General features: G+C 72.4%; 53 protein-coding genes and 1 pseudogene (1 of these 54 running past the window's edge). 33 read left to right on the forward strand and 21 right to left on the reverse strand.

Features of this window, described 5'->3' with window-relative positions:
- Positions 1–230 precede the first annotated feature (230 nt).
- From AB0M76_RS24790 to AB0M76_RS24810, 5 genes are all read left to right on the forward strand, one after another.
- Entirely contained in the window at positions 231–1160 is a 930-nt protein-coding gene (locus tag AB0M76_RS24790; RefSeq protein ID WP_365954934.1) for a TraR/DksA family transcriptional regulator, read from the forward strand.
- 134 nt (positions 1161–1294) lie between these two features.
- Positions 1295–1855 carry a signal peptidase II gene (gene lspA / locus AB0M76_RS24795; RefSeq protein ID WP_365954935.1) on the forward strand — a complete coding sequence of 187 codons (561 nt, stop codon included), beginning with the start codon at positions 1295–1297 and terminating at the stop codon, positions 1853–1855.
- A 63-nt stretch (positions 1856–1918) separates the two neighbouring features.
- Entirely contained in the window at positions 1919–2860 is a 942-nt protein-coding gene (locus AB0M76_RS24800) for an RluA family pseudouridine synthase (RefSeq protein ID WP_030291914.1), read from the forward strand.
- Positions 2857–3333, forward strand: coding sequence for a GNAT family N-acetyltransferase (locus tag AB0M76_RS24805; RefSeq protein ID WP_365954936.1), 477 nt, complete (start codon positions 2857–2859; stop codon positions 3331–3333). The genes AB0M76_RS24800 and AB0M76_RS24805 overlap by 4 nt, the downstream gene beginning before the upstream one ends.
- Before the next feature lie 222 nt (positions 3334–3555).
- On the forward strand, positions 3556–5148 hold the full coding sequence (locus AB0M76_RS24810; protein WP_365954937.1) for a Na+/H+ antiporter: 1593 nt from the start codon (positions 3556–3558) through the stop codon (positions 5146–5148).
- 66 nt (positions 5149–5214) lie between these two features.
- On the opposite strand, the gene AB0M76_RS24815 is transcribed toward AB0M76_RS24810, so the two are convergent.
- Together AB0M76_RS24815 and AB0M76_RS24820 are read right to left on the reverse strand one after the other, a co-directional pair.
- Positions 5215–6237 (reverse strand): SDR family NAD(P)-dependent oxidoreductase, encoded by a 1023-nt coding sequence (locus AB0M76_RS24815; protein ID WP_365954938.1) that lies wholly within the window; start codon positions 6235–6237, stop codon positions 5215–5217.
- Positions 6234–7397 carry a UDP-N-acetylglucosamine--N-acetylmuramyl-(pentapeptide) pyrophosphoryl-undecaprenol N-acetylglucosamine transferase gene (locus tag AB0M76_RS24820; RefSeq protein ID WP_365954939.1) on the reverse strand — a complete coding sequence of 388 codons (1164 nt, stop codon included), beginning with the start codon at positions 7395–7397 and terminating at the stop codon, positions 6234–6236. The genes AB0M76_RS24815 and AB0M76_RS24820 overlap by 4 nt, the downstream gene beginning before the upstream one ends.
- Positions 7398–7512: 115 nt before the next feature.
- Here AB0M76_RS24820 and AB0M76_RS24825 point away from each other — a divergent pair, with 115 nt between their 5' ends.
- Both AB0M76_RS24825 and AB0M76_RS24830 read left to right on the forward strand, forming a co-directional pair.
- On the forward strand, positions 7513–8220 hold the full coding sequence (locus AB0M76_RS24825) for a response regulator transcription factor (protein WP_365954940.1): 708 nt from the start codon (positions 7513–7515) through the stop codon (positions 8218–8220).
- Entirely contained in the window at positions 8217–9635 is a 1419-nt protein-coding gene (locus tag AB0M76_RS24830) for a HAMP domain-containing sensor histidine kinase (RefSeq protein WP_365954941.1), read from the forward strand. The genes AB0M76_RS24825 and AB0M76_RS24830 overlap by 4 nt, the downstream gene beginning before the upstream one ends.
- A 46-nt stretch (positions 9636–9681) precedes the next feature.
- Here the strand turns inward: AB0M76_RS24830 and AB0M76_RS24835 are convergent, their stop codons facing one another.
- The gene (locus AB0M76_RS24835; RefSeq protein WP_365954943.1) at positions 9682–10749 is read right to left on the reverse strand and encodes a mechanosensitive ion channel domain-containing protein; all 1068 of its coding nucleotides are present in this window, start codon (positions 10747–10749) and stop codon (positions 9682–9684) included.
- A gap of 57 nt (positions 10750–10806) precedes the next feature.
- On the opposite strand from AB0M76_RS24835, the gene AB0M76_RS24840 reads away from it, so the two are divergent.
- The gene (locus AB0M76_RS24840) at positions 10807–11385 is read left to right on the forward strand and encodes a dienelactone hydrolase family protein (protein ID WP_365954945.1); all 579 of its coding nucleotides are present in this window, start codon (positions 10807–10809) and stop codon (positions 11383–11385) included.
- 69 nt (positions 11386–11454) lie between these two features.
- Here AB0M76_RS24840 and AB0M76_RS24845 read toward each other — a convergent pair whose 3' ends face one another.
- The 5 genes from AB0M76_RS24845 to AB0M76_RS24865 form a co-directional block, all read right to left on the reverse strand.
- Positions 11455–12396: a zinc metalloprotease gene (locus tag AB0M76_RS24845; protein ID WP_365955021.1), complete on the reverse strand. Its 942-nt coding sequence runs from the start codon at positions 12394–12396 to the stop codon at positions 11455–11457.
- 233 nt (positions 12397–12629) lie between these two features.
- On the reverse strand, positions 12630–14294 hold the full coding sequence (locus tag AB0M76_RS24850; RefSeq protein ID WP_365954946.1) for an alkaline phosphatase D family protein: 1665 nt from the start codon (positions 14292–14294) through the stop codon (positions 12630–12632).
- A 110-nt stretch (positions 14295–14404) separates the two neighbouring features.
- On the reverse strand, positions 14405–15199 hold the full coding sequence (locus AB0M76_RS24855) for a thioredoxin domain-containing protein (RefSeq protein ID WP_365954947.1): 795 nt from the start codon (positions 15197–15199) through the stop codon (positions 14405–14407).
- Between the two features lie 56 nt (positions 15200–15255).
- A complete protein-coding gene (locus AB0M76_RS24860; protein WP_365954948.1) occupies positions 15256–15945 on the reverse strand; it encodes a hypothetical protein in 690 nt (229 codons plus the stop codon).
- A 77-nt stretch (positions 15946–16022) separates the two neighbouring features.
- Complete coding sequence (locus AB0M76_RS24865) at positions 16023–17348, reverse strand: DUF2252 domain-containing protein (protein ID WP_365954949.1); 1326 nt, start codon at positions 17346–17348, stop codon at positions 16023–16025.
- A gap of 170 nt (positions 17349–17518) precedes the next feature.
- Between AB0M76_RS24865 and dnaE the strand changes: the two genes are divergently transcribed.
- Complete coding sequence (gene dnaE / locus AB0M76_RS24870) at positions 17519–21061, forward strand: DNA polymerase III subunit alpha (RefSeq protein WP_365954950.1); 3543 nt, start codon at positions 17519–17521, stop codon at positions 21059–21061.
- Between the two features lie 95 nt (positions 21062–21156).
- On the opposite strand, the gene AB0M76_RS24875 is transcribed toward dnaE, so the two are convergent.
- Positions 21157–21324 (reverse strand): hypothetical protein, encoded by a 168-nt coding sequence (locus tag AB0M76_RS24875; RefSeq protein WP_266630132.1) that lies wholly within the window; start codon positions 21322–21324, stop codon positions 21157–21159.
- Between the two features lie 223 nt (positions 21325–21547).
- On the opposite strand from AB0M76_RS24875, the gene AB0M76_RS24880 reads away from it, so the two are divergent.
- The 4 genes from AB0M76_RS24880 to AB0M76_RS24895 all read left to right on the forward strand — a co-directional run bounded on the left by AB0M76_RS24880 (position 21548) and on the right by AB0M76_RS24895 (position 25481).
- Positions 21548–22858: an NYN domain-containing protein gene (locus AB0M76_RS24880; protein WP_365954951.1), complete on the forward strand. Its 1311-nt coding sequence runs from the start codon at positions 21548–21550 to the stop codon at positions 22856–22858.
- A 100-nt stretch (positions 22859–22958) separates the two neighbouring features.
- Positions 22959–23927: an ABC transporter ATP-binding protein gene (locus tag AB0M76_RS24885; RefSeq protein ID WP_365955022.1), complete on the forward strand. Its 969-nt coding sequence runs from the start codon at positions 22959–22961 to the stop codon at positions 23925–23927.
- Between the two features lie 14 nt (positions 23928–23941).
- A complete protein-coding gene (locus tag AB0M76_RS24890; RefSeq protein WP_365954952.1) occupies positions 23942–24724 on the forward strand; it encodes an ABC transporter permease in 783 nt (260 codons plus the stop codon).
- Positions 24725–24791: 67 nt separating this feature from the next.
- Positions 24792–25481 (forward strand): hypothetical protein, encoded by a 690-nt coding sequence (locus tag AB0M76_RS24895; protein WP_365954953.1) that lies wholly within the window; start codon positions 24792–24794, stop codon positions 25479–25481.
- A 40-nt stretch (positions 25482–25521) separates the two neighbouring features.
- On the opposite strand, the gene ybaK is transcribed toward AB0M76_RS24895, so the two are convergent.
- The 3 genes from ybaK to AB0M76_RS24910 all read right to left on the reverse strand — a co-directional run bounded on the left by ybaK (position 25522) and on the right by AB0M76_RS24910 (position 28447).
- Positions 25522–26019 (reverse strand): Cys-tRNA(Pro) deacylase, encoded by a 498-nt coding sequence (gene ybaK, locus AB0M76_RS24900; RefSeq protein WP_365954954.1) that lies wholly within the window; start codon positions 26017–26019, stop codon positions 25522–25524.
- Positions 26020–26046: 27 nt separating this feature from the next.
- Complete coding sequence (locus AB0M76_RS24905) at positions 26047–26787, reverse strand: LON peptidase substrate-binding domain-containing protein (protein WP_266667922.1); 741 nt, start codon at positions 26785–26787, stop codon at positions 26047–26049.
- A gap of 61 nt (positions 26788–26848) precedes the next feature.
- A complete protein-coding gene (locus AB0M76_RS24910) occupies positions 26849–28447 on the reverse strand; it encodes an oxidoreductase (RefSeq protein ID WP_365954955.1) in 1599 nt (532 codons plus the stop codon).
- A gap of 125 nt (positions 28448–28572) precedes the next feature.
- On the opposite strand from AB0M76_RS24910, the gene hisD reads away from it, so the two are divergent.
- From hisD to hisB, 3 genes are read left to right on the forward strand one after another with little or no spacing between them, the layout of a single operon-like run.
- Complete coding sequence (hisD, locus tag AB0M76_RS24915; protein ID WP_365954956.1) at positions 28573–29895, forward strand: histidinol dehydrogenase; 1323 nt, start codon at positions 28573–28575, stop codon at positions 29893–29895.
- Positions 29892–31013, forward strand: coding sequence for a histidinol-phosphate transaminase (locus AB0M76_RS24920; RefSeq protein WP_365954957.1), 1122 nt, complete (start codon positions 29892–29894; stop codon positions 31011–31013). Before hisD ends, AB0M76_RS24920 begins: the two co-directional genes overlap by 4 nt.
- Positions 31010–31603, forward strand: coding sequence for an imidazoleglycerol-phosphate dehydratase HisB (gene hisB / locus AB0M76_RS24925; RefSeq protein WP_030155936.1), 594 nt, complete (start codon positions 31010–31012; stop codon positions 31601–31603). The genes AB0M76_RS24920 and hisB overlap by 4 nt, the downstream gene beginning before the upstream one ends.
- Before the next feature lie 212 nt (positions 31604–31815).
- On the opposite strand, the pseudogene AB0M76_RS24930 reads toward hisB, so the two are convergent.
- Positions 31816–32985, reverse strand: a pseudogene (locus tag AB0M76_RS24930) (RNA-guided endonuclease TnpB family protein); the annotation flags it as partial.
- A 163-nt stretch (positions 32986–33148) separates the two neighbouring features.
- Here AB0M76_RS24930 and hisH point away from each other — a divergent pair.
- Genes hisH through hisF form a run of 4 tightly spaced genes read left to right on the forward strand, consistent with a single transcriptional unit; the run spans position 33149 to position 35710 of the window.
- Positions 33149–33808, forward strand: a complete 660-nt coding sequence (hisH, locus tag AB0M76_RS24935) for an imidazole glycerol phosphate synthase subunit HisH (protein WP_365954958.1) — start codon at positions 33149–33151, stop codon at positions 33806–33808.
- Entirely contained in the window at positions 33808–34542 is a 735-nt protein-coding gene (gene priA / locus AB0M76_RS24940) for a bifunctional 1-(5-phosphoribosyl)-5-((5-phosphoribosylamino)methylideneamino)imidazole-4-carboxamide isomerase/phosphoribosylanthranilate isomerase PriA (protein WP_365954959.1), read from the forward strand. Before hisH ends, priA begins: the two co-directional genes overlap by 1 nt.
- Positions 34539–34955, forward strand: coding sequence for a RidA family protein (locus AB0M76_RS24945; protein ID WP_266630157.1), 417 nt, complete (start codon positions 34539–34541; stop codon positions 34953–34955). The genes priA and AB0M76_RS24945 overlap by 4 nt, the downstream gene beginning before the upstream one ends.
- The gene (gene hisF, locus AB0M76_RS24950; protein WP_365954960.1) at positions 34955–35710 is read left to right on the forward strand and encodes an imidazole glycerol phosphate synthase subunit HisF; all 756 of its coding nucleotides are present in this window, start codon (positions 34955–34957) and stop codon (positions 35708–35710) included. Before AB0M76_RS24945 ends, hisF begins: the two co-directional genes overlap by 1 nt.
- 144 nt (positions 35711–35854) lie before the next feature.
- On the opposite strand, the gene AB0M76_RS24955 is transcribed toward hisF, so the two are convergent.
- Entirely contained in the window at positions 35855–36487 is a 633-nt protein-coding gene (locus AB0M76_RS24955; RefSeq protein WP_365954961.1) for a TIGR03085 family metal-binding protein, read from the reverse strand.
- Between the two features lie 84 nt (positions 36488–36571).
- Here AB0M76_RS24955 and hisI point away from each other — a divergent pair, with 84 nt between their 5' ends.
- The 11 genes from hisI to lgt all read left to right on the forward strand — a co-directional run bounded on the left by hisI (position 36572) and on the right by lgt (position 45781).
- A complete protein-coding gene (gene hisI / locus AB0M76_RS24960) occupies positions 36572–36934 on the forward strand; it encodes a phosphoribosyl-AMP cyclohydrolase (protein ID WP_053786912.1) in 363 nt (120 codons plus the stop codon).
- A 19-nt stretch (positions 36935–36953) separates the two neighbouring features.
- Positions 36954–38459, forward strand: a complete 1506-nt coding sequence (locus tag AB0M76_RS24965) for an anthranilate synthase component I (protein WP_365954962.1) — start codon at positions 36954–36956, stop codon at positions 38457–38459.
- Between the two features lie 14 nt (positions 38460–38473).
- Positions 38474–39145 carry a TIGR02234 family membrane protein gene (locus tag AB0M76_RS24970; RefSeq protein WP_365954963.1) on the forward strand — a complete coding sequence of 224 codons (672 nt, stop codon included), beginning with the start codon at positions 38474–38476 and terminating at the stop codon, positions 39143–39145.
- Between the two features lie 96 nt (positions 39146–39241).
- On the forward strand, positions 39242–39493 hold the full coding sequence (locus AB0M76_RS24975) for an HGxxPAAW family protein (protein ID WP_365954964.1): 252 nt from the start codon (positions 39242–39244) through the stop codon (positions 39491–39493).
- Between the two features lie 70 nt (positions 39494–39563).
- On the forward strand, positions 39564–40058 hold the full coding sequence (locus tag AB0M76_RS24980) for a DUF2752 domain-containing protein (protein WP_365954965.1): 495 nt from the start codon (positions 39564–39566) through the stop codon (positions 40056–40058).
- Between the two features lie 183 nt (positions 40059–40241).
- Positions 40242–41051 (forward strand): indole-3-glycerol phosphate synthase TrpC, encoded by an 810-nt coding sequence (gene trpC / locus AB0M76_RS24985; protein ID WP_266667966.1) that lies wholly within the window; start codon positions 40242–40244, stop codon positions 41049–41051.
- An 8-nt stretch (positions 41052–41059) separates the two neighbouring features.
- The gene (locus AB0M76_RS24990; protein WP_266667968.1) at positions 41060–41269 is read left to right on the forward strand and encodes a tryptophan synthase subunit(beta); all 210 of its coding nucleotides are present in this window, start codon (positions 41060–41062) and stop codon (positions 41267–41269) included.
- A 222-nt stretch (positions 41270–41491) separates the two neighbouring features.
- Positions 41492–42757: a tryptophan synthase subunit beta gene (gene trpB, locus AB0M76_RS24995; protein ID WP_365954967.1), complete on the forward strand. Its 1266-nt coding sequence runs from the start codon at positions 41492–41494 to the stop codon at positions 42755–42757.
- Positions 42754–43596, forward strand: coding sequence for a tryptophan synthase subunit alpha (gene trpA / locus AB0M76_RS25000; RefSeq protein WP_365954968.1), 843 nt, complete (start codon positions 42754–42756; stop codon positions 43594–43596). The genes trpB and trpA overlap by 4 nt, the downstream gene beginning before the upstream one ends.
- 119 nt (positions 43597–43715) lie before the next feature.
- Positions 43716–44711 carry a thioredoxin domain-containing protein gene (locus AB0M76_RS25005; RefSeq protein WP_365954969.1) on the forward strand — a complete coding sequence of 332 codons (996 nt, stop codon included), beginning with the start codon at positions 43716–43718 and terminating at the stop codon, positions 44709–44711.
- A 77-nt stretch (positions 44712–44788) separates the two neighbouring features.
- Complete coding sequence (lgt, locus tag AB0M76_RS25010; RefSeq protein WP_365954970.1) at positions 44789–45781, forward strand: prolipoprotein diacylglyceryl transferase; 993 nt, start codon at positions 44789–44791, stop codon at positions 45779–45781.
- 111 nt (positions 45782–45892) lie between these two features.
- On the opposite strand, the gene AB0M76_RS25015 is transcribed toward lgt, so the two are convergent.
- The 7 genes from AB0M76_RS25015 to AB0M76_RS25045 all read right to left on the reverse strand — a co-directional run bounded on the left by AB0M76_RS25015 (position 45893) and on the right by AB0M76_RS25045 (position 53973).
- The gene (locus tag AB0M76_RS25015; protein ID WP_365954972.1) at positions 45893–46699 is read right to left on the reverse strand and encodes a CoA ester lyase; all 807 of its coding nucleotides are present in this window, start codon (positions 46697–46699) and stop codon (positions 45893–45895) included.
- Complete coding sequence (locus AB0M76_RS25020) at positions 46696–47928, reverse strand: CoA transferase (RefSeq protein ID WP_365954973.1); 1233 nt, start codon at positions 47926–47928, stop codon at positions 46696–46698. The genes AB0M76_RS25015 and AB0M76_RS25020 overlap by 4 nt, the downstream gene beginning before the upstream one ends.
- Positions 47925–48866, reverse strand: a complete 942-nt coding sequence (rbsK, locus tag AB0M76_RS25025; protein ID WP_365954974.1) for a ribokinase — start codon at positions 48864–48866, stop codon at positions 47925–47927. The genes AB0M76_RS25020 and rbsK overlap by 4 nt, the downstream gene beginning before the upstream one ends.
- Positions 48863–50227, reverse strand: coding sequence for an ADP-ribosylglycohydrolase family protein (locus tag AB0M76_RS25030; protein ID WP_365955023.1), 1365 nt, complete (start codon positions 50225–50227; stop codon positions 48863–48865). The genes rbsK and AB0M76_RS25030 overlap by 4 nt, the downstream gene beginning before the upstream one ends.
- Positions 50228–50292: 65 nt before the next feature.
- Positions 50293–51438, reverse strand: a complete 1146-nt coding sequence (locus AB0M76_RS25035) for an ADP-ribosylglycohydrolase family protein (protein ID WP_266667982.1) — start codon at positions 51436–51438, stop codon at positions 50293–50295.
- Positions 51439–51445: 7 nt separating this feature from the next.
- Positions 51446–52738: an ADP-ribosylglycohydrolase family protein gene (locus AB0M76_RS25040; RefSeq protein ID WP_365955024.1), complete on the reverse strand. Its 1293-nt coding sequence runs from the start codon at positions 52736–52738 to the stop codon at positions 51446–51448.
- A 248-nt stretch (positions 52739–52986) separates the two neighbouring features.
- Entirely contained in the window at positions 52987–53973 is a 987-nt protein-coding gene (locus AB0M76_RS25045) for an ADP-ribosylglycohydrolase family protein (protein ID WP_266667986.1), read from the reverse strand.
- Between the two features lie 280 nt (positions 53974–54253).
- Here AB0M76_RS25045 and AB0M76_RS25050 point away from each other — a divergent pair, with 280 nt between their 5' ends.
- Together AB0M76_RS25050 and gltB are read left to right on the forward strand one after the other, a co-directional pair.
- Positions 54254–54985 carry a VIT1/CCC1 transporter family protein gene (locus AB0M76_RS25050; RefSeq protein ID WP_365954975.1) on the forward strand — a complete coding sequence of 244 codons (732 nt, stop codon included), beginning with the start codon at positions 54254–54256 and terminating at the stop codon, positions 54983–54985.
- A gap of 365 nt (positions 54986–55350) precedes the next feature.
- Positions 55351–56208 carry the start of a glutamate synthase large subunit gene (gltB, locus tag AB0M76_RS25055; protein WP_365955025.1) on the forward strand. The gene runs 3714 nt beyond the window's last position, so only the first 858 of its 4572 coding nucleotides appear in the window; the start codon lies at positions 55351–55353; its stop codon lies off the right edge, out of view.

Below are 56208 nucleotides of genomic sequence, written 5' to 3' on the forward strand. Positions count from 1 at the left end.
GCGGGCCTCGGGGCGGCGGCCGGGCGGGGGCGTGGCATGACCCGAACGGGCCGATGGGCCGGTCCGGGCTCCGGTGTGACGGGTGGGGCGGATTACCGGGCTCCCTGATGGGCACAACGGATGCAGGTTGGCATCGATGGACGCGTGCCCCGTTGCCGCGAGGCCGGAGTCGATTTATCGTTCCGGCACGATTCGCGCGCAAGATCACAGTATGTGAAGGGGCCGCGGCCATGGTGGCGAAGAAGACCGCCGACAGAACTGCCGACAAGGCTGTCGGAAAGGCCGCCGGAAAGGCGACGTCGGCCGAGAATGCGGCTCCGGCCCCGAAAGCGACCGCTGTCGGGAAGAAGGCCGCGAAGCCGGCGGCCGGGACGGCGGTGAATTCGGTGAAGTCGGCGAAGCCGGCGACCAAGGCGACCACGGCGGTGGCCGAGGCGGCCGAGAAGGCGCCCGCCAAGAAGACGGCGGCCAAGAAGGCGGTGGCCGTGAAGGCGGCCGCCGGGAAGACCCCGGCCAAGAAGACCTCGGCCGTGAACACGACGGCCGTCGACAAGACGGCCGCGAAGAAGGCGACCGGCGTCGGGAAGACGACCGCGAGGAAGGCCACGGCCAAGGCGGCCGGGGCCGAGGGGGCGGCGCACGCCGCGCAACAGACGGGAGCCCGGAAAGTGGTTGCCAAGAAGAGCACCGGCACGGCCAGGAAGACGGCTGCGGCCGCCACCAGCGGCCTGCCGAAGGCCAGGGCCACGGCGGCCCTGGCGCCGGGCGAGCTGGCCGTACGGCCCGGCGAGGACCCCTGGACCCCGGCGGAGGTCGCCGAGGCGCGCAGCGAGCTGCAGAGCGAGGTCCTGCGGCTGCGGCACGAGCTGCAGGCCTCCGACGAGGCCATCTCGGGGCTGATGCGGGACTCCGGCGACGGCGCGGGCGACGACCAGGCCGACACGGGCACCAAGAACATCACCCGGGAGTCCGAGCTGGCCCTCGCCGCGAACGCCCGCGAGATGCTCGAACAGACCGAGCGGGCCCTGGAACGGCTGGACGCGGGCACGTACGGGCTCTGCGAGAACTGCGGCCAGCCCATCGGCAAGGCCAGGATGCAGGCCTTCCCGCGGGCGACGCTGTGCGTGGACTGCAAGCAGAAGCAGGAGCGGCGGCACTGAGCGGGCGCTGAGACGGCACGGGCCGGGCTGCCGCCGCAGGCGGACCCTGACGTACTCTCGTGTCTCGTCAGGGTCCAGGGACCTGGCAGGGCTGTGTCGTCGGCAACCTGGTTCGAGCTAGTCGAGGGACTCACGTGGCAGAGGCGGAGAGCATCATCGGTACGCCGGAGGTCGGGGACGGCGCCCAGCCGGAGTCCGTCGAGCCCAAGGGGCGTCGGCGGATCGTCGCGCTGCTCGTCGTCGCGGTGCTCGCCTACCTGCTCGACTTCGGCAGCAAGATGCTGGTCGTCGCGAAGCTGGAGCACCAGCCGCCGATCCGGATCATCGGCGACCTGCTGAAGTTCGAGGCGATCCGCAACCCGGGCGCCGCCTTCGGCTTCGGCGAGGCCTTCACCATCATCTTCACCTGCATCGCGGCCACCGTGATCATCGTGATCGTGCGGCTGGCCCGGAAGCTCTACAGCCTGCCGTGGGCGATCGCGCTGGGCCTGCTGCTGGGCGGTGCGCTGGGCAATCTCACCGACCGCATCTTCCGTTCGCCGGGGGTGTTCCGGGGGGCCGTCGTCGACTTCATCGCGCCCGCCCACTTCGCGGTCTTCAACCTCGCGGACTCGGCGATCGTGTGCGGCGGCATCCTGATCGTGCTGCTGTCGTTCAAGGGTCTGGACCCGGACGGCACGGTCCACAAGGACTGATCGCGCACCGGTCGGCCACCGTTCGCGGGAAAGCTGCGCTGCCGAGTCCTGCATACTCGACAGGTGAGTACGATTCCCGAGATCCGCACCCTGCCCGTTCCCGATGGCCTCGAGGGCGAGCGCGTCGACGCCGCCATCGCCCGTATGTTCGGTTTTTCCCGGACGAAGGCGGCCGAGCTCGCCGCCGCGGGGAAGGTGTCGGTCGACGGCAGCGTCGTCGGGAAGTCCGAGCGCGTGCACGGCGGCGCCTGGCTCGAAGTCGAGATGCCCGCGCCGCCCCGGCCGGTCGAGCTCGTCGCCGAGCCCGTCCCGGGCATGGAGATCGTCCATGACGACGACGACATCGTCGTCATCATGAAGCCGGTGGGCGTCGCCGCCCACCCGAGCCCCGGCTGGACCGGCACCACCGTCATCGGCGGCCTCGCCGCCGCCGGCTACCGGATCTCCACCTCCGGTGCGTCCGAGCGCCAGGGCGTCGTGCACCGCCTCGACGTCGGTACGTCCGGCCTGATGGCCGTCGCCAAGTCCGAGCGCGCGTACACCTCGCTGAAGAACCAGTTCCGCGAGCGGGTCGTGGACAAGCGCTACCACGCGCTCGTACAGGGCCACCCGGACCCGATGAGCGGCACCATCGACGCCCCGATCGGCCGCCACCCCAGCGCGGACTACAAGTGGGCCGTGACCCAGGAGGGCAAGCCCTCCGTCACCCACTACGACCTGATCGAGGCCTTCCGCGCGGCCTCGCTGCTCGACATCAAGCTCGAGACCGGGCGTACGCACCAGATCCGCGTGCACATGTCCGCGCACCGGCACCCCTGCGTCGGCGACCTCACGTACGGCGCCGACCCGACCGTCGCGAAGCGGCTGGGCCTGACCCGGCAGTGGCTGCACGCGGTGCGGCTCGGCTTCGAGCACCCGTCGGACGGCCAGTGGGTGGAGTTCGAGAGCACCTACCCGGCGGACCTCCAGCACGCGCTGGACGTGATCCGGGCCGAGAGCGAGTGACGTCCGGCACGGACTTCGCCGTCCGGGTGGCCGCCTCCGAGGCGGACGTGGCGGCGTGCTTCGCGGTGCGGACCGAGGTGTTCGTGGTCGAGCAGTCCGTGCCGGAGTCGATCGAGTACGACGCGTACGACGCGGTCGCGGTGCACGTGCTGGCCGTGGGGCCGGACGGGGAACCGCTGGGCACCGGGCGGCTGCTGTACGGGCCGGCGGCGCTGGGCAAGACGGGCGGCGACCTGACGGTCGGCTCGCTCGGTCGGCTGGCCGTACGCAAGGCCGCGCGCGGGCTGGGTGTGGGGGTGGCGCTGGTGCGGGCCATCGAGGCGGAGGCCGGGCGGTTGGGGCTCTCGGCCGTTGACCTGGGCGCGCAGACGCATGCCCTCGGTTTCTACGCCCGGCTGGGGTACGTGGCCTACGGGCCGGAATTCGAGGACGCGGGCATCCCGCACCGGGCGATGCGGCGCCACCTGCCGTAGCCGGGGCCCCGCCCTTTCATCTCCCCCCGGACTCCGTCCGGGGACCCCCACCCGGGCCCTGCCCGGACCCGTGTGGCGCCGTTGCGGGGGCGATGCCCCCCGAACCCCCGCGCCTCAAACGCCGGCGGGGCTGGATTTCGGCCAGCGCGGGGGACCCGCCAGGCGGGCGAGGCTTCGACGGGGCGTGGGATTACGCGGCCAGCCGTACGGCAGGGTGGGGGAGTGGATCAGCTTGCTCTGCTGTTCGTGCTGCTGCTCGGGGCCGTGGTCACCGTGCCGCTCGGGGATCGGCTCGGGCTGCCCGCGCCCGTCCTGATGACCATCGGCGGGGTCGTGCTCGCGCTGGTGCCGGTCCTGCCGAATGTCGACATCCCGCCCGAGTTCATCCTGCCGCTCGTGCTGCCCCCGCTGCTCTACGCCTCGGTGCAGCGCACCTCGTGGCGGCAGTTCGCCGCCAATGTCCGGCCGATCCTCCTGCTCGCCGTGGCCCTCGTGTTCGTCACGACCGCCGCCGTCGGCGCCGTCGCGTACGCCGTCGTCCCCGGGCTGCCGCCGGCCGCGGCCCTTGCGCTCGGCGCGCTCGTGGCCCCGCCCGACCCCGTCGCCGCGACCGCCGTCGCCGGATCGCTCGGGCTGCCGCGCCGCATGGTGTCGATCCTGGAGGGCGAGGGCCTGTTCAACGACGTCACCGCGATCGTGCTGTACCACGTGGCCATCGCCGCCGCCGTGAGCGGCAGCTTCTCCTGGCCGGAGGCGCTGGGGGAGTTCGTGCTCTCCGCCGTGGTCGCGGTCGGTGTCGGGCTCCTGCTGGGCTGGGCCGCCAACGCGCTCATGGGGCGGCTCGGCGACGCCACGCTGCAGATCGGGCTGACGCTGCTGGTGCCGTTCGTGTCGTACGTACTGGCCGAGGAGCTCAAGGGGTCGGGGGTGCTGGCCGTGCTGACGACGGCCCTGTTCCTCGCCGAGTACGCGACCGACGCGGACGACGTGCTGGGGCGCCTCGCCGGGCACACCTTCTGGGAGGTCGTGGACATGCTGGTCACGGGCGTGGCCTTCGGGCTGATCGGGCTGGAGCTGCACAACGTGTTCGGCGTCGCGGCCGGCCGCGCGTGGGAGATGGCGGGGTGGGCGGCCGCCGTGATCGCGGTGGTGGTCGGCGTACGGCTGACGTGGCTGCTGCCGGCCGGGTGGCTGGCCAAGCGGCTGCACACGCGGCGCGACTACGACGAGGAGATCCCGCTGAGCTGGCGGGAGAGCGTGGTGATGTGGTGGGCCGGGATGCGCGGGGTGGCCTCGGTGGCGCTGGCGCTGGCCATTCCGCTGAAGGTGGAGGGCGGGGCGCCGTTTCCGGGGCGGGACCAGATCATCTTCATCGCCTTCGCCGTGATCATGGTGACGCTGGTGTGCCAGGGGCTGACACTGCCGTGGCTGGTGCGGCTTCTGGGTGTGGAGGCCGATGAGGATGCCGAGCGGGAGACGGAACGGCAGCTGGCGATCCGCGCGGCGAAGGCCGCGAAGCGGCGGCTGAAGGAGATCGAGGAGGTGGAGGACCTCCCGGAGGACCTGGTGGAGGTGCTGTACCGGCGGGCGTACGACGTGGGGGCCAGGATCAGCCCCGACATGGTCGACGAGGAGCGGCGGGAGGCGTACGCGAAGCGGGTGGAGCGGATCCGGGACGTCCAGCGGATCCAGCGGGAGATGATGTCGGCGGCGCGGCACGAGGTGCTTTCGGCGCGCAGCGAGCCCGGCGCGGATCCGGAGATCGTGGACCGGGTCCTGCGCCACCTGGACGTCCGCAGTCTCCGCAGCACCTGACCGGCCCTTGGCCCCGGCCCCCGCCGGGGTGCGGGGGCCGGCGGCGGTGCCGGGCCGGGGGTGGGGTCAGACCTGGTAGTGGGACGGGGCGAAGAGGGAGAGGTTCGAGGCCATCCATGCCGACGTGTGGGACAGGCCCTCCGTCAGGGAGACCTTCGGCTGCCAGCCCGCCCATTCGCGGGCCCGGGAGTTGTCCGACAGGAGGCGCTGGACCTCGCTGCCCGCAGGGCGGAGGCGGGTCTCGTCCACCACGGCGCGGGCGTCGCGGCCCGATGCCTGGATCAGGGCCTGCGCCAAGGCCCCGATGGAGATCTCCTGGCCCGTTCCGAGGTTGACCACCTCGCCCAGTGCCCGGTCGCATTCCGCCACCGCGAGAAAGCCCTCCGCCGTGTCCGTCACGTACGTGAAGTCCCGGGTCGGGGAGAGAGAGCCGAGGCGGATCTCCCGCGCACCCGCGTGCAGCTGCGCCAGGATCGTCGGGATCACGGCGCGCGCCGACTGGCGGGGGCCGTACGTGTTGAACGGCCGCACCACGGTCACCGGCAGCTCGAACGCGTGGTGGAACGACAGCGCCATCATGTCCGCGCCGATCTTCGACGCCGAGTACGGGGACTGCGGCTGGAGAGGGTGGGTCTCGGCGATCGGGGCCGTCAGGGCGGTTCCGTAGACCTCGCTCGTGGAGGTGTGCACGAGGCGCCGCACCCCGTGGCGGCGGCAGGCCTCCGCCATGTTCTCCGTACCGGTCACGTTGGTCTGGACATATGCGCCCGGCGAGGCGTAGCTGTACGGGATCCCGATCAGCGCCGCCAGGTGGAACACCGTGTCGCAGCCCTCCACCGCGTCGCTGACCCGGCCCGCGTCGCGGATGTCGCCCGCCCACATCTCCACCGGGCCGTCGGGGTCCGCGAGGTACCGCGCCAGGTTGCCCTTCTCCGCGTACGGCTTGTAGTGGACGAAGGCGCGGACCCGGGCGCCCCGGGCCACCAGCAGGTCGACCAGGGTGGACCCGATGAACCCCTCCGCTCCGGTGACCAGGACCGTCCGGTCCGTCCAGGGGTTCGCCGTGGTCGTGTGCGTGTGCGTGTTCATATGCGCTCCAGGGTGGGAAGGGGGACGCCGGCCACGCGGAGGACCTGCGCGGCCAGCAGTTCGGCGGCCCGGGCGTGCGGGCCGGGGTCGGCGGCGCCGGCCATCGCGGACAGCCGGGCCGGGTCGGCCAGCAGGGGGCCGAGCAGGACCGCCAGCCGGTCGGCCGTGGTCTCGCCATCCGGCAGCGGCAGGCCCGCACCCGCGTCGATGAGGACCCGGGCGTTGTGGGTCTGGTGGTCGCCGGGGGCGTGGGGGTACGGGACGAGCACGGCCGGGACGCCGGTCGCCGCCAGCTCGGCCACCGTCGCGGACCCGGCACGGCACACCACCAGGTCGGCGGCCGCGTACACGAGGTCCATCCGGTCCAGGTACGGCACGGCCCGGGCGATCCGCTGCCCTCCGCAGGCCGCGAGATCGGCGGCGGTGTCCGGCAGCGCCTGCGGACCCGTCTTGATCAGCAGCTGTACGTCGTCCCGCCCCTGCCAGAGCCCGGCCAGCCCGACCGCGGCCGCGGTGAGCCGGGCCGCGCCCAGGCTGCCGCCGTTGAAGACGATCAGGCGGCGGCCGTCGGGGACGTACAGGGCCCGCCGGGCCTCCGCGCGCAGGGCCGCGCGCTCCGGGCGCGACAGCTGCGCCAGCCGGGCGAGGGCCGCGGAGATCGGCATTCCGGTGGTCAGGGCGTGCGCCCCGCCCGCCAGATGGGCCCGGCTGCGGTCGAAGGCCACCGCGATGTGCGGGGTGAGCCGGGCCGCGAACCGGTTGGCGCGGCCCGGCACCGCGTTGGACTCGTGGATGACGGCCGGCAGCCCCGCCATCCTGGCCCCCAGCACGGCCGGCGCACTCGGGTAGCCGCCCATGCCGACGACGGCGTGCGCACCCTGGGCCCGGATCACCGACCGGGCCTGCCCGGCCGAGCGCAGCAGCGCGGCGGGCAGCAGATAGCGCTTCGCGCCGAGCGACGGGTCGAACGGGATCATGTCCACCGTGTGCAGGCGGTGGCCGGCGGCCGGGATCAGCTCGGTCTCCAGGCCCCGCTCGGTCCCGATGAACGAGACCACGGCATCGGGGACGGCCGCGCGCAGCGCCTCGGCGAGGGCGAGCCCGGGGTAGATGTGGCCGCCGGTGCCGCCCGCGCCGATCACGACCGACAGGGGCGGCATTCCTTGCGTGTCTCGTGTGCCTCTTGTGCCTTGAGTGGTCATGGGCGCAGGCTTCCGGTGCGCCCTAAGAACGTTCTAAGAGGTTCTCTCAGAACTGTTTGGCAGGCTTTGCCGCATGAGCAGCACGAGTGCGCACACGAGTGGGCAGCGGATCCTGGTCGTGGACGACGAGCCCGAGGTCCGGGCCGCCGTCCAGGACGGGCTGGCCGTCGAGGGGTACGAGGTACGGGGAGCCGCCGACGGGCTCGCCGCGCTGTCGGAGGTGGCCGGCTGGCAGCCCGACGCGGTGGTGCTCGACGTGATGATGCCCGTGCTGGACGGGCTCGGGGTCTGCCGACAGCTGCGCGCGCTGGGCGACCGTACGCCCGTACTCGTCCTGACCGCGCTGGACTCGGTGAGCGAGCGGGTCGACGGCCTGGAGGCGGGCGCCGACGACTACCTGGTCAAGCCGTTCGCGCTGGACGAGCTGGTGGCCCGGGTCCGGGCCCTGCTGCGGCGGGCCGCGCCCGATCCGGCCGGTGCGGCCGTACTCGGGTTCGCGGACCTGGTGCTCGATCCCGAGACGCGCACCGGAAGGCGCGGCGGGCGGCCGCTGGAGTTCAGCCGCACCGAGGCGGCACTGCTGGAGCTGCTGCTGCGCCACCCCGGGCAGGTGCTGCCCAGGGAGCTGATCCTGGAGCTGGTGTGGGGGCGGGACTTCGGGCCGGACTCCAACTCGCTGGCCGTGTACGTGGGCTACCTGCGGCGGAAGCTGGAGGCCGGCGGCGAGCCGCGGCTGGTGCACACCGTCCACGGGGTCGGGTACCGGCTGGGCACGGCGTGAGCGGCGGCGGACCCAGGAAAGGGCGGCGCAGGCTCGGGGCGCGCTGGCGCAGACGGCGGCCGCTGCGGACCCGGCTGGCGCTGGCGGTCACCGCGGCAGTGGCGCTGGTCGCGGTCGGGGTGTGCACGGCGGCGTTCTTCGTCGTACGCAGCGCCCTGTACGAGCAGCTCAACCTGAGCCTCACCCAGTCCGCGCGGCTAGCGGCCCAGCGCAACCCGGACTCCGGGCCGGGGACCCTGGCCGGGGAGTGCCGGTTCCTGGCGGCGCCGGCCTGCGCGGAGGTGGTGCCGGCGGACCCGGCGGGCGACCCGGCCGCGCCGTACCTGCTGCCCGTGGACGCGGCGGCGCGGGCGGTGGCCGCCGGGCGGCACGCGCCGTACTACACGGACATCGTGCACGCGGGGCACCCGACGCGGATGCTCACCACCGACTACGCGAAGGGGCGGGCGCTGCAGGTGGCGCTGCGGGCCGACACCGTCGAGAAGGGGATCGAGGAGGCGGCGTGGTGGTTGGCGCTGATCGGCGGGGCCGGGGTGCTGGTGGCGGCCGGGCTCGGGTACTGGGTGTCGCGGACCGGGCTGGCCCCGGTGACCCGGCTCACGGCCACCGCCGAGCGGATCGCGGCGACGCGGGATCCGCGGCACCGGATCGAACTGCCGCCGCCGGGGCCGCCGGGCAGGGAGGACGAGATCACCCGGCTCGCCGGGAGTTTCAACACCATGCTGGGCGAGCTCGAGCAGTCGGTGACGGCGCAGCGGCGGCTGGTCGCGGACGCCTCGCACGAGCTGCGGACCCCGCTGACCGCGCTGCGGACGAACGCGGAGCTGCTGGCGCGGGGGGAGCGGCTGACGGTGGAGCAGCGCGAGCGGGCCTCGCTCGCGCTGGGGCGGCAGCTGCGGGAGGTGACGGGGCTGGTGAACGACCTGATCGAGCTGGCCCGGGACGAGGAGCCGCAGCCGCTGGTGGAACAGGTCCGGCTGGCTCCGCTGGTGGAGCACTGCGCGGAGGCTGCGCGGGCGCACTGGCCGTCGGTACCGGTACACGTCCGCGTGGGCGGGGAGGAGGCGGTGGTGGTGCCGGGGGTTCCGGCGCGGCTGACGCGACTGGTGTCGAACCTGCTGGACAACGCGGCGAAGTTCAGTCCCGCGGGGGCGCCGGTGGAGGTGGAGCTGGTGTCGCGGGGCGGTGGTGGCGGGGCCGAGCTGACGGTACGGGACCACGGGCCGGGCATTGCGGCCGAGGATCTGCCGTACGTGTTCGACCGCTTCTACCGGGCGGGGGCGGCGCGTGCCCTGCCGGGGTCGGGGCTGGGGCTCGCGATGGCCCGCCAGATCGCCCGGGCGCATGCAGCCGAGTTGGTGGCGGAGCCGGCTCCGGGCGGTGGGGCCCTGTTCCGCCTGACCTTCGGCCCCTGAGCACCTGCGGTCCGGCTTCCTGGGGCTCCGCCCCGGACCCCGCGCCTCAATCGCCGGCGGGGCCGGACGTGGCCGGGCGCGGGTCCGCCGGGGACGTGGCGATGCGGGGCAAGGCGTACGGGTGGTGGGCCAGCAACCAGGTGATCAGGCGTTCGCGGACCTGGCAGCGGACCGTCCAGATGTCGGTGGCGTCCTTCGCCGTGACCACCGCCCGGACCTGGATCGTGTGCGGGGTCGTGTCCGTGACCGCCAGGCTGCCGGTGCGGCCGTCCCATTCCGGGATCTCCTTCAGGATCCGCTGGAGCTGCTCCCGCATCAGGTCCAGCGGTGCGCTGTGGTCCAGGTGCCAGAACACCGTCCCGGTCATCTGAGCGCCGCCGCGTGACCAGTTTTCGTACGGCTTGCCTGTGAAATACGACACAGGCATGGTGATCCGGCGCTCGTCCCAGGTGCACACCACGAGGAAGGTCAGGGTGATCTCCTCGACCGTGCCCCACTCCTGGTCCACGACCACCGTGTCGCCGATCCGCACCGTGTCGCCGAAGGCGATCTGCAGTCCGGCGAACAGGTTGCCCAGCGAGGACTGCGCGGCGATGCCCGCCACGATGCCGAGGACGCCCGCCGAGGCCAGCATCGAGGCGCCGAGCGCCCGCATCGGCGGGAACGTGAGCAGCATCGCCGCCACCGCGACCACCACGACCACCGCCGTGACCACCCGGTGGATCAGCGTCACCTGGGTGCGGACCCGGCGCACCCGTGCGTCGTCCGGGTTCCGGTCCGCGTAGCGGGCGTACGAGGAGTCCACGACCGCCGTCGCGATGCGCACCAGCAGCCAGGCCGCCGAGGCGATCAGCACGAGGGTCAGGGCGCGGCCCACGGCGAACACGTATTCCGCGGGGATCCCGGCCCGGCGTTGGGAGCCGTACAGCAGCGTCGTGCACAGGACGAGCTGGAACGGCAGGCGGCAGTGGCGCAGCAGCCCCCACAGCGGGGTCTCGCTGTGCCGGGCGTCGGCGCGGCGCAGCAGCAGGTCCAGCAGCCACCCGGCGAGCAGGGTGACGACCAGTGAGCCGCCGAGGACCGCGATGGGGCGCAGAACGGTGTCCGTGTCCATGCACTTCAACGTAACCGGAACGCGGGCTCGGCCCCCTCCCATTCAACGAATGGCACGATGGGGTGCATGAACATCATGCTTTTCCACTCGACGTACGGGCTGCGGCCCGCGGTGCACGCGGCGGCCGACCGGCTGCGCGCGGCCGGTCACCAGGTCCAGGTGCCGGATCTCTTCGAGGGGCGCACCTTCGAGACCGTCGAAGAGGGCATGGCACACCGGGACGAGATCGGCCGTGACGAGCTGCTCAAGCGCGCGGTCCTGGCCTCCGCCCCCTACTCCGACCAGGGCCTGGTCTACGCCGGCTTCTCCTTCGGCGGTTCCGTCGCCCAGCACTTGGCGCTGGCCGACGAGAAGGCGCGCGGGCTGCTGCTCCTGCACGGGACGGCGGACCTGGAGGAGGACACCGCGGTCGACGAGCTGCCGGTGCAGCTGCACATCGCGGATCCGGACCCGTTCGAGACGCACGACTGGCTGACCGCCTGGTACCTGCGGATGCAGCGCGCGGGTGCGGACGTGGAGGTGCACCGCTACCCGGGTGCCGGGCACCTGTTCACTGACCCGGGGCTCGACGACTACGACGCGGAGGCCGCGGAGCAGACCTGGCGGGTCGCGCTCGCCTTCCTCGACAGTCTGTAGGAGCAGGGGAAACGAATGAGGGGCAGGGCACCGATGCGTGCCCTGCCCCTCATTCGTTTCAGGTCGTGACTAGCCGCGGTACGCGCTCCACATGCTCTTCATGCGGGACACCTGACCCGCAGTGAACTGGTACATGCAGGAGTCGTACGTGTAGTCCATGAAGTTGTGGATCGGGTCGACGCCCGTCTTGTTGGTGCAGCTGTCACGGCCGGTCGGGCACTCGAACGCCGCGCTCTTCTCGGCCGGGGTGTCGGAGACGGAGTCGCCGCTGCCCGAGCAGCCGCCCTGGAAGGTGTGGTACAGGCCCATCCAGTGGCCGACCTCGTGGGTGCCGGTGTCGCCCTCGTTGTAGTTGGCGGCGGAGCCGCCCGGCAGCGAGGTGTTGAGGACGACCACGCCGTCCATCTTCGGCTGCGAGGCGTAGGAGCTCGGGAAGGTCGCCCAGCCGAGCAGGCCGCCGCCGAGGTTGGCGGTGTACAGGTTCAGCGCGTTCGCGCCGCCCTTGCGCAGGGCGTTCTTCATGTCCTTCTCGGCCTGGGTGCCGTCCGAGACGTTGTACCAGGCGGCGTTGTCGGTGTAGTCGGTGGAGACCAGCGAGAACTGGTAGCCCGAGTCGACGTTGCCGGTGCCCTGGCCGCTGTAGGCGGAGTTGAGGACCGCGATCTGGTTGTTGATGTCCGTGGCGGTCAGCTTGCCGGCGGTGCCGGAGGTGATGACGTGGACGTAGACCGGGATGGTCGTCGCGGCGGTCACCTCGGCGGCGCGCATCTGGCGCTGCGGGCCGAGCTCGGCGCTCTTCTTGACCAGGTCGGCGTCCATGGCCTTGACCTGGGCGTCCGTCACCTCGTTGGGGTCGGCCGCGTGGTCGTCCTTCGGGCGGGCGACCCGGGCGTTGGCGGAGGTGCCGGCGTCGGCACAGGCCTCGGAGCCGGTCTTGGGGGCCGCGGCCACGGTCGTGGGGGCCGTGAGCGGGGCGAACGCCAGGGTTCCGGCCAGAACGGCCGTGCCCATGAGGCGGCGTCGGAGCATGGGGGATATGCGGGCGGAAGCGCGCACGTGGACTCCTCGCGAAGCGTGGTGGGGGGTGAGGGATTTCCTCACGCTGGCGCGAAGCTTATGTGTCCATGTCATGCACTGAGCAAGCCCTTTACGTAAAAGATTTGTTGCTTCTGAGGCCGAAGGGGCTCCTGGTCTGCACCAGGAGCCCCTCTGAACAGCAGATTTGACAGACAGTCAGAAGATCGTCAGCCGACCGGCTGGTACGCCCGCTCCACCTTCTGCGTGCCGTTCGGCGTGCGGTACGAGCGGGACCACGCGGCCGTCGCGGCCGGATTCCGCTTGTCGGAGACGACGAAGTAGTCCATCTGCGAACGCTCGGCCGTCACGTCCAGAACCCCGTAGCCGTGGGAGTCCATGTCCAGCCACTTCACGTGCCAGTTGGCCGCCTTGATCGCCGCTTCCGCTACCAGCGACGCGGTGTCCGCCGGCACGTGCAGGAGGTCGTCGATGTTGTCGGAGGTCACCGACGTCACCACGAACTCGGTGGCGGCCGTACCGGACCCCGGGTACGTCGCCATGTTCATCGGGACCTCGTTCGCCCACGCCATGTGGATGTCGCCGGTCAGGAACACCGTGTTCTTGATCTTCCGGTCCTTCAGGTGGGCCAGCAGCTCCTTGCGGTCGTCCGTGTAGCCGTCCCACTGGTCCACGTTGATTGCGAGGCCGCCCTCGGGCAGGCCCAGCAGCTTCGCCAGCGGGGCCAGTAGGTGGGCGGGCAGCGAGGCGAAGGCCACCGGCGAGATCATCACCGAGGTCCCGACCAGCTTCCAGGTCGCGTTCGAGCTCGCGAGGCCGGACTTGAGCCAGTCCAGCTGGGCGCGCCCGGTGATGGTGCGCTCCGGGTCGTCCACCGAGCCGCTGCCTATCTTGGCCTGCTGGGAGCGGAAGGTGCGCAGGTCCAGCAGGTGCAGGTCGGCGAGGGTGCCGAAGCGCAGCCGCCGGTAGACGGTGCCGGCCGTGGAGGTGCGCACGGGCATCCACTCGAAGTACGCCTGCTTGGCGGCGGCCGCACGGGCCGCCCAGTCGCCCTCGGCGCCCGGCGTGTGGTTCTCCGCGCCGCCCGACCAGGCGTCGTTGGCGAACTCGTGGTCGTCCCAGATCGCGACGATCGCGTGCGCGGCGTGCAGGGCCTGGAGGTCGGCGTCGGTCTTGTACGTGCCGTGCCGGGTCCGGTAGTCGGCGAGGGTGAGGATCTCGTGCCGCGGCTCGTGCGGGCGTACGACGTACTTCGCCTCGGGGTAGGCCCCGTTCGCGTACTCGTAGATGTAGTCGCCGAGGTGCAGGATCGCGTGCAGGTCGGTGCGGGCGGCCAGGTGGCGGTACGCCGAGAAGTAGCCGGCCTCCCAGTTGGCGCAGGAGACCACGCCGAAGCGGACGCCGGGCGTCGTCGCGTCGTGGCCCGGGGCGGTCAGGGTGCGCCCGACCGGCGAGGCGGCGCCGCCGGCGGTGAACCGGTAGAAGTACGGGGTCTGCGGCCGCAGTCCGCGTACGTCCGCCTTGACGGTGTGGTCGCAGGCGGCGGTCGCCGTGACCGAGCCGCTCACGACGATCCGGGAGAAGGCCTTGTCCTCGGCGACCTCCCAGGTCACCTCGGTGGCCGGGCCTGCGCCGGAGCCGGGCACGGCCTCGGGGGTGGGGGTCACGCGGGTCCACAGCAGGATCCCGTCGGGCAGCGGGTCGCCGGAGGCGACGCCGTGCAGGAAGGCGGGCCCGTTCGAGGCCGCCGACGCGGGGGAGATGCCCAGTGCGGCCGTCGCGAAGGGTACGAGGGCGGCAGTGGCCGCAGCGGCCTTGACGACCGTACGGCGGCGCGGAGTTGCCGCAGTGGGGGAAGGGAGATGACTGGTCACGGACCGGCATATTACTGACGGGTACAGCGGTTGGAACACCCCTGTGCAAGCAACGGGCAGACGAACTCTCAGAGTTCGCCTGCCCGTTGGTTCGGTCCGTTATGGGTGGATCAGCCCGCGATGGCCTTGTCGACCGCGGCCGTGAACTCCTCCGGCGTCATCTTGATCTCGATCTTCTTGCCGTCCATCTTCAGCGACGGGGTGCCCTCGAGGCCGCTCTTCTCGAAGAGCTTCGACATCTCGAGCGCCCAGCGGTTGTACGTACCGTCCTCGACGGCCTTCTTGAACTCGGCGTTGCCCTTGAGCGCCGGCACCTGGTCCGCGATCTTCAGCAGGTAGTCGTCCTTGCCGAACTTGTCGTCGCGCTCCTCCGGGTGGTTCTCCTTGGAGTACAGGGCGCCCTTGTACTCCAGGAACGCCTCGGGGCTGACGTTCAGCGCCGCGCCCAGCGCGCTCAGCGCGTTCTTCGAACCGCTGCCGCCGAAGCCCTTGTCGAGGAAGGTGGCGCCGACGTACTGGATCTTGTACTTGCCGGCGTCCAGGTCCTTCTTGATCTGCGGGCCCACGCTCTGCTCGAACTGGGAGCAGATCGGGCAGCGCGCGTCCTCGTAGAGTTCGAGGGTCTTCTTGGCGTCGGCCTTGCCTATGACGACGGTGGTGCCGTTGTCGCCCGTGGTGTTCTTCGGGGCGACCAGCGTGGCGTCGGCGGCCTTGTCCCACTCGCCCGGCTGGTTGGCCTGCACGACCGCGTAGCCGATGCCGCCGGCCAGCGCGAGGACGGCGACGACGGCGCCGGCCACCAGCACCTGGCGGCGCACCTTGTCCTTCTTGGCCTGCTTTTCGCGCTCGGCGCGCAGCCGCTCGCGGGCCGCCGCCTTGTTCGCCTGGCTGTTGCGTGAACTCATGGTGATCTCCGTGGGATGTGACACAAGGAAAGGGGGACTGCCGTACGTGGGGTGGGTCAGGCGCAGACGAGCGCGCCGCGTACGGGAGGTCCCCGGCGTCCCACGGAGTGGGCGGGGAAGCGGGTACGGGCCCCCGCGCCCGGAAGGACCGGGCGCAGCGCCCGCCGCACCGGGCCGACGGCGGCTGCCGCCGAGGCCGCCGCCAGCAGCAGCGGCCGGAACGCGAAGGCGGCCACGGCACGCAGCAGCTGGCCCAGCGCGCGCTCCCCGTACCGCAGCCAGGCCGCGGCGAACAGCCCGACCGAGACGTGCGCGCCGAGCAGCAGCCACGGGGTCCAGGGTCCGGGCGAGGCCAGCAGGGCCACCGCGTCGGGAACGGCTCCGGGCACCTCGGCCAGCGGTCCGCCCAGCGGCGGGCCGCCGCACAGCTCGTCCAGGCCCAGCGCCCGCAGAGGCCCGGCGACGGGCCCGCCGGCCGGGCCGTAGCAGACGTGCTGCCCGGCGGTGAAGACCGCGTCGGCGGCCAGCTCCAGCGGAACCAGCAGCCCGGCGATGGGGCCGAAGCCCCGCTCGCGGCCCGCCAGCGCGTACGCGACCAGGAACACGCCCGTGAAGGCCCCGGCCACCAGCGCGGGCGGCAGCGGGACCCGGGACATCAGGACGTGCGAGCCGGCCGAGAGCAGCACGACGAGTGCGCTGAACAGCGCGGCCCGCAGCCCCCGGAGTCCTGCCCTCGATATGTCCATCGCCGCGAGTCTGCCACGAGTACCTGTGAAAACGGGTCCCCGGTCCTGTGCGGACCGGGGCCCGCGGCCGAAAACGCTCAATGCATGATGCGGCCGTTGCGGAACAGGTCCACGAAGATCTGGTGGTCGGCGCGCGCCCGGGTGCCGTACGCGTGCGCGAAGTCGACCAGCAGCTCCGCGAAGCCCTCCTCGTCCGCGGCGATCGCCGCGTCGATGGCCCGCTCGGTGGAGAACGGGACCAGCGAGTGCCCGCTCTCGGCCTCGTCGGCCGCCGCGTGCATGGTCGCCGTCGCCCGGCCCAGGTCCGCGACCACGGCCGCGATCTCCTCCGGGTCGTCCAGGTCCGACCAGTCCAGGTCCACCGCGTACGGGGAGACCTCGGCCACCAGCTGCCCGGAGCCGTCCAGCTCGGTCCAGCCCAGCCACGGGTCGGCGTGCGCCTGGAGGGCGCGCTGGGAGATCACCGTGCGGTGCCCCTCGTGCTGGAAGTAGTCCCGTACCGCCCGGTCGGTGATGTGCCGGGACACCGCGGGGGTCTGCGCCTGCTTGAGGTAGATCACGACGTCGTTCTCCAGGGCGTCGCTGTGCCCCTCGAGCAGGATGTTGTACGAGGGCAGGCCGGCCGAGCCGATCCCGACGCCGCGGCGGCCCACCACGTCCTTGACCCGGTAGGAGTCCGGCCGGACCAGGGACTCGTCGGGCAGGGTCTCCAGGTACCCGTCGAAGGCGGCGAGCACCTTGTACCGGGTGGCCGCGTCCAGCTCGATCGAGCCCCCGCCGGAGGTGAAGCGGCGCTCGTAGTCGCGGATCTCGGTCATCGAGTCCAGCAGGGAGAAGCGGGTGCGTGAGCGGGCCGAGCGCAGGGCCGTCAGCAGCGGGCCCTCGGCGGTGTCCAGGGTGAAGGAGGGCACCTCCTCGTACTTGGCGCCCGTCGCGAGGCGGTGGATCCGCTCCCGGTAGGCGCCCGCGTACGTCCGCACCAGCTCGCCGATCTGCTCGTCGCTGAGGGCCTTGGTGTAGCCGATCAGGGCGACGGAGGCCGCGAACCGCTTGAGGTCCCAGGTGAAGGGGCCGACGTACGCCTCGTCGAAGTCGTTGACGTTGAAGACCAGGCGGCCGTTGGAGTCCATGTACGTGCCGAAGTTCTCGGCGTGCAGATCGCCGTGGATCCAGACCCGGCCGGTCCGCTCGTCCAGGAACGGGCCGCCGTGGCGGTCGCGCTCCAGGTCGGCGTAGAAGAGGCAGGCCGTACCGCGGTAGAAGGCGAAGGCCGAGGCCGCCATCTTGCGGAATTTGACCTGGAAGGCCGCGGGGTCGGCGGCGAGCAGCTCACCGAATGCGGTGTCGAACACATCGAGTATCTGCTCGGCGCGCTGCTCGTTCGTCGTCTCGGGGACCGCCATGGCGGGTGCCTCCTGGTGCACGGGGTGGTACAGGTTCTGACCGACTGGACGTCGGGTTGGTCGTCCTGCTTCTGCAACGCCCGACCGTACCCTCCAGTGCCCGTGATCTGTCACTCCTGGGACGTAGGATTCATAGCTGCCGCCGCCCCCACCGTCAGGAGCCTCCCGCCGTGACCAAGCAGCCGTTCACGCACCTGCACGTCCACACCCAGTACTCGCTGCTGGACGGTGCCGCGCGGCTGAAGGACATGTTCCAAGCGTGCAACGAGATGGGCATGACGCACATCGCCATGTCCGACCACGGCAACCTGCACGGGGCGTACGACTTCTTCCACACCGCCCAGAAGGCCGGGGTCACGCCGATCATCGGCATCGAGGCGTACGTGGCCCCCGAGTCGCGGCGCAACAAGCGGCGCATCCAGTGGGGCCAGCCCCACCAGAAGCGCGACGACGTGTCCGGTTCCGGCGGCTACACCCACAAGACGATCTGGGCGGCGAACGCCACCGGGCTGAACAACCTCTTCCGGCTGTCCTCCGACGCCTACGCCGAGGGCTGGCTCACGAAGTGGCCGCGCATGGACAAGGAGACCATCTCCAAGTGGTCCGAGGGGCTCATCGCCTCCACTGGCTGCCCCTCCGGCGAGCTGCAGACGCGCCTTCGCCTCGGCCAGTTCGACGAGGCCCTGAAGTCGGCTGCCGAGTACCAGGACATCTTCGGCAAGGAGCGCTACTTCCTGGAGCTGATGGACCACGGCATCGAGATCGAGCGCCGGGTGCGCGACGGGCTGCTGGAGATCGGCAAGAAGCTCGGCATCCCGCCGCTGGTCACGAACGACTCGCACTACACGTACGCGAGCGAGGCCGGCGCGCACGACGCCCTGCTCTGCATCCAGACCGGCAAGAACCTCTCGGACCCGGACCGCTTCCGCTTCGACGGCACCGGCTACTACCTGAAGTCGACCGACGAGATGTACGCGATCGATTCCTCGGACGCCTGGCAGGAGGGCTGCGCCAACACGAAGCTGGTCGCGGACCAGATCGACACCGAGGGCATGTTCAAGTTCCGGAACCTGATGCCGAAGTTCGACATCCCGGACGGCTACACCGAGGTCACCTGGTTCCGCGAGGAGACCATGCGCGGCATGCACCGCCGCTACCCCGGGGGCATCCCGGACGACCGGATGAAGCAGGCCGAGTACGAGATGGACACGATCATCTCGATGGGCTTCCCGGGCTACTTCCTCGTGGTCGCCGACTTCATCATGTGGGCCAAGAACCAGGGCATCGCGGTCGGCCCGGGCCGAGGCTCCGCGGCCGGCTCGATCGTCGCGTACGCCATGGGCATCACCGACCTCGACCCCCTCACCCACGGCCTGATCTTCGAGCGGTTCCTGAACCCCGAGCGCGTCTCCATGCCCGATGTCGACATCGACTTCGACGAGCGTCGGCGCGTCGAGGTGATCCGGTACGTGACCGAGAAGTACGGCGCCGACAAGGTCGCCATGATCGGCACGTACGGCACCATCAAGGCCAAGAACGCGATCAAGGACTCCGCGCGCGTCCTGGGCTACCCGTACGCCATGGGCGACCGGCTCACCAAGGCCATGCCCGCCGACGTCCTCGGCAAGGGCATCCCGCTCTCCGGCATCCTCGACTCCAGCCACCCCCGCTACAGCGAGGCCGGCGAGATCCGCGGGATGTACGAGAACGAGCCGGACGTCAAGAAGGTCATCGACACCGCCCGCGGTGTGGAGGGCCTGGTCCGCCAGATGGGCGTCCACGCGGCAGGCGTGATCATGTCCAGCGAGACCATCACCGACCACGTACCGGTCTGGGTCCGCCACTCCGACGGCGTCACCATCACCCAGTGGGACTACCCGAGCTGCGAGTCGCTCGGCCTGCTGAAGATGGACTTCCTCGGCCTGCGCAACCTCACGATCATGGACGACGCCGTCAAGATGGTGAAGGCCAACAAGGGGATCGACATCGATCTCCTGGGCCTCCCGCTCGACGACCCCAAGACCTTCGAACTGCTCGGCCGCGGTGACACCCTCGGCGTCTTCCAGTTCGACGGCGGGCCCATGCGCTCCCTGCTGCGCCTGATGAAGCCCGACAACTTCGAGGACATCTCCGCCGTCTCGGCCCTGTACCGGCCGGGCCCGATGGGCATGAACTCGCACACGAACTACGCCCTGCGCAAGAACAAGCAGCAGGAGATCACCCCGATCCACCCGGAGCTGGAGGGGCCGCTCGAAGAGGTGCTCGCGGTCACCTACGGCCTGATCGTCTACCAGGAGCAGGTCCAGAAGGCCGCCCAGATCATCGCCGGGTACTCGCTCGGCGAGGCCGACATCCTGCGCCGCGTGATGGGCAAGAAGAAGCCCGAGGAGCTGGCGAAGAACTTCGTCATCTTCGAGGAGGGCGCCAAGAAGAAGGGCTTCAGCGACCAGGCGATCAAGGCACTCTGGGACGTCCTGGTCCCCTTCGCCGGCTACGCCTTCAACAAGGCGCACTCGGCCGCGTACGGACTCGTCTCGTACTGGACCGCCTACCTCAAGGCGAACTTCCCGGCCGAGTACATGGCCGGCCTCCTCACCTCGGTCAAGGACGACAAGGACAAGTCCGCGATCTACCTGAACGAGTGCCGGCGCATGGGCATCAAGGTGCTCCCGCCGAACGTCAACGAGTCCGAGCCGAACTTCGCCGCCCAGGGCGACGACGTGATCCTCTTCGGCCTCACCGCGGTGCGCAACGTCGGCCAGAACGTCGTCGAGTCGATCATCAAGACCAGGAAGGCCAAGGGGAAGTACTCCACCTTCCCCGACTTCCTGGACAAGGTCGAGGCCGTCGTCTGCAACAAGCGCACCGTCGAGTCGCTGATCAAGGCCGGCGCCTTCGACGAGATGGGCCACACCCGCAAGGGCCTGGTCGCCCACCACGAGCCGATGATCGACAACGTGGTCGCGGTCAAGCGCAAGGAGGCCGAGGGACAGTTCGACCTCTTCGGCGGAATGGGTGACGAGAGCGCGAGCGACGAGCCCGGCTTCGGGCTCGACGTCGAGTTCTCGGACGTGGAGTGGGAGAAGTCCTACCTGCTCGCCCAGGAGCGCGAGATGCTCGGCCTGTACGTCTCCGACCACCCGCTCTTCGGCCTGGAGCACGTGCTCTCCGACAAGACGGACGCCGGAATCTCCCAGCTGACCGGCGGCGAGCACTCGGACGGCGCCGTCGTCACCATCGGCGGCATCATCTCGGGCCTCCAGCGCAAGATGACCAAGCAGGGCAACGCGTGGGCCATCGCCACCGTCGAGGACCTCGCCGGATCCATCGAGTGCATGTTCTTCCCCGCGACCTACCAGCTCGTCTCCACCCAGCTGGTCGAGGACACCGTCGTCTTCGTCAAGGGCCGCCTCGACAAGCGCGAGGACGTCCCCCGGCTGGTCGCCATGGAGATGATGGTCCCCGACCTCTCCTCGGCCGGGACGAACGCACCCGTCGTCCTCACCATCCCGACCGTCAAGGTCACTCCTCCGATGGTCACCCGGTTGGGCGAGATCCTTCGCCACCACAAGGGCAACACCGAGGTCCGGATCAAGCTCCAGGGGCCGCGGTCCACCACCGTGCTGCGCCTCGACAAGCACCGGGTCCAGCCCGACCCGGCGCTCTTCGGCGACCTCAAGGTGCTCCTCGGGCCGTCCTGCCTGGCCGGATGACGCCGCTCGCAGGAGGCCTGCGTACGTAGCCGACCGTGAAGAAGGGCGCGCCCAGAGCTCTGGGCGCGCCCTCGTGCGCGGTGCTCGCGGAGGCGTCAGTTGTGGCCGAACTTCTTCTGCTTGCCCTTGCGAGCCATGTCCATCGGACTCGGGCTGCTGCCGGACGGCTCGGACACGGATTCCGTCGAGCTCTTCGACGGATCCTGCGACGACGAGCGGGGCTGCTGCTTCTGTTCGTGCTGGCGGTTCTTGTTCTTGGCCATGGTGGAGCCTCCGTGAGGGTCTAGGGGCCAGGACCGCCTTCACCCTCACACGCCACCACAAACCGCGCATTTTGGATCTTTACTGCGTGTAGCCGGGAACCCCGGTTCCGGAGCCGCCCGGAGGATCCGCCACGCCGATGATCGAGTTCCGGCCGTCAACACCCTTGCGGTCGGGCAGACTCGGGGAACCCGCGACAAACACAGAGGATCCCCAGGGAAGAGGGTGGTACGCGTGGACCGCTGCGTCGTCCTGGTGGACGCCGGCTATCTGCTGGGCGCCGCCGCCAGTCTTCTCGCCGGAGAGCCCTCCCGCTCCCGCATCACCGTGGACCATGCCGCCCTCATCCAGGGCCTGCGCGAGCGGGCCGAGGCCGACACCGAGCAGCCCCTGCTGCGCATCTACTGGTTCGACGGAGCACCCGACCGGGTGCCCCAGCCCGAGCACCGGCGGCTGCGCGTCATGCCGCGCGTCACCGTCCGCCTCGGCGCGCTGACCCGCAGCGACGGCCGCTGGGCGCAGAAGGGCGTGGACGCCGCCATGCACGCCGAGCTCACCGAGCTGGCCCGCAACCGCGCCTGCTCCGACGTCGTACTCGTCACGGGCGACGGGGACCTGCTGCCCGGCCTGATGTCCGCCAAGGAGCACGGGGTCGCCGTACACCTGTGGGCCGTCCAGGCCGCCGACGGCGACTACAACCAGTCCGAGGACCTCGTCGCCGAGGCCGACGAGCGCCGCGTCCTGGACCGGGCCTGGATCACCCGGGCCGTCCGCGCCAAGGACCTCGCCGGACTGTGCCCCCCGCCGCCCGCGCCGCGCCCCGAGATCGCCGCGATCCTCTCCGCCCCGCTGCCCGAGGCGGCCCTCGCCGAGGCCGCCCGCAGCGCCGGCGGCAACGGCGCCGGAGCCCCCGCTCCCGCCGCGCCCGAGGGCAACGGCGCCCCCGTGCCCGCACCCGCCGCCGGGGGCAAGACCGTCCCCACGCCCAAGGACCTCGCCGGCTCGCTGCGCGCCCCCGGCCAGCAGACCGGCCCCTCCGGAGCCCACGGCGCCGCCGCCCAGCAGCCGCCCGCCGGCAGCGCCCTGCGCTGGTCCTCCGACAAGGGCTGGATCGACCGGGCCGGGCCGCTGGGCGAACCCGCCGAGACCGCCTCACTGCCCACCCTCGCCCAGCTCACCAGCGCCGAGCAGCGCTGGGCCGACCGCGAGGAGGACATCACCACCGTCGGCGGCGACCCCTTCGAGGTCGGCCAGGTCTTCGCCCGGCGCTGGATGGAACGCCTCCCGGAGACCGTCCACCTGCAGAAACTCGCCACGATGTACCCGCGGATCCCGCACCGCATCGACGGGGAGCTGCTGCGCTACGCCGCCCGGTTCGGGCTGCTCGCCCACAAGGACGACCAGATCGACGAGCACGACCGCTACGCCATCCGCGCCGGGTTCTGGCGGGAGATCGACGTCCGCGCGGCCGCCGAGCACGTGGCCGTCACACCCTCCGCCGTGCCCGCGGGGCCGCCGACCCCGGCAGCGGAGTAGGGGCCGAAGCCGCGTAGGCTGCTCCCTCGTGAGTACGGGCACAGCATCAGCACGACCGAGCACGGCAGCGGCCGCGGACGCGGCCTCCGATGTGGTCTGCGTGGTGCGTGACCTGGTCAAGACGTATCCCGCGGTACGGGGCCGGCGCGGGGTCCCCGCCCTGCCCGAGACCCGGGCCACCGACGGCGTCTGCCTGGAAGTCCGGCGCGGCGAGATCTTCGGCCTGCTCGGCCCCAACGGCGCCGGCAAGTCCACCCTGGTCCGCCAGCTCACCGGCCTGCTGCGGCCCGACTCCGGCGCCGTGACCCTGCTCGGCCACGACCTCGTACGCCACCCCGAGCGGGCGGCCCGGCTGCTCGCGTACCTGGGGCAGGAGTCCACCGCCCTCGACGAGCTCACGGTGGCGCTGGCCGCCGAGACCACGGGACGGCTGCGCGGGCTCGACGCACGGACGGCGCGGGCCGAGCGGGACGCCGTACTGGAGGAACTCGGGCTGACCCCGATCGCCGGGCGGCCCCTGAAGAAGCTTTCCGGCGGGCAGCGGCGCCTCGCCTGCTTCGCCGCAGCACTGGTGGGGGAGCGGCCCGTACTGGTCCTCGACGAGCCCACCACCGGCATGGACCCCGTGGCCCGGCGGGCCGTGTGGGCGGCCGTGGACCGCCGGCGCGCACGGCACGGGGCCACCGTCCTGCTCGTCACGCACAACGTCATCGAGGCCGAGACCGTCCTGGACCGGGTCGCCGTCATCGACCAGGGCCGGGTCATCGCCTGCGACACCCCGGCCGGGCTGAAGGCCCGCGTCTCCGGCGAGGTCCGCCTGGAGCTGGTGTGGCGCACCGCGCCGCCGCTGGACGTACCCGAGGTCGCGGCGCTCGCGCCGGCAGCCGCCGAAGCGGGGCGCCGGTGGGTGCTGCGGCTGGAGCCCGACGAGGCGCGCGCCGCGGTGGCCGCGGTGACCGGCGGGCCGGCCTTCGCCGCCCTCGACGACTTCACGCTGGCGACCCCGAGCCTGGAGGACGTCTACCTCGCCCTGGGCGGGCGTACGACGAAGGGCCTGGTGAAGTCGTGAGCACCACTGCTCCCGTGAGCACCACTGCTGTCGGGACTGCCGTCGGGGTGCTCGCACCGCGGGCGCGGCTCTTTCCGTCGCTTGCCGCCGTGTACCGGGCGCAGCTGTCCCGGGCCCGCGTGTCCCGGATCCCGCTGCTGTTCGTCGCCACCTTCCAGTCCGTCGGGATCATGATTCTGATGCGGGGCGTGGTGGACGGGGGCTCGGAGGCCCGGGCCGTGGTCGCGGGCTCGTCCGTGCTGGTCGTCGCCTTCGTCGCGCTGAACCTGCTCGCGCAGTACTTCGGGCAGCTGCGGGCCAGCGGCGGGCTGGACCACTACGCCACGCTGCCCGTGCCGCCCGCCTCGGTGGTGCTGGGCGCGGCTGCCGCGTACGCCTCCTTCACGCTGCCGGGCACGCTGGTGACGGCGGTGTTCGGATGCCTGCTGTTCGGGCTGCCGATGGGCGGGCTGTGGATCCTGGCCGCGGTGGTGCCGCTGGCCGGGGCCGCGCTGGCCGGGCTGGGTGCGGCGCTGGGGCTGCTGGCGCCGCGGCAGGAGCTGGCCACGCTGGCCGGGCAGCTCGGCATGTCGGCGGCGCTCCTGCTGGGGGTGCTGCCGCCGGAGCGGATGCCGGACGTGATCGTGTGGGCGCGGGACCTGCTGCCGTCGACGTACGGGGTGGAGGCCTTCGCGCGGACCTTCGCGCCGCATCCCGACTGGGCGGCGGTCGGGCTGGACCTCGGGGTGTGCGGGGCGGTGGGGGTCCTCTCGCTGGCCGCGGCGACGTGGGCGTACCGGCGGGCGTCGGTCCGCTGACGGCGGCGACGCCGCTGACGCCGAAGCCGCTGACGCCGACGCGCCGGGCACCTGGCACGATGTGGGGGTGACCGAAGCCGTGACCACGCCCTCCCCGTTCGAACCGCCGCTGCCGCCCGGGAAGCCGGTCGGCTCCGCCGCGGGCATCACCCCGGGGGACATCCGCGACGGAGCCGCCGTCGCCCTGGTGACCGGGGTGGCCGGGGTGCTGCTCGGAGTGCTGTGGGCGTGGCTGGCGCCGAGGGCGCAGTACGTGTCGAACGGCGAGGCCGTCTTCCTGCGGAGCAGCGAGAGCGAGGCCCGGATAGGGGCCGACGGGACGTTCTTCCTGCTGTCGCTGGGGTTCGGCGTGCTGAGCGCGGTGCTCGTGTTCCTGTGGCGGCGCCGGGGCGGTGTCCCGCTGGTCGTGGGCCTGGTGATCGGGTCCGGCTTCGCCGCGCTGGTGGGGTGGCAGCTGGGGCTGTGGCTGGGGCCGTCGGCGGACGTGGCCGTGGCTGCGCTGAAGGCGGGGAAGGGGGCGCCGTTCGATGCGCCGCTGCAGTTGCTGGCGCATGGGGTGCTGCTGGTCTGGCCGATGGTCGCCGTGGCCGTGCACCTCGGCCTGACGGCCCTGTGGTCCCCCCAGGACCCGGACCCGGCCGCGGACCAGGCCTGGGGGGTCTACCCCCCGCCCCACGTCCACGGGTCGGACCCGTCAGCCCAACTGGACGAGTCGTACCCGTCGGACCCCTCCACGTCTGAGCCCCCACGAGGCTGACCGTCAGGCTGGGCGGGGAGAAGGCCCCGCGCAGCGCGGGCTACGGACGGGCGATGGGGGCCAGGGTGGCGCCCGTCAGGGTGGTCAGGGTGGCGGGCGGGAGCTCGACCTCCAGGCCGCGGCGCCCCGCCGAGATGCAGATCGTGGCATGGGCCTGCGCCGACACGTCCACCACCGTGCGGAGCCGCTTGCGCTGCCCCAGCGGGGAGATGCCGCCCAGCACGTACCCCGTCGTGCGTTCCGCCAGCGCCGGGTCGGCCATCGACGCCCGCTTCCCGGCGACCGCGGCCGCCAGCGCCTTCAGGTCCAGGCTGCCCGACACCGGGACCACCGCCACCGTCAGGACGCCGTCCACGTCCGCGACCAGCGTCTTGAAGACCCGGTCCGGGGATACCCCCATCGCCTGCGCCGCCTCCTCGCCGTACGAGGGGTGCGCCGGGTCGTGCTCGTACGCGTGCACCGTGAACTCGGCCTGCGCCGACGTGAGCGCCACGATCGCCGGTGTGCCGGCCGGAGCCGGGGCTTTCTTCTTCGCCATCAGTCCTTCGCAGTCAGTTCGCTGCCGTCAGTTCGGGCTCGTCGGCGCGCGCGTCAGGTCCACCGCCGGGAGCGACGGGAGGTGGCGGATGACCGCCGTCTCCGCGCGCAGCAGCTTCAGTTCCTCCGCGAGCCGCGTCGCCGTGTCCGGCGCCTGCAGCAGCCGCTGCTTCGCCGGGATGTCCAGCACGGCCGCCGCCGCCACCAGGTACGAGACCACCGACGGCTCGTCCGGCAGGTCCGCGGGTGAGGACAGGGACCGCTCCCGGGCTCCGGCCAGCCGCTTCTGGTAGTTCCGGAAGGCCCGCAGGACCCCCTCCGCCAGCGCGCCCGCGCCCTCGCCCCCGTCCTCAGGGAGCTCCTCCAGCTCCGCGACCAGGTACGGGCCCGAGGAGTCCACCGACAGCAGGCGGACCCGCGCAGTGCCGGTCGCGAGGACCTCGAAGCTGCCGTCCTCCCGCTCCCGGATCGTCGCCGCGTCCGCGATGCAGCCCACCCGGTGGAAGGCCTGGATCGGGTCCGGGCCGAAGCCGGCCGTCGGGCCGCGCTCGGGCAGGGCCGTCTGGTCCGGCAGGCCGGGCGCGGTCGGCGCGACCTCCCGGCCGTCGCGGATCGCGACGACCGCGAAGCGGCGCGGTTCGTCGTCGCCCGTCTTCAGCAGCTCCCGCATCATGGCGCGATAACGCTCCTCGAAGACGTTCAGCGGGAGGACGAGTCCCGGGAACAGCACCGAGTTCAAGGGGAAGAGGGGCAGGCGAACGGTGGTCACGAGGCACAGGGTAGTGGCCGCGGGCCAGGGCCTGTCACCTCAGTTGTTCCCCGCCTTCGCGTCATCCCCGTCTCAGCAGACGCGAGGCTCCCGCCGCCACTGTCGTCGCAAGGATCCAGCCCAGCAGGACGAGGGCCGCCGAGCCCCACTGCCAGCCGCCCTCCACCTTCCACTGGCCCTCCTGGCCGAGATCGATGACCGGGAGCAGCAGGTCCAGCGCGTACAGCGCCGCCTCCCAGTTCGGGTGTTCGTCCGCCTTGATCGGCGGCGGCTCGTGCCGGGAGAAGAGCAGCGCGCCCGCCGCCCACAGCACCGCCATCCACAGCGCGGCCCGGCCCGGGCGGTACCCGTACGCCACCGTCCAGTCCTGCAGGTACCCCCACGCCTTGAGCGCCGGCGGCAGGGTGGCCCGGCGCCGCCGCTGCTTGGCGAGCAGCACCTCGCGGGCGTCCGCGTCCTCGCCGCTGGCGCGCAGTACGGCGGCCAGCCGCTCGTACGGCTCCGGCGAGTACTCCGGAGTGGCCGCCTCCACCCACGCCAGCCGGCGCGCCAGCGGGAAATGGCCGCGGGGCGCGAGGTTCTCGTACGCGAACCCCTCCATCGACACGCCGCCCTGGCCGGGCCAGCTGGTGGAGGTGTCGACCAGCTTGACCACCTTCGCCCCCGACAGCACCACCCGCCCCCGCTCCGGCCGCTCGCCGACGAACCGCAGCTCCGGCGTCTGGATCCGGCGCAGCGAGACCTCCTGCTCCTCGGTCAGAGTGAACCGGGCGCCGTAGAAGTCGACCGCGTCGCCGAAGCGGCCGTCGTCCAGGCGCAGCCCGCCCCGGCACTCGAACCGCTGGGCCCGCTGCCCGCGCGTGGGGGTCTGGCCGAGCCCGTACGGGGGAGTGGAGGAGCCGGAGTCGCCGGGGACGTAGTCCAGGGCGATCGACGTCAGGTACAGGGTCCGCTCGACGGTCAGCTGCGGGGCGTTGAGCGCGCGCCGCCCGTACGGGTTGCGCAGCCGCGCCCCGCGCAGGTTCATCGACACGCCGACCTTCGCGCCGCGCAGGCTCACCTCCCCGTACGTCTCCAGCAGCTCGCCCTGGAAGTCCTGCGCGACCGACATCCCGTCCGCGGCGATGGCCCGGCCCTTGTTGTCCCGCTGCACCACGGCCTGGCTGATCAGCAGGTCGGTGCCGATCTGCGCGTCGGTCAGCCGGATCCCGCGGGCCACCCGGCAGCGCGGCAGGTGCAGATCGCCCTCGGTGTGCAGCCGGGAGGCGTCCAGCCGGGGTATCGCGCAGTTGACCAGGCGCAGGGTGACGAACCGGGTCTCGGACAGCTGGATCTCGCTGTCGAAGCGGCAGGACTGGAGTTCGACGTAGGGCTGCACGATGCCGCCGGACAGGTCGAGGCGCCCGGTGATCCGTACGCCGCGCAGTTTCAGCGAGGCCACCCGGCCCGGCACCGGCGGCGGCCCGTGGAGCAGCAGCAGCGCCACCACCTGGGCACGGACGCTGCGCCCGCCGCCCCAGGCCCGGTCGCTGTGCGGGTTGTCCTCGTCGGCTGCCCGGGCGCTGAGATCGCACACGCTGCCGGTCCGGTACGCCTGCCACATCCGGCGTTCGGGATCGGTGAGATCCGCGGGCTCCTCGCCCGGCCGTGCCTCCGCCATGGCGGCCCCCCTCCGCTGTGCATACGTGTACGGGGAACGCTAGTGGGCGGCAGTGACATCCGGGGCGTGTATCAGCCAGTGATACAGGCGGACGGTGGCGGGAGACGGTCTGAGAGAATTGGGAGGTGATCTCTCGTATCGACCTGCGCGGTGACGCCCTCCCCGAGGGCGGCGCCCTGCGCGATCTGCTGCCCCGTGCCGAGTTCGACGTAGAAGCTGCCCTGGAGAAGGTGCGGCCCATCTGCGAGGACGTCCATCATCGTGGCACGGCGGCGCTGATCGAGTACGCGCAGAAGTTCGACGGTGTGGAGCTTTCGCAGGTCAGGGTGGCTTCCGAGGCGCTCAAGACCGCGCTCGACGAGCTCGACCCGGCCGTCCGTGCCGCCCTCGAGGAGTCCATCCGGCGCGCCCGGATCGTGCACCGCGAGCAGCGCCGCAGCGAGCACACCACCCAGGTGGTCCCCGGCGGCGCCGTGACCGAGAAGTGGGTTCCGGTCGAGCGCGTGGGCCTGTACGCCCCGGGCGGCCGCTCCGTGTACCCGTCGTCCGTCGTCATGAACGTCGTACCGGCGCAGGAGGCGGGCGTCGAGTCGATCGCGCTCGCGTCCCCGCCGCAGGCCGAGTTCGGCGGACTGCCGCACCCGACGATCCTCGCCGCGTGCGCGCTGCTCGGCGTCGACGAGGTGTACGCGGCCGGCGGAGCGCAGGCCGTCGCGATGTTCGCGTACGGCACCGAGGAGTGCGCTGCCACGAACATGGTGACCGGCCCGGGCAACATCTGGGTCGCCGCCGCCAAGCGCTACTTCACCGGCCGGATCGGCATCGACACCGAGGCCGGCCCGACCGAGATCGCGGTCCTCGCGGACTCCACGGCCGACCCGGTGCACGTCGCCGCCGACCTGATCAGCCAGGCCGAGCACGACCCGCTGGCCGCCGCCGTGCTCGTCACGGACTCCGAGGAGCTCGCGGCCGCCGTCGAGCGGGAGCTGGAGCCGCAGGTCGCGGCCACCAAGCACGTCGAGGACCGGATCAAGCCGGCGCTCGCGGGCAAGCAGTCCGCGATCGTGCTGGTCGACAGCCTGGAGGACGGCCTCAAGGTCGTCGACGCGTACGGCGCCGAGCACCTGGAGATCCAGACCGCCGACGCCGCGGCCTGGGCCGCCCGCGTCCGCAACGCCGGTGCGATCTTCGTGGGCCCGTGGGCCCCGGTCTCGCTCGGCGACTACTGCGCCGGGTCGAACCACGTGCTGCCCACCGGCGGCTGCGCCTGCCACTCCTCCGGCCTGTCCGTGCAGTCCTTCCTGCGCGGCATCCACATCGTCGACTACACGCGGGACGCCCTCGCCGAGGTCACCCACCACGTGGTGACGCTGGCCGAGGCCGAGGACCTGCCCGCGCACGGCGCGGCCCTCAAGGCCCGCTTCGGGTGGAAGGTTCCTGGCAAGTGACCGGCATCGACGACCTCCCCATCCGCGACGAGCTGCGCGGCAAGACCCCCTACGGCGCCCCGCAGCTCGACGTGCCCGTCCAGCTGAACACCAACGAGAACCCGTACCAGCTCCCCGAGGAGCTGGTACGGCGCATCGCCGAGCGCGTCTCCGAGGCCGCCCGCACCCTCAACCGATACCCCGACCGGGATGCGATCGAGCTGCGGACCGCGCTGGCCGCCTACCTCACCCGTACGGGCAAGCACCCGGTCGCGCGGGAGAACGTGTGGGCCGCCAACGGCTCCAACGAGGTCATCCAGCAGCTGCTGCAGACCTTCGGCGGGCCCGGCCGTACCGCGATCGGCTTCGAGCCCTCGTACTCGATGCACGCGCTGATCGCCCGGGGCACCGGGACGGGCTGGATCTCCGGCCCGCGCCGGGAGGACTTCACGATCGATGTGGAGGCGGCCGAGCAGGCCATCGCCGAGAACGCGCCCGACGTCGTCTTCATCACCTCGCCCAACAACCCCACGGGTACCGCAGTCGAGGCGGAGACCGTCCTCGCGCTCTACGAGGCCGCGCAGGCGACGCGTGCCGATCGAGGTTCGGCCTCCCTGGTCATCGTGGACGAGGCGTACGTCGAGTTCAGCCACAGGGACTCGCTCCTGCCGCTGATCGAGGGCCGCCCCTGCTTGGTGGTCTCCCGGACCATGTCCAAGGCCTTCGGCGCCGCCGGGCTGCGCCTGGGCTACCTGGCCGCGCACCCGGCCGTGGTCGACGCCGTCCAGCTCGTACGCCTGCCGTACCACCTGTCGGCCGTCACCCAGGCGACCGCGCTGGCCGCCCTGGAGCACACCGACACCCTGCTCGGCTACGTCGAGCAGCTCAAGGCCGAACGGGACCGCCTCGTCACCGAGCTGCGGGCGATCGGCTGCGAGGTCACCGAGTCCGATGCGAACTTCATCCAGTTCGGGAAGTTCGAGGACTCGCACACCGCCTGGCAGAAGATCCTCGACCAGGGTGTCCTGGTCAGGGACAACGGCGTACCGGGCTGGCTGCGGGTCACCGCCGGCACCCCGGCCGAGAACGACGCGTTCCTGGAAGCGGTTCGCGCACTGAAGAAGGAGCAGCACGCATGAGCCGCATCGGACGGGTCGAACGGACCACGAAGGAGACCTCGGTCCTCGTCGAGATAAACCTCGACGGCACCGGCAAGGTCGACGTCTCGACGGGCGTGGGCTTCTACGACCACATGCTCGACCAGCTCGGCCGCCACGGCCTCTTCGACCTCACGGTCAAGACGGACGGCGACCTGCACATCGACAGCCACCACACCATCGAGGACACCGCACTCGCGCTCGGCGCCGCCTTCAAGCAGGCCCTCGGCGACAAGGTCGGCATCTACCGCTTCGGCAACTGCACCGTGCCGCTCGACGAGTCCCTCGCCCAGGTGACCGTCGACCTGTCCGGCCGCCCGTACCTCGTGCACACCGAGCCCGAGAACATGGCGCCGATGATCGGCGAGTACGACACGACGATGACCCGGCACATCTTCGAGTCGTTCGTCGCGCAGGCCCAGATCGCCCTGCACATCCACGTCCCGTACGGCCGCAACGCCCACCACATCGTGGAATGCCAGTTCAAGGCCCTTGCGCGCGCCCTGCGCTACGCGGCCGAGTTCGACCCGCGCGCCGCCGGAATCCTGCCCTCCACGAAGGGCGCCCTCTAGCCGTGAACGGCCTCAACACCATCCTGATCGTCGTCGGCCTCTTCCTGGCCGGAGGCGTCTACTCCTTCCAGAAGCAGCAGATGCCCAAGTCGGTCATCATCCTGCTCGCCATCGGCTCCGCGATGTGCCTCGCCGCCGGAGTCCTGCGGATTCAGGGGATCTGGGATTGACTTCCTTCCCTCCGCAGCGGAGGGAGTTTCCACCCTTGCGGATGGAGTTTCCTGCTTCACCACGGACCGCCCCGACCGAGAGGAGGACTCCCGATGAGGTCTAACACCCGCTCCACAGGCAGCAACCGCCAGCCCGGCGGCCAGACGATTCATCGCCGCGTTCCCGTCCCGGTCATGGGTCGTCCCGCAGCTCTCGCACGTCCGTTCACGGACGGTCAGGGGCATCTTGTCGGCGATGGTCCCGCAGGCCGAGCACGGGTGTGTGCTGGGGAACCACCTGTCGATGGTGATCAGCTCGCGTCCGTACCAGGCAGTCTTGTACTCCAGCATGCTGCGCAGCTCACGCCATGCCGCATCGGTGATGGCGCGGGCCAGCGTGTGGTTCTTCAGCATGTTGCGGACAGCGAGATCCTCGATCACGAGCGTTTGGTTTTCACGCACGAGTCGAGTCGTCAGCTGATGCAGATGGTCCCGGCGCCGGTCGGTGATCCGGGCGTGGATACGGGCCACCCGGGTGCGGGCCTTGGCCTGGTTCTTGCTGCCCTTCTCCTTCCGCGACAGCGCCCGCTGCGCGCGAGCCAGTCTTTCCCGGCTTCGGTGCTCGTGCCGCGGGTTGGTGACCTTCTCCCCCGTGGAAAGGGCGACCAGAGCCGTAAGACCGGCATCGATACCCACAGCGTTCGTCGTGGCCGGCATGGGAGCCGGGGTGTCCTCGCACAGAAGCGACACGAACCAGCGCCCGGCACGGTCACACGAGACCGTGACCGTGGACGGCTGCGCACCCGCGGGCAGGTTGCGGGACCAAACGATGTCCAAGGGCTCGGCCATCTTCGCGAGCGTCAGCTGGCCGTCGGCGTAGCGGAAGGCACTGCGCGTGTACTCGGCCGACGCCCGGGATTTCCGCTTCGACTTGAAGCGGGGGTATCGCGATCGCTTCGCCCGGAAGCCGACGAACGCACTCTGCAGATGCCGGAGTGCCTGCTGCAACGGCACCGAGGACACCTCAGCCAGATACGCCAGCTCCTCGGTCCTCTTCCACGCCGTGAGCATGGCCGACGTCTGTCCGTAGTCCATACGCTCCTGGCGGGTCCACGCGTCCGCGCGGGCGGCCAGGGCCAGGTTGTAAACCTTCCGTACACACCCGAACGTCCGCGACAGCTCGGCTGCCTGCGCATCGGTCGGGTGGAAGCGGTATTTGAACGCCCGCTTCACCGGAGGAGAAGTTCCCACGCCCCGGACGCCAGGGGCGGTCGCGATCCGAACACAAGTACAGGTCACGGCATCACGCAGTGGCACCGCGCCTGGGCGCGGTCCCGAGCCGCAGATGCCTTCCCCACCCGGCTGAAGCCGGGAGTTTTCACGCAAGGAGGTTGGGATGAGCGCCGCTAGTCCCGCCAGACCAACCAAGACGGTCGTGGTCTTCGACTACGGCTTCGGAAACGTCCGTTCCGCCGAGCGCGCTCTCGCGCGCGTCGGCGCGGACGTCGAGATCACCCGCGACTACGACAAGGCGATGGACGCCGACGGACTCCTCGTCCCCGGCGTCGGTGCCTTCTCCGCCTGCATGCAGGGCCTCAAGGACGCCCGCGGCGACTGGATCATCGGCCGCAGGCTCTCCGGCGGCCGCCCCGTCATGGGCATCTGCGTCGGCATGCAGATCCTCTTCGAACGCGGCATCGAGCACGGCGTGGAGACGGAGGGCCTCGACGAGTGGCCCGGCACCGTCGAGCCGCTGCGCGCCCCGATCGTGCCCCACATGGGCTGGAACACCGTGGACGCCCCTGTCGACAGCCAGGCCTTCAAGGGCCTGGACGACGACGCCCGCTTCTACTTCGTGCACTCGTACGCGGTGCGCGACTGGAGCCTGGAGGTCACCAACCCGGTGATCCGCGCCCCCAAGGTCACCTGGGCCACCCACGGCGAGCCGTTCGTCGCGGCGGTGGAGAACGGGGCCCTGTGGGCCACCCAGTTCCACCCCGAGAAGTCCGGCGACGCCGGCGCCCAGCTCCTCACCAACTGGATCGAGACCCTCTGATGACCGTCAGCAAGCTCGAACTGCTGCCTGCCGTCGACGTCCGTGACGGCCAGGCCGTCCGTCTCGTGCACGGCGTGTCCGGCAGCGAGACCTCCTACGGCTCCCCGCTGGACGCGGCTCTCGCCTGGCAGGCCTCCGGCGCCGAATGGCTGCACCTCGTCGACCTGGACGCAGCCTTCGGCACCGGCGACAACCGCGCCCTGGTCGCCGAGATCACCGGCGCCATGGACATCAAGGTCGAGCTGTCCGGCGGCATCCGCGACGACGCCTCGCTCGCCGCGGCGCTCGCCACCGGCTGCACGCGCGTCAACCTCGGCACCGCCGCCCTGGAGACCCCCGAGTGGGCCGCCAAGGCCATCGCCGAGCACGGCGACAAGATCGCCATCGGCCTCGACGTACGCGGCACCACCCTCAAGGGCCGCGGCTGGACCAGCGAGGGCGGGGACCTCTACGAGACCCTCGCGCGCCTGGACTCCGAGGGCTGCGCCCGGTACGTCGTCACCGACATCGGCAAGGACGGCACGCTGACCGGCCCCAACCTGGAGCTGCTGAAGAACGTCTGCGCCGCCACGGACCGGCCGGTCGTGGCCTCCGGCGGGATCTCCTCGTTGGACGATCTGCGGGCGCTGTCCGAGCTGGTGCCGGTGGGCGTTGAGGGCGCGATCGTGGGCAAGGCCCTGTACGCCAAGGCCTTCACCCTGGAAGAGGCCCTCCGGGTGGTGTCCGGCTCATGAGCAGCGCTGGTGAGGTCCGCCGCATCTCGTCGGGCGGCCCGTGGGAGGAGGCCGTGGGGTACTCCCGCGCCGTGGAGCTGCCGAACGGGCTCGTGCTCGTCTCCGGCTGCACCTCCGTCGTCGACGGCAAGATCGTGGCCGGCGGCCCGTACGAGCAGACCGTCAATTCCTTCCGCGTCGCGATCGACGCGCTGAAGCAGGTCGGCCTGGGTGCGGAGCACGTGGTCCGGACCCGGATGTACATCACCCATGCGAGGGATGTGGACGAGGTGGGCCGCGCCCACAAGGAGCTCTTCGACTCCGTCCGCCCCGCCGCCTCCATGATCATCGTCTCCGGCTTCATCGACCCCAGCCTGGTCGTCGAGGTCGAGGTCGAAGCCTTCCGAGCCGAAGCCTTCCGAGGGGAGTCCTGATGTCGCTCGCCGTACGAGTGATCCCCTGCCTGGACGTGGACAACGGCCGCGTCGTCAAGGGTGTCAACTTCCAGAACCTGCGCGACGCGGGTGACCCGGTGGAGATGGCCAAGCTGTACGACGCCGAGGGCGCCGACGAGCTGACCTTCCTCGACATCACCGCGTCGTCCGGGAACCGCGAGACCACGTACGACGTGGTGCGGCGGACCGCCGAGCAGGTCTTCATCCCGCTGACCGTGGGCGGCGGCGTCCGCACCGCGGAGGACGTGGACAAGCTGCTGCGGGCCGGTGCGGACAAGGTGGGCGTGAACACCGCCGCCATCGCGCGGCCCGAGCTGATCCAGGAGATCGCGGAGCGCTTCGGGCGGCAGGTCCTGGTCCTGTCCGTCGATGCCCGCCGCACGCCGACCGGTTCCTTCGAGGTCACCACGCACGGCGGCCGCCAGGGCACCGGCATCGACGCCGTCGAGTGGGCCCACCGGGCGGCCGAACTGGGCGCCGGGGAGATCCTGCTGAACTCGATGGACGCGGACGGTACGAAGGACGGGTACGACACCGAGATGATCGCGGCCGTGCGCAAGCACGTCACGGTGCCGGTGATCGCCTCGGGCGGTGCCGGCAGGCTGGAGCACTTCGCCCCGGCGATCGATGCGGGCGCCGACGCGGTGCTCGCGGCCTCGGTGTTCCACTTCGGTGACCTGCGGATCAGTCAGGTCAAGGAGACCCTCCGCGAGGCCGGCCACCCGGTCCGCTGACCGCTGCGCGGAGCCGTTTCCCCACCCCGCCCCTTCCCGAAACCGGGGGCTCTGCCCCCGGAACCTCCCCCAGCTACCGCTGGGGGTGCCCCCAGCGCCTCAAGCGCCGGCGGGGCTGGATCTTCGGGCGGGGCGGGGCAGGCGCTAAATGCCCAGCTTCGCCACCGTCAGCTTTGCGATGGCTTCCTTCGGGCCGTCCAGTTCCACAGCGGCAGCGTCCTGGCGGCCGAAGCAGAAGAGGGTCAGTTCGCCCGGTTCTCCGGTGACCGTCACCACCGGGGTGCCCTTGTGGGCGACCGCCGTCTGGCCGTTCGGGCGGCGCAGCACCAGGCCCACCGGGGAGCGGCGGCCCGTCAGGCGGGCCAGCTTCTCCAGGCGGGACCAGAGGGCGTCCGAGAACACGGGGTCCAGCTGGCGCGGCGACCAGTCCGGCTGGGCGCGGCGCACGTCCTCCGCGTGGACGAAGAACTCCACCGCGTTCGCCGCCTCGTCGATCTGCTTCAGCGCGTACAAGGACATCTTCGGCGGGCCGGTCCGGATCAGCTGGATCAGTTCCTCGTACGGCTTGGCCGTGTACTCGGCCATCGCCTTGTCCAGCCGGTCCTTCAGGACGTTCAGCAGCAGGCCGCCCGCCGCGTCCGGGCGACGCTCCCGGACCACCACGTGCGCCGCCAGCTCCCGGGCCCGCCAGCCTTCGCACAGCGTCGGCGCCTCCGGCCCGGCCGCCTCCAACAGGTCCGCCAGCAGCAGGCGTTCACGCTTCGCATGGGTAGACATGGGGGCCACCCTACGGCCGGAACCCGGCCCGTGCCCGCTCATCAGGCGGACGGTGATCCGTCACCGCCGCCCGGGCGCGGCACAATGGCCCCCATGAGTACGTCCTCCCTCGATCCCGCCATCGCCGCCCGGCTCAAGCGCTCCGCCGACGGCCTGGTTCCCGCCATCGCCCAGCAGTACGACACCGGTGAGGTGCTCATGCTCGGCTGGATGGACGACGAGGCCTTGCACCGCACCCTGACCACCGGCCGCTGCACGTACTGGTCCCGCAGCCGCCAGGAGTACTGGGTGAAGGGGGACACTTCCGGCCACTTCCAGCACGTGAAGTCCGTCGCCCTCGACTGCGACGCCGACACCCTCCTCGTCAAGGTCGACCAGGTCGGCGCCGCCTGCCACACGGGCGCCCGTACGTGCTTCGACGCCGATGTCCTTCCGCTGGCCGAATAGGTAGGTAGGGTCCCAAGCCATGGATCTTGAGACGTTCCGCAAGCTCGCGGCGGACCGCCGCGTCATCCCCGTGAGCCGCAAGCTGCTGGCCGACGGCGACACCCCCGTCGGGCTCTACCGCAAGCTGGCCGCCGAACGCCCGGGCACCTTCCTCCTGGAGTCCGCCGAGAACGGCCGCTCCTGGTCCCGCTACTCCTTCGTCGGCGTACGCAGCGACTCCACGCTGACCGTCCGCGACGGCCAGGCACACTGGATCGGCACCCCGCCCGTCGGCGTCCCCACCGACGGCGACCCGCTCGAGGCCCTGCGCGCCACCGTCCAGACCCTGCACACGCCCCGCGACCTCGCGGGCGGGATGCCGCCCTTCACCGGCGGCATGGTCGGCTACCTCGGCTACGACATCGTGCGCCGCCTGGAGCGCATCGGCGAGCACACCGCCGACGACCTGCAGCTGCCCGAGCTGACCATGCTGCTCACCTCCGACCTGGCGGTCATGGACCACTGGGACGGCACCGTCCAGCTCATCGCCAACGCCATCAACCACAACGACCTCGACACCGGCGTGGACGAGGCGTACGCGGACGCGGTGGCCCGGCTCGACGTGATGGAGGCCGACCTCGCGCGGCCCGCCCCGTACACCCCCACGCCGCTGCCCGCCTCCGAGATGCCCAGTTTCGAAGACGGCACGGTCTCGGCGCTGTGGGGCGGCGAGAAGTACCGGGACGCCGTCGAGGACATCAAGGAGCGGATCCGGGCCGGCGAGGCCTTCCAGGTCGTGCCCTCGCAGCGGTTCGAGACCTCGTGCGAGGCCTCCGCGCTGGACGTCTACCGGGTGCTGCGGGCCACCAACCCGTCCCCGTACATGTACCTGTTCCGCTTCGAGAACGGCTTCGACGTCGTCGGGTCCAGCCCCGAGGCTCTGGTCAAGGTCGAGGACGGGCGGGCCATGGTCCACCCGATCGCCGGCACCCGCCACCGCGGGGCCACCCCGCAGGAGGACCACGAGCTCGCCGAGGAGCTGCTGGCCGACCCCAAGGAGCGCGCCGAGCACCTGATGCTCGTCGACCTGGGCCGCAACGACCTGGGCCGGGTCTGCGAGCCGGGATCGGTCGAGGTCGTCGACTTCATGTCGATCGAGCGGTACTCGCACGTCATGCACATCGTCTCCACCGTCACCGGCCGGGTCGCCGAGGGCAGGACCGCCTTCGACGTGCTCACCGCCTGCTTCCCGGCCGGCACCCTCTCCGGCGCGCCCAAGCCGCGCGCCATGCAGATCATCGAGGAGCTCGAACCCTCCCGCCGCGGCCTGTACGGCGGCTGCGTCGGCTACCTCGACTTCGCCGGGGACTCCGACACGGCCATCGCCATCCGCACCGCGCTGTTGCGCGACGGCACGGCGTACGTCCAGGCCGGCGCGGGAGTCGTCGCGGACTCGGTGCCCGAGCTGGAGGACAACGAGTGCCGCAACAAGGCGGCCGCCGTCCTGCGCGCGGTGGGAGCGGCGAACCGGCTGAACGGCTCGTGACGGCGTAAGGGATAGTGGGGTACGTGAGTGCCGTACCCCCACCCCGAAACGACACCGACGCCCCCTCCGCCGGCGCCGCAGACACTGCGGACGGTGGCGCCGGCCGCGGCGGCCGCCGCAGCGTGGCCGTCGCCCTGCTGCTCGGCGCGCTCGGTGCCACCGTCGTCCTGCTCGCCTCCGGCCGCGTCTGGGCCCGCGGCACCGCCGCCGTGGGGGGCGGCTCGCTGCCGCTGACCGCGGACGGGCGGGCCGTGACCGGGCTCCCGGCGGCCCTGGCCATCGTGGGCCTCGCGGCCCTCGTGGCCGTGTTCGCCGTACGCGGCAGGAGCCGGCTGCTGGTCTCCGGGCTGCTCGCGCTGAGCGGCCTGGGCGCGGCCGTCTCCGCGGTGCTGGCCGCCGACGACCGGCAGGCGCTGGACGCGCAGGCGGCCCGTACGACCGCGGACACCGCGGCGCAGGTGGGGGCGCTGACGCACACGGCCTGGCCGTACATCACGGCCGCCGGCGCGGCCCTGATCCTGGTCGCCGGGCTGCTGGCCCTGCGCTTCGGCCGCAGCTGGCCGGCGATGGGCGGCCGCTACGAGCGGGACGGCAGCCCCCGGGCCCGCAAGGCGGCGTCGGTGGACCCCGACCGGCCCGAGGACCTGTGGAAGGCCCTCGACCGCGGCGAGGACCCGACCCGCTGACCAGGCACCGCGCACGGTGCGGGACAATGGGCACCGAGCATTCGACACAGACCGCGTTTTTGAACACCCTGCGACAGAGCAAACGAGGAGCAACTCATGGCGGGCACTGACCACGGACACACCCCGGCCGCCTGGACCGGTGTCATCATCGCCGTCATCGGTTTCTGCATTTCCGGCGCGTTCATGGTGATCGCGAACCCGCTCGGGTTCTGGGCCGGTCTCGTCGTCGTCGCGCTCGGCGGTGTGGTGGGCCTGGCGATGAAGGCCGCGGGCATGGGCGCGCCGAAGGCCGCCCACGACGACCTGGCCGTGGTCATCGCCGCCAACAAGGCCGCCGCCAAGGTCTGAGTACCGCCAAGGTGCGAGTACCGGTGTACACCTTCGAAAGGCGCGGCCCCGTGGGGCTGCGCCTTTCGTCATGAGCGGAGAGAATCAGCGGGTGGACGACGCCTCACGCAGCCCCTTCGCGGTGCCTGGGCCCGCGCCCGTGCCGCCCGCGCCCGCGCAGCCGCCGAGCCGCGCCCGGCGGCTGGCCGTGCCGGCGCTCACGCTGGCCTCGGCGGCCCTGGCCTTTGCGTACGTGGGCGCCGTGGATCCCAATGAACCCGGCCACTATCCGGTCTGCCCGCTCTTTCGACTGACCGGAATTCTGTGCCCCGGATGCGGCGGGCTGCGCAGTGCGCACGCGTTCGCCCACGGCGATCTGATCACCGCTTTCGGGGCAAATGCCCTGGCCGTCGTCGGCTACTTCGCCTTCGCCGGCTTCATGGTCCTGTGGCTGGTTCGCGCCTACCGCGGCGGCCCGGCCCCGCGCTTCGCCCTGCGGCGGCCGTACTGGTGGGCCGTCGGGGTGCTGACGCTGGTTTTCGTGGTGGTCCGAAACATGCCGTTCGGATCCGCCCTGGCCCCCTGAGGCCTGCATTTGGCCTGCCCGGGGCCCATATGAATCCCGGATTCCGAATGTCCAGTGATTGGGACGTCGTCAACCGCGTGCGGAGCGCAAGGCCTCCTGCGGATACCATTTGATTGCTGACCTTGCAGTTGTACGTGTCTGCAAGGCGGCCGACCGTCATCGACCCGGAAGGGGGCCGCTCGCGTGAGTGTGCTCGACGAGATCATCGAAGGGGTCCGCGAAGACCTTGCCGAACGGCAGGCCCGCGTGAGCCTCGACGAGCTCAAGGAGCGTGCCGCCAAGGCGCCCCAGGCCAAGGACGGCGTCGCAGCCCTGCGTGGCGACGGCGTCAAGGTGATCTGCGAGGTCAAGCGCTCCAGCCCCTCCAAGGGCGCGCTGGCCGCGATCGCGGATCCCGCCGGACTCGCCGCCGACTACGAGGCGGGCGGTGCGGCGGTCATCTCCGTCCTCACCGAGCAGCGCCGTTTCGGCGGCTCGCTGGCCGACCTGGAGGCCGTCCGCGCGCGCGTGGACATCCCGATCCTGCGCAAGGACTTCATCGTCACGGCGTACCAGCTGTGGGAGGCCCGCGCCTACGGCGCCGACCTCGTGCTGCTGATCGTCGCGGCCCTGGAACAGGAGGCCCTCGTCTCCCTCATCGAGCGGGCCGAGTCCATCGGGCTCACTCCGCTCGTCGAGGTCCACGACGAGGACGAGGTCGAGCGCGCGGTTGCAGCCGGCGCCAAGATCATCGGCGTCAATGCCCGCAACCTCAAGGACCTCAAGGTCGACCGCTCCACCTTCGAGCGCGTCGTCGGCGAGATCCCGGCCCACATCGTCAAGGTTGCCGAGTCCGGCATCCGCGGGCCGCACGACCTGATCGCCTACGCCAACGAGGGCGCCGACGCCGTCCTCGTCGGGGAGTCCCTGGTCACCGGACGCGACCCGAAGTCGGCCGTGGCCGACCTCGTCGCCGCCGGCGCCCACCCCGCCCTGCGCCACGGACGGAGCTGACCCGTTCCATGGCCCCCAACCGCCCCTCCGTCCGCACCCGACCGGGCCGCGGCCCGGCCGGCGTGCCGACGGCGCACGCGCCCCTGGCGCGCGGCTGCCGCCCCCGCGGCTGCCGCGCCCCGGCCCGGCGGGTGCACGGGCGGCGGGTCAGGTACGTGATCGGCTCCGAGCCCGGACAGGTCAACGGCATGCGATGGCGCACCACAGGCGCGCTGTAACGAGGGCCGTCCCGGTCCGGTACGCCTGACGTCGTCACCCGACGCCGCCCGGCGTACCGCCCCGCGCGGTGCTCGCTTACGGCCTCTCGCCCCGAGCCGCCGGCTCCGGGCGCGGGCCGCTGCGTCCGTACGCATCCCCCACCCCGCAGCGGGGTGCGCGTGCGGCGGGCCTGCAGCGCAATACGGTGCATCCATCCCATCGCACCCGTAGGAGTACTGGGCATGTCCAGCAGCTCGTTCTTCATTCCGGACCCGGAGGGTCACGTCCCCAACGCCGAGGGCTATTTCGGCGACTTCGGCGGCAAGTTCATCCCGGAGGCGCTCGTCGCCGCCGTGGACGAGGTCGCCGCCGAGTACGAGAAGGCCAAGGGCGACCCGGCCTTCGCGGCCGAGCTCAACGACCTGATGGTCAACTACACCGGCCGGCCCAGTGCCCTCACCGAGGTGCCGCGGTTCGCCGAGCACGCCGGCGGCGCCCGGATCTTCCTCAAGCGCGAGGACCTCAACCACACCGGCTCGCACAAGATCAACAACGTGCTGGGCCAGGCGCTGCTCACCAAGCGCATGGGCAAGACCCGCGTCATCGCCGAGACCGGAGCCGGCCAGCACGGCGTGGCCACCGCCACCGCCTGCGCGCTCTTCGGCCTCGAGTGCACCGTCTACATGGGCGAGATCGACACCCAGCGCCAGGCCCTGAACGTGGCCCGGATGCGGATGCTGGGCGCCGAGGTCATCGCGGTGAAGTCCGGCTCCCGGACCCTCAAGGACGCCATCAACGAGGCGTTCCGCGACTGGGTCGCCAATGTGGACCGCACCCACTACCTCTTCGGCACGGTCGCAGGCCCCCACCCCTTCCCGGCCATGGTCCGCGACTTCCACCGGGTCATCGGCGTCGAGGCCCGCCGCCAGATCCTGGAGCGCGCCGGCCGGCTGCCCGACGCCGTCGCGGCCTGCGTCGGCGGCGGCTCCAACGCCATCGGCCTCTTCCACGCCTTCATCCCGGACGCCGGCGTCCGCCTGGTCGGCTTCGAGCCCGCCGGGCACGGCGTCGAGACCGGCGAGCACGCGGCCACGCTGACCGCCGGCGAGCCGGGCATCCTGCACGGCTCCCGCTCGTACGTCCTCCAGGACGAGGAGGGCCAGATCACCGAGCCGTACTCGATCTCGGCCGGTCTGGACTACCCGGGCATCGGCCCGGAGCACTCCTTCCTCAAGGACTCGGGCCGCGGCGAGTACCGCGCGGTCACCGACGACGCCGCGATGCAGGCCCTGCGCCTGCTCTCCCGCACCGAGGGCATCATCCCGGCGATCGAATCGGCACACGCCCTCGCGGGCGCCCTCGACCTGGGCAAGGAGCTGGGCAAGGAGGGGCTGATCGTGGTCAACCTGTCCGGCCGCGGTGACAAGGACATGGACACGGCGGCCCGCTACTTCGGGCTGTACGACGGCACGGAGAACAGCGGGAACACCGAGGGGGAGAACAAGTGAGCAACGCCAGCGAGAAGACCGGGCGCATCCAGCTGCTGAGCGACACCCTCGCCAAGGCGAAGTCCGAGGACCGCGCGGCCCTCGTCGCCTACCTTCCCGCCGGCTTCCCGACCGTCGACGGCGGCATCGAAGCCGTCAAGGCCGTCATCGCGGGCGGCGCGGACGTGGTCGAGGTCGGGCTCCCGCACAGCGACCCGGTCCTGGACGGCGCGATCATCCAGACCGCCGACGACATCGCCCTGCGCGGCGGCGTCAAGATCGCCGACGTGCTGCGCACCGTGCGCGAGGCCCACGCGGCGACCGGGGCCCCGGTGCTGGTGATGACGTACTGGAACCCGATCGACCGCTACGGCGTCGAGCGGTTCGCCACCGAGCTGGCCGCGGCGGGCGGCGCGGGCTGCATCCTGCCCGACCTGCCGGTCCAGGAGTCCGCGCTGTGGCGTGAGCACGCCGACAAGCACGGTCTGGCGACCGTCTTCGTCGTCGCTCCGAGCAGCAAGGACGAGCGCCTGGCGACCATCACGGCCGCCGGTTCGGGCTTCGTCTACGCCGCCTCGCTGATGGGCGTCACCGGCACCCGCGAGTCGGTCGGCCACGAGGCCCAGGAGCTGGTCCGGCGTACTCGCGCCACCGCTGGTGCCCGCCGCGGGCTCCCTGTGTGCGTCGGCCTCGGCGTATCCAACGCCAAGCAGGCCAAGGAGGTCGCCGGCTTCGCCGACGGCGTGATCGTCGGCTCGGCGTTCGTGAAACTGCTGCTGGACGCGCCGGACCTGCCGGCCGGGCTGGCCGCCGTACGGGCGCTGGCGGGCGAGCTCGCGGAAGGCGTACGCAGGAGCTGACGTACGCGTTCGATTGACGGCGCGAACCCTTGATCGGGTTCTGTAGTCCGATCGGGTGGAAGTGGGGGCGGGGAGGCACGCGAGTGCCTCCCCGCTTCGTTTGGCCGAACGTGAGCGAGATGAACGACGGTGCGAACCGCGAAGCGAAACGATCGGCCCGCGAGCGGCTCCAGGTGGAGCGTGAGCGCGAGAAGAAGAGGGAAAAGCGGCGGCGGACCCTCATCGTGGCGTCGGCCGTGGTGGGCGTCCTCGGCCTGGCGGCCGTCGTCGGCCTGATCGCGGCCAACACCGGCAGCGACAAGTCCGCCGGCGGAGGCCCGGTGACCGCTCCCTCCGGGGCCACCGGCAAGGACGCGCTCGCCATCCAGACGGGCAAGCCCGAGGCCAAGTCCACGCTGACGGTGTGGGAGGACTTCCGCTGCCCGGCGTGCAAGTCCTTCGAGACCAACTACCGGGACACGGTCCACGACCTGGAGGCCAAGGGGCTGCTCAAGGTCGACTACCACATCGTCACCCTGATCGACGGGAACATGGGCGGCAGCGGCTCGCTGAAGGGCGCGAACGCCGCCGCCTGCGCGCAGGACGCCGGGAAGTTCGCGGCGTACCACGACGTCCTGTTCGAGAACCAGCCGCAGGAGGTCGACGACGCCTACGGGAAGAACGCCAAGCTGCTGGAGCTGGCCGCCAAGGTGGACGGGCTGGACACCCCGGAGTTCCGCAAGTGCGTCGAGGACGGGACGCACAACAGCTGGGTGAACAAGTCCTTCGAGGCCTTCCACGCCGGGAAGTTCAAGGGCACCCCGACCGTGCTGCTGAACGGCAAGGACCTCTTCGCCGACCAGGCCAACCCCATCACCCCGCAGAAGCTCAAGGAGCAGGTGGAGGGCACCGCGAAGGGCACCGGGGGCGCGAGCTCCTCGCCGTCCGCCTCGCCCAGCCCCTCCGGGAAGGGCGCGAAGGGCGCGGCGTCCGCGTCGCCGTCGGCCTCTTCGCCGGGCTCTTCGCCGGGCTCGGTGAAGTCCTCGTCCACTTCCCCGGGCATGTCCGGGTCGTCCTCGACGGGGTCGCGGGCCGGATCGGCCGGGGTCGCGAAGGGGGCCGCGGACACCCCCTGAGTCCCGTCTCGATTTGGCGCCAGGTTGCCGGGCGGGTTGCGGTCCGTACCGCCCGGCAGGGTAGCGTCGGCACTGCCATGAACCTTGCCTATATCCCCAGCCCGTCGACCGGCGTGATCCATCTCGGACCGATCCCGCTGCGCGGCTACGCGTTCTGCATCATCATCGGCGTCTTCGTCGCCGTCTGGCTCGGCAACAAGCGGTGGATCGCGCGCGGCGGAAAGCCGGGCACGGTCGCGGACATCGCGGTGTGGGCCGTGCCGTTCGGACTGATCGGCGGTCGCCTGTACCACGTGATCACCGACTACCAGCTGTACTTCGGCGAGGGCCGCAACTGGGTCGACGCCTTCAAGATCTGGGAGGGCGGCCTCGGCATCTGGGGCGCCATCGCGCTGGGCGCGGTGGGCGCCTGGATCGGCTGCCGCCTGCGCGGGATCCCGCTGCCGGCCTGGGCCGACGCCCTGGCACCCGGTATCGCGCTGGCCCAGGCCTGCGGCCGCTGGGGCAACTGGTTCAACCAGGAGCTGTACGGGCGGGCCACCGACCTGCCCTGGGCGGTCGAGATCAGCGACGGCCCCAACCGGGTCGCCGGTACCTACCACCCGACCTTCCTGTACGAGTCGCTGTGGTGCCTCGGCGTCGCCGCGCTCGTGATCTGGGCAGACCGCCGCTTCAAGCTGGGCCACGGCCGGGCGTTCGCCCTGTACGTCGCCGCGTACTGCGTGGGCCGCGGCTGGATCGAGTACATGCGGGTCGACGAGGCCCACCACATCCTGGGCCTCCGGCTGAACGTGTGGACCTCGATCGTGGTCTTCGTCCTGGCCGTGGTCTATCTCGTGCTGTCGGCGAAGCTGCGGCCGGGCCGCGAGGAGGTCGTGGAGCCGGACCGCGGACCCGCGGCATCCGACCCGGCGACCAAGACCGATGAGGGCAAGGCAGGCGAAGGCAAGGCCGTCGAGGACGCGGACAAGACGGCGGACGCCGGCGCGGACACCCCGGCCACCACCGAGGCCGAGGACTCCGAGCCGAAGCCCGACGCCGAGGCTCCGAAGGCCGCCAAGAAGCTCTGACCGGGTCGTCCGGATCACACGGGAGGGGCGCCGCGCCACCGCGCGGCGCCCCTCCCGTCTTCGGTTCCACCGACGACGCCCCGGCCATCCGGCCGGCCGGGGGCGCGGCCGTCATTCCCGGCGGGCGAGCGCGACGACCCGTTCCGCGCCCGCCAGGACCGCAGGGTCGACGAAGCGGCCGTCCGGCAGGGCCACCGCGCCCGGGGTGCGGCGGGCCGCCGCGACGATCTCCTGGGCGGCGGTGACCTCCTCCGGGGCGGGCAGGTACGCCCGCTCGATCACCGGCAGCTGGCGCGGGTGGATCGCCGCCCGGCCCAGGAAGCCCAGAGCCCGGCCGCGGGCACAGGAGACGGCCAGCGCCTCCAGGTCCCGGATGTCGGGGAAGACCGACTGCGCGGGCGGGGCCAGCCCCGCCGCCCGGGCTGCGACCACCACCCGGGAGCGCGGCCAGTCCAGGCCCGCCTCCGCGCTGATGCCCAGATCGGCGCGGAGGTCGGCCTCGCCGAGGGAGAGCCCGCGCAGGGCGGGGTGCGCGCGGGCGATCTCGTACGCGCGCTCCACGCCCAGCGCCGACTCCAGCATGGCGTGCAGGGCCACCCCGCCCGTGCGGTCGGCGACCGCGGAGATCTGCTGCGGGGCCGAGACCTTCGGCAGCCGCAGCCCCGCGAGGCCGTGCAGCCCGGTCAGGGCGGTGAGGTCGGCGCCGGCCCAGGGGGAGTCCAGGGCGTTGACGCGGACGAAGACCGGGACCGGGGGCCGCTCGGCCAGCCGTTCCGCAGTGGCGGCGCGGGCGTACTCCTTGCGGGAGGCCGACACCGCGTCCTCGAGGTCGACGATGACGGCGTCAGCCCCGGAGTGCAGGGCCTTGGCGACGACCTCCGGGCGGTCGCCGGGTACGTAGAGCCAGGTCAGGATCACAGGGCCCCCTCCATCCGGAGTGCGCTGATCTCGGCCTCGGACAGGCCGAGTTCGGTGAGTACGGCGTCGGTGTCCGCGCCGTGCGGGCGGCCCGCCCAGCGGATCCCGCCGGGGGTCTCGGACAGCCGGAACAGGACGTTCTGCATCCGGAGCGGGCCGAGTTCGGGGTCCTCGACCTCGGTGACGGTGTCGAGGGCCGCGAACTGCGGATCGGCCATGACGTCCCGTACGTCGTAGACCCGGGCGACGGCGGCCTGGGCCTCCTCGAAGGCGGCGACCACGTCGGCGGCCTTGTGGCGCCCGATCCAGCCGCCGACGGCCTCGTCGAGGACGGGAGCGTGGGCGGCCCGGCCGGAGCCGGTCGCGAACCAGGGCTCGGCGATCAGTTCGGGCCGGCCGACGAGCCGCATGACGCGCTCCGCGATGGACTGGGCCGAGGTGGAGACAGCCAGCCAGCGCCCGTCCGCACTGCGGTAGGTGTTCCGGGGGGCGTTGTTGGTGGAGCGGTTGCCGGTGCGCGGCTGGACGTAGCCGAGCTGGTCGTACCAGAGCGGGTGCGGGCCCAGCACGGTGAGGATCGGCTCGATGATGGCCAGGTCCACCACCTGCCCGTGGCCGCTGCGGTCGCGGCCGGCGAGCGCGGTCATCACCGCGTACGCGGTGGTCAGCGCGGCGATCGAATCGGCGAGGCCGAAGGGCGGCAGGGTGGGCGGGCCGTCCGGCTCCCCGGTGATCGCGGCGAAGCCGCTCATCGCCTCGGCGAGGGTGCCGAAGCCGGGGCGGTGGGCGTACGGGCCCTGCTGGCCGAAGGCCGTGACGCGGGTCAGGATCAGCCGCGGGTTGGCGGCGGACAGCTCGGGCCAGCCCAGGCCCCATTTCTCGAGGGTTCCGGGACGGAAGTTCTCGATGACCACGTCGGCGGTGGCGGCCATCCGCAGCAGGGTGTCGCGCCCGCCGGGGGTGGACAGGTCGAGGGTCATCGTCCGCTTGTTCCGGCCGAGCAGCTTCCACCACAGGCCGACGCCGTCCTTGGCGGGGCCGTGGCCGCGCGAGGGGTCCGGGCGCTGCGGGTGCTCGACCTTGACGACGTCGGCGCCGAAGTCCCCGAGCAGGGTGGCGGCGAGCGGCCCGGCGAAGAGCGTGGCGAGGTCCAGCACCCGCATCCCGGCCAGCGGCCCGGCCGCGGATCCGCCGTCGGCCCCGGCCCCGGGCGGCCCGTCGGGGGTCATGAGGCGGCTCCGGAGGAGCGGCCGGTCCCGGCCCCGGGACCGGCCGCCGTCGCGGCGAAGGCGTCCGTCTCGGCGCGGGTCGGCATCGAGTCCTGGGCTCCCGGGCGCTGGACCGAGAGCGCGGCCGCCGCCGACGCCCAGCGCAGCGCCTCCGGCATGGGCCGGTGCTCCCCGAGGGCCACGGCGAGCGCGCCGACGAAGGTGTCCCCGGCGGCGGTGGTGTCCACCGCCCGGACCCGGGGCGCGGGCACGGTCAGCGGCTCGCGCCCGCGGGCGGCGTACAGGGACCCGGCCGCGCCGAGGGTGATGACGACCTCCGGGACCTCGTGGAGCAGGGCCTCGGCGGCCTGGTACGGGTCGGTGAGGCCGGTCAGGGCGGCGGCCTCGTGCTCGTTGGGGACCAGCAGGTCGGTGGCGGCGAGCAGTTCCGCGGGCAGCGGCTGGGCGGGGGCCGGGGTGAGGACCGTACGGACGCCGTGGGCGCGGGCGGCGAGCGCGCCGGCGAGGACGGCGGACAGCGGGAGTTCGAGCTGGAGGAGGAGCGAGTCGGCGGCGCCGATACGGGAGCCGTCGCCCGCCTCCAGGCCGGTGACGTGGGCGTTGGCGCCGGGGATGACGATGATGCTGTTCCCGCCCTCGTCGTCCACGGTGATGTGGGCGGTGCCGCTGGCGCCCTCGACGGTGCGCAGGGCCGCCGTCTCGACCCCGGCTGCGGCGAGCGCGGAGCGCAGCCGTACGCCGAACTCGTCGGCCCCGACCGCGCCGATCATCACCACCTCCCCGCCGCAGCGGGCGGCGGCGACGGCCTGGTTGGCGCCCTTGCCGCCGGGAACGGTGCGGAACTCGTGGCCGGTGACGGTCTCCCCGAGGCGGGGGGCCTTGGGGACGTAGGCGACGAGGTCCATGTTGGTACTGCCGAGCACGGCGATGGCCGTCATGGGCGGGCTGCCTCCTGTGCGGTGAGGTGGGCGAGGGTGTCGAAGCCGATGCCGTCGAAGCCGGGGACGGTGGTGGCGAGGCGGTTCTTGAGGGGGGCGGACCAGCGGTGCGGGACGCCGTTCGGGTCGACGAGCGCGGCGAGGGAGCCGGCGGTCGCCCCGTTGGAGTCGGTGTCCCAGCCGCCGGACACCGCACGGCAGACGGAGTGGGTGAAGTCCCCGTCGGCGTGGGTGAGGGCGGCGGCGATCAGGGCGGTGTTGGGGATGGCGTGGACCCAGTGGTAGTGCCCGTACCGGGCGTGCAGGTGGTCCACGACGCGGTCGAAGCCGGCGTCGGCGTGGCGGGCGGCGGTGTCGACGGCGTGCCGGACGGCCTCGGCGAGGCGTGAGCGGGGCGGTACGACGGCCAGTCCGGCCCGGAGCGCGGTGTGGACGTCGGCCCGGCCGCCGGCGGCCTCGGCGATGGCGGCGGCGGTGAAGAGGGCGGCGTAGACGCCGTTGCCGGTGTGGGTGAGGGCGGCGTCCCGGTACGCCTGGGCCGCGGCGGCGGCCGGGTCGCCGGGGTTGGTCCAGCCGTGGACGTCGGCCCGGATGAGGGCGCCGATCCATTCGCGGAAGGGGTTGTGGTGGGTGGCGGTGGCCGGGGGCCCGAGCCCGAGCAGCAGGTTCCGGTACGCGAGGCGCTCGGCGGTGAAGGTCCGGCCGGCGGGGAGCTCGTCGAGCCAGAGCCGGGCGACGTCGGCGGTGGTGAAGCCCTTGCCGTGGCGGCGCAGCAGGATCAGGTTCAGGAGCGGGTAGTTGAGGTCGTCGTCCTCGGGGGCGCCGTCGATGTTCTCGGCGAGGGAGGTGGCGGCGGAGCGCCGGTTCCAGGGGTGGGCGGCCAGCAGCTCCGCGGGGACGCCGTGTTCGGTGAACCAGTCGTCCAGGGGCCAGTTCCCGGCGGCCCGGGCCAGGGCCCGGATCCCCTCGAGCGGGAGCTTCTCCACGGGCTTCCCGAGCACGCACCCCACGGCCCGCCCCACCCAGGCCCGCTCGAGCCGCTCCCGCAGCCCGGGGTCGGCCCGATGGCCGGCGTGGACCGGCGTCGCGGTCCACGTGGCGGTGATGGCCGGCCAGGAGGTCGGCTCGTCCCGGGCCGAGGGGGAGGGGAGGCCTTCGAGTTCGGTCAGGAGCCGGGACGCCAGGGCGCGGAGCTCCGGCGGGGCCGGGGCGGTGGAGGCGCCGGCCCGGCCGGGAGCCGGGTGGCCGCCGGCCGCGAGCCAGGCGCGGAGCAGGGGCTCCGCGTCCCGCCCGTCCTCGGCGGCCTGCCGCAGCTCGTGCCCGACCAGGTCCTCGGGCTGCACCCAGCTGAGCCGTACCACTGCAGCCGAACCGCCGCCGGGGGTCGCGGCCGCGTCCGTGGCGGAATCGCAGGGTGGGGTGCCGGTCACTGCGGGGCGGCGATCGAGGTGAAGGCCGACTCGTGGGCGCGGCGGCGGGCGTGGTCCAGGGCGAAGACCTCGCGGGTCACCGCGGCCAGTGCCGACGCCGGGGCGTGCAGGTCGAGGCGGCTGGCCTCGGCGACCTGTTTGGCCCAGGCCGCCGGGACCGCCGAGACGCCGGACAGGGCTCCGGCGATCGCCCCCGCCATCGTGGCGATGGAGTCGCAGTCCCGGCCGTAGTTGACGGCTCCGAGCACCGAGCCCTCGTACGAACCGTCGGCGACGATCAGCATGCCGAGCGCGATCGGGAGCTCCTCGATCGAGTGGAGGCGGGACGGGCGCCGGGCGCCGAGCGAGGGGGAGCGGTAGTCCGGGCCGACCGAGTCGTACGGGGCGACGGCCGCCCGGAGGGGGGCCAGGGCCGACTCGAAGTCCCGGTGGTGCGAAGCGACTTCACACACCGCCGAGATGGCGGCCCGCGTGCCGTCCTTGGCCAGCGCCAGGGCCGTGTCCACCACCGAGGACGCCGTCGCCCCCGGCACGCACGCCGCCGCGACCGCCGCCGCGAAGACGCCCGCCGCCTCGCGCCCGTACGAGGACTGGTGCGCGCCGGCGGCGTCCAGCGCCTCCGCGTACGCGCCCGCCGGGTTGCCCGCGTTGACGATGCCGACCGGCGCCATGTACATCGCCGCACCGCAGTTGACGATGTTGCCGTTGCCCGCCTCGCGCGGGTCCGCGTGGGCGTAGTGCAGCCGGGTCACGATCCACTTCTCGGCCAGGAAGATCCGCTGGAGCGGCAGGGCCTCGGCCTCGAGTTCGGGGATCCAGCGCGGGTTGGTCATCAGGTCCGGGACCAGGTGGTCGGCGATCGCGTAGGCGTCGAGGTGGTCCCGTACGGCCTCGTAGACCCGTACCAGCGCATGCGTCATGAGGGTGTCGTCGGTGACGTGGCCGTCGCCCTTGTGGTACGGCGCGATGGGGCGGGCCGTGCGCCAGTCCTCGTGCCACGGGCCGACGATGCCGTGCACGCGGCCGCCGTGCCGTTCCACGATCCGGTCCGGGGACCAGCCCTCCACCGGACCGCCGAGCGCGTCACCGACGGCGGCTCCGACGAGGCAGCCCGCCGCCCGGTCTTCGAGAGTGAGCGTCATGTCCGAATCATCCCTTGGGTGAGGTGAGTTCCGTACGAGCGAGCAGCGCGGCGAGTTCGATCAGATCGGTGCCGGCGAGGCGGGGGAGGGCGCAGCCGGAGAGGGTGCGGCAGGCCTCGCGCCAGGCGGCGGGGATCGAGTCGCCGCCGCCGAGGGCGCCGGTGAGCGCGCCGGCGAGGGCGGGGGCGGAGTCCGCGACGCGGGACAGGCAGGCCGCGGCCGGGACGGCCTCGGCGGCCCGGCCGCGGGCGGCGGTGGCGAGGGCGAGGGCCACGGGGACGGTCTCGGCGGCGGCGATGCCGTAGCTGTAGACGTGGTCCACGATCTCGTGCTCGAGGGTGGGGACGATGGCGAAGGCGCCATCCCCGTCACTGTGGGTACGGGCGAGCTTGACGGCGTGCCGGGCGTTGCGGCCGATCTCGGTGGCCTCGGGGAGCTGGCCGAGGGCGGCGTCGACGGCGGTGTCGGTGTCGGCGCCGGCGAGGGCGGCCGCGATGGCGGCGGCCATGGCGCGGGCGCCGTGGACCCCGTCGCCGTCCTGGGTGTAGCGGGCGTCGAACTCGGCGAGGTCCGCGGCCGCGGCCGGGTCCCCGGGGTGGACGACGGCGAGGACGCAGGCGCGGATGCAGGCGGCGTCGTCGAAGTAGTGCGGGTTGTCGTGACCGGTGGCGGGCGGGCGCAGGCCGGCGGCGAGGTTGCCGAGGCCGGCGCGGACGGAGATGCGGGCGCGCAGCGGGAGCACGGCCGACTCCACCTCGGGGGCGCGCTCGGCCGCAGCGGCGATCTCGCTGGCCAGGGCGTTCCAGGCGAGGTCGATGGCGGCCCGCATCCGGCGGGACCGGCTGAGGTCGCTGAGCAGCACGCCGGCCGCGGTGAGCACGGATTCGGCGGCGAAGGCAGCCCATTCGGCGTCGTCGGAGGGGCCGAGGCGCAGGGGTTCCGGGGGCTGGTTCAGGGCGATGGGCACGGGGAGGGTCGTGGTCTGGTTCTGCTCGGCGAAGGTGTCGAGCTCGCGGGTGAGGCGGCGGGTCCACTCGGGCATGCGGCTGGCCCGGTGCCGGGCGGCGGGCCACCCGGCGGCATCGCCTGCGGCGAGCCCGAGCAGCAACCCCTCGATCCGGCGGGCCCCGGCGGAGGGCTGGGGGGTGCGGACCTGCGCGGCCCCTGCGGGGTCGGTACGCACCTGCGCGTGCGGCCTGCCGCCGCCCCGGGCGGATCCGCCCGCGGGTCCGCCCGCTGCGGCGCGCCCGCCCGCGCTCGCGGTCGGTCCCGCCGCCGGGGCAGCTCCGGCCCCGGCCATCGCGGCCGGGGCGGTGAGGACCTCGGCGCGCGGGCCGCAGCCCGGGCCGGGCGGGGGCGGCGCGGGGTCGGTGAGCTCCCCCACCCCGCCCGTTCCCGAAACCGGGGGCAGGCCCCAGGCCCCCCGGCCCGGCGCGGAGGCTGCGCCCGGGCCGGGCCGGTCCGCCGGGGCGGAGTGCGCCGGGCCCCCGGCCGCCGGGGCGGAGTCCGGTTTCGGTGAGCCCCGTTCCGGTCGGGGCGACTCCGGCGTCATCGGGGGGTCTCGGATTCCGGGGTGAGGAGGTCCGCGATGTCCAGGACGTGGTAGCCCCGCATCGAGGGGAGGCAGCTGCCCCGGACCGGTCCGATCGCCGCCGCCCAGGCGGCCGGGATGGCGGCGACGCCCGACAGGGCGCCGGCGAGGGCGCCCGCCACCGCGGCCGTGGTGTCCGCGTCGCGGCCCATGTTCACCGCCGTCAGGACCGACGACGGGAAGTCGCCGCCGCATGCCGCGAAGGCGCCGAACGCCAGGCCCACCGCCTCCGGCGCCAGGTCCGTCCACGGGTAGCCGCCGATCACCACCGCGGAGCGCACCGCCCGTTCCCCGCGCGGGGCCGCCGTGACGGCCCGGCGCAGCGAGCGGGCCGTCCAGGAGTCGGAGGGGATGACCGAGAGGGCCGCCGAGATGACGGAGGCGGGCGAGCCGCCCGCCATCGCCGCGGCGACGCCGGCCGCCACCGCCTGGCCGCCGTAGATGCCCTCGCCGTCGTGGCTGACCGAGCCGTCGATCGCGACCAGCCGGGCGGCCTCCGCCGGGCGGCCCGCCGCGAACACCCCGAAGGGCGCCGCCCGCATCGCCAGGCCGTCCGACCAGGCGTGGCGGTGCTGCGCGGAGATGGGGGCCGCGAGCCCCCTGCGGAGGTTCTCCAGAGTGCCGCGCTCGCTGAAGCCCGCCCCGCGGAACGGCCCCTCGTCGAGGTCGGCGATCCAGTGGTGCCAGGCCCGCTCGACGTGGGAGACGGTCAGCGCCGACCCGTGGCGGGCCAGCAGCAGCCCCGAGAAGATCGCGTACTCGGTGTCGTCGGTGCCCGCCGGGTCCTCCGACACGAAGCCCTCGATGCGGCCCCATTTCGCCCGGATCTCGGAGGGCTTCATGTTCTCGGCGGGGGCGCCGAGCGCGTCACCCGCCGCGAGGCCCAGAAGAGCGCCCCTGGCCCGTTCGAGGAGGACCTGCGGATTGCATGCAATCTGCTTCATCAGCTCCATGGCGGCGCCTCTCCCACTTGGATGGGGCTCATCATGAGCCCTTGGGGGATTTGTGCCATGACATATGGTTTGTCGCTCGCCGCGAAACACCCTGCCCAGGCCCCCGTCACCCGGTCGCCGACCCGCGAAACCCCAGGTAAGTACGGCCTTCCTTGCTGGCGGGCGGCAGAAATCGTGCGTAGTTTCGAGGTGTTCAGGGGGAGTGGGCGCCTGCGCGTCGCGCAGGGCGTGGTTCCGCGTACCCGCTCGCACAAAAGGGGAGACGCCGGGCATGTCCATCATCGACATCGAAGCACCGCTGCACACCGCGCACCGCGACAACCACACCCACCGTGACGTCAACGGCGGATGGCTGCGGCCGGCCGTCTTCGGTGCCATGGACGGGCTCGTCTCCAACCTCGCGCTGATGACCGGCGTGGCCGGCGGCGCCGTCGCCCCGCAGACCGTCGTGATCACCGGGCTGGCGGGCCTCGCGGCCGGAGCCTTCTCGATGGCGGCCGGCGAGTACACCTCCGTCGCCTCGCAGCGCGAGCTGGTCCTCGCCGAACTCGAGATAGAGCGTCAGCAGTTGCGCAAGCACCCCATCGACGAGATGGAGGAGCTGGCCGAGTTGTACGTATCGCGCGGCGTCGAGCCGGCGCTCGCCCGCGAGGTCGCGATGCAGCTGTCCCGCGACCCCGACCAGGCGCTGGAGATCCACGCCCGCGAGGAGCTCGGGATCGATCCGGACGACCTGCCGTCGCCGATGGTCGCCGCGGTCTCGTCCTTCGGCTCCTTCGCGCTGGGCGCGCTGCTGCCCGTACTGCCGTACCTGCTCGGTGCCACCTCGCTCTGGCCCGCGGTGCTGCTCGCGCTGGCCGGGCTCTTCGCCTGCGGCGCGGTGGTCTCCCGGGTCACCGCGCGGACCTGGTGGTACAGCGGTCTGCGGCAGCTGCTGCTGGGCGGCGCGGCCGCGGGTGTGACGTACGTCCTGGGAACCTGGATCGGCGGAGCCGTAGGCTGACCGCGCAAGTAGTGAGACACTATGCAGCCCGTGACATAAGTAATCCATTACCCGGCGGTTTCGGTTCCGTGTCCGCCGGGCATCAGACCAGGGCGCCGCGCGCAGGGCAATGATGCCCGCCCGCTGCGAACGTCTGAGTCTCTGAACGTCTCCAGATCTGCACTTTCTGCTGCGTTCGGTGTCCGCATGGTGAAACGCCGTATCCGCTTCTCGGGATTGCCGTCATCATGTAACCTGCACGAAATTTCGCAGAGGGCCAACGTCGTCCCTCGGCACGCACATATGCCACGACGACGACGGGAGAGCCGATGCGTTCCGCATCCACGCACTCCGCGACCGGCCTCAGCACCACCGCCTGGTCGCCCATGGACGGTCGCCCCGCCCAGCAGGGCATGTACGACCCGCGCAACGAGCACGACGCCTGCGGCGTCGGCTTTGTGGCCAACCTCAGCGGCGAGGCCAGCCACACGCTGGTCGAGCAGGCGCTGACCGTATTGCGGAACCTCGAGCACCGTGGTGCCACCGGATCCGAGCCGGACTCGGGCGACGGCGCCGGAATCCTGTCCCAGGTCCCGGACGCGTTCCTGCGCGAGGTGGCCGGATTCGAGCTCCCCGAGGCCGGCGCGTACGCCGTCGGCATCGCCTTCCTCCCCGCCGACGGCACCGCACAGGCCGTCGCCGTGGAGCAGATCGAGGCCATCGCCGCCGAGGAGAACCTGACGGTTCTCGGCTGGCGCGAGGTCCCGGTCACCCCGGACCTGCTCGGCAACGGCGCCCGCGCCACCATGCCGGTCTTCTCCCAGCTCTTCGTCAGTGGGGGCACCTCCCAGGCCGAAGGCTCTGGGGGAGGCACGAGCGGCATCGAGCTGGACCGCAAGGCCTTCGTGCTGCGCAAGCGCGCCGAGCGCGAGGCCGGGGTCTACTTCCCGTCGCTCTCCGCCCGCACCATCGTCTACAAGGGCATGCTGACCACCGGCCAGCTCGAGCCCTTCTTCCCGGACCTCTCCGACCGCCGCTTCGCCTCCACGCTGGCCCTGGTCCACTCGCGGTTCTCGACCAACACCTTCCCGTCCTGGCCGCTGGCCCACCCGTACCGCTTCGTCGCGCACAACGGCGAGATCAACACGGTCAAGGGCAACCGGAACTGGATGAAGGCCCGCGAGTCCCAGCTGGCCTCGGACGTCTTCGGAGACGGCGCGCTGGAGCGGATCTTCCCGATCTGC

This window comes from Streptomyces sp. NPDC051364 (genome assembly GCF_040682115.1).
Classification (GTDB): Bacteria; Actinomycetota; Actinomycetes; order Streptomycetales; family Streptomycetaceae; genus Streptomyces.

What these genes read in the sequence shown, in the direction of transcription:
- AB0M76_RS24840 (WP_365954945.1), top strand. Translation starts at nt 10,807, where the DNA reads ATGGGGTGCATGAACATCATGCTTTTCCACTCGACGTACGGGCTGCGG.
- AB0M76_RS25035 (WP_266667982.1), bottom strand. Translation starts at nt 51,438, where the DNA reads ATGACGCTCACTCTCGAAGACCGGGCGGCGGGCTGCCTCGTCGGAGCC.
- AB0M76_RS24845 (WP_365955021.1), bottom strand. Translation starts at nt 12,396, where the DNA reads ATGGGCACGGCCGTTCTGGCCGGAACCCTGGCGTTCGCCCCGCTCACG.
- AB0M76_RS24975 (WP_365954964.1), top strand. Translation starts at nt 39,242, where the DNA reads ATGGCGGGCACTGACCACGGACACACCCCGGCCGCCTGGACCGGTGTC.
- AB0M76_RS24865 (WP_365954949.1), bottom strand. Translation starts at nt 17,348, where the DNA reads ATGGCGGTCCCCGAGACGACGAACGAGCAGCGCGCCGAGCAGATACTC.
- AB0M76_RS25040 (WP_365955024.1), bottom strand. Translation starts at nt 52,738, where the DNA reads ATGGCCGGGGCCGGAGCTGCCCCGGCGGCGGGACCGACCGCGAGCGCG.
- AB0M76_RS24860 (WP_365954948.1), bottom strand. Translation starts at nt 15,945, where the DNA reads ATGGACATATCGAGGGCAGGACTCCGGGGGCTGCGGGCCGCGCTGTTC.
- AB0M76_RS24945 (WP_266630157.1), top strand. Translation starts at nt 34,539, where the DNA reads ATGAGCAGCGCTGGTGAGGTCCGCCGCATCTCGTCGGGCGGCCCGTGG.
- trpB (WP_365954967.1), top strand. Translation starts at nt 41,492, where the DNA reads ATGTCCAGCAGCTCGTTCTTCATTCCGGACCCGGAGGGTCACGTCCCC.
- AB0M76_RS24990 (WP_266667968.1), top strand. Translation starts at nt 41,060, where the DNA reads ATGGCCCCCAACCGCCCCTCCGTCCGCACCCGACCGGGCCGCGGCCCG.
- AB0M76_RS25005 (WP_365954969.1), top strand. Translation starts at nt 43,716, where the DNA reads ATGAACGACGGTGCGAACCGCGAAGCGAAACGATCGGCCCGCGAGCGG.
- AB0M76_RS25020 (WP_365954973.1), bottom strand. Translation starts at nt 47,928, where the DNA reads ATGACCCCCGACGGGCCGCCCGGGGCCGGGGCCGACGGCGGATCCGCG.
- lgt (WP_365954970.1), top strand. Translation starts at nt 44,789, where the DNA reads ATGAACCTTGCCTATATCCCCAGCCCGTCGACCGGCGTGATCCATCTC.
- AB0M76_RS24855 (WP_365954947.1), bottom strand. Translation starts at nt 15,199, where the DNA reads ATGAGTTCACGCAACAGCCAGGCGAACAAGGCGGCGGCCCGCGAGCGG.
- rbsK (WP_365954974.1), bottom strand. Translation starts at nt 48,866, where the DNA reads ATGACGGCCATCGCCGTGCTCGGCAGTACCAACATGGACCTCGTCGCC.
- hisH (WP_365954958.1), top strand. Translation starts at nt 33,149, where the DNA reads ATGAGCGCCGCTAGTCCCGCCAGACCAACCAAGACGGTCGTGGTCTTC.
- AB0M76_RS24965 (WP_365954962.1), top strand. Translation starts at nt 36,954, where the DNA reads ATGGATCTTGAGACGTTCCGCAAGCTCGCGGCGGACCGCCGCGTCATC.
- AB0M76_RS24875 (WP_266630132.1), bottom strand. Translation starts at nt 21,324, where the DNA reads ATGGCCAAGAACAAGAACCGCCAGCACGAACAGAAGCAGCAGCCCCGC.
- hisB (WP_030155936.1), top strand. Translation starts at nt 31,010, where the DNA reads ATGAGCCGCATCGGACGGGTCGAACGGACCACGAAGGAGACCTCGGTC.
- AB0M76_RS24955 (WP_365954961.1), bottom strand. Translation starts at nt 36,487, where the DNA reads ATGTCTACCCATGCGAAGCGTGAACGCCTGCTGCTGGCGGACCTGTTG.
- AB0M76_RS24820 (WP_365954939.1), bottom strand. Translation starts at nt 7,397, where the DNA reads ATGCCGCCCCTGTCGGTCGTGATCGGCGCGGGCGGCACCGGCGGCCAC.
- AB0M76_RS25045 (WP_266667986.1), bottom strand. Translation starts at nt 53,973, where the DNA reads ATGAAGCAGATTGCATGCAATCCGCAGGTCCTCCTCGAACGGGCCAGG.
- AB0M76_RS24815 (WP_365954938.1), bottom strand. Translation starts at nt 6,237, where the DNA reads ATGAACACGCACACGCACACGACCACGGCGAACCCCTGGACGGACCGG.
- AB0M76_RS24790 (WP_365954934.1), top strand. Translation starts at nt 231, where the DNA reads ATGGTGGCGAAGAAGACCGCCGACAGAACTGCCGACAAGGCTGTCGGA.
- AB0M76_RS24825 (WP_365954940.1), top strand. Translation starts at nt 7,513, where the DNA reads ATGAGCAGCACGAGTGCGCACACGAGTGGGCAGCGGATCCTGGTCGTG.
- priA (WP_365954959.1), top strand. Translation starts at nt 33,808, where the DNA reads ATGACCGTCAGCAAGCTCGAACTGCTGCCTGCCGTCGACGTCCGTGAC.
- AB0M76_RS24835 (WP_365954943.1), bottom strand. Translation starts at nt 10,749, where the DNA reads ATGGACACGGACACCGTTCTGCGCCCCATCGCGGTCCTCGGCGGCTCA.
- hisF (WP_365954960.1), top strand. Translation starts at nt 34,955, where the DNA reads ATGTCGCTCGCCGTACGAGTGATCCCCTGCCTGGACGTGGACAACGGC.
- AB0M76_RS25050 (WP_365954975.1), top strand. Translation starts at nt 54,254, where the DNA reads ATGTCCATCATCGACATCGAAGCACCGCTGCACACCGCGCACCGCGAC.
- ybaK (WP_365954954.1), bottom strand. Translation starts at nt 26,019, where the DNA reads ATGGCGAAGAAGAAAGCCCCGGCTCCGGCCGGCACACCGGCGATCGTG.
- AB0M76_RS24980 (WP_365954965.1), top strand. Translation starts at nt 39,564, where the DNA reads ATGAGCGGAGAGAATCAGCGGGTGGACGACGCCTCACGCAGCCCCTTC.
- AB0M76_RS24910 (WP_365954955.1), bottom strand. Translation starts at nt 28,447, where the DNA reads ATGGCGGAGGCACGGCCGGGCGAGGAGCCCGCGGATCTCACCGATCCC.
- hisI (WP_053786912.1), top strand. Translation starts at nt 36,572, where the DNA reads ATGGCCCCCATGAGTACGTCCTCCCTCGATCCCGCCATCGCCGCCCGG.